This is a genomic window from Peribacillus sp. NPDC097225 (assembly GCF_044761955.1).
GTDB lineage: Bacteria > Bacillota > Bacilli > Bacillales > DSM-1321 > Peribacillus.
The window spans coordinates 278,934-336,604 of sequence record NZ_JBIWDJ010000004.1 but is presented as its reverse complement, the minus strand read 5'-3'; the positions used below and the strand labels follow the sequence as shown (position 1 = coordinate 336,604).

The following is a 57,671-nucleotide window of genomic DNA, read 5'->3' as shown; positions in this document are numbered from 1 at the left end:
GCAATGTCACGTTAGAAGATTACTTGAAAATGGATGAATCCGTGATGCTCTACTATTTCGAGGCTTGGGAAGAAGAAGAGGATCCAATCTTAAGGGATTTATGTATCCGTTTCGTGAATCGAAAACTCTTTAAATATGTTGAGTTTCATCCTTCGAATAGTCAAATGAATAAACTAATGGAATTAAGGGCGCTATTCATTGAGGCGGGAATCAATCCTGATTATTATTTAGTCGTCGATTCCTCCTCGGACCTGCCCTATGATTTTTATCGTCCAGGCGAAGAGGAAGAGCGGTTGCCAATCCATTTGCTGCAAACGAATGGCGAACTTCGGGAATTGTCGCGTGAATCCGAAATAGTGGATGCCATTTCAGGAAAAAGACGAACGGATCATAAGTTGTACTTCCCGGCAGATTTACTACGCGATGAATCAACGAATAAAGATATAAAAAAACAAATCCGTCAGCTATTGGAGCTGTCGATTTAAAGCGGTACATTTTGGGTGAGGAGTGACGAGCCTTGTTTAAGGATCATGCAAACATTATCAATGCCATTTCAACTGCAGGTGAAATTTCAGGTCGAAAAAAGCTGCAAAAAATTGTTTATATAGCGAAGAAGTTATCCTTTCCTTTTCATGAAAAATTTCAATTTCACTTTTACGGACCGTACTCGGAGGAATTGACTTTACGAATAGAGGAACTTTGCGCAATGGGGTACCTGAATGAAGTGAAGGAGAAAAAGGCGGGCTATTATCAATACTGCTATTCCATTACGGAGGCGGGAAAAGACTTCTTGTCGATACAGGAAGTTGATATGCCTTCTCTTGATACATGCTTATTGGATATGAATGAACAAAATGCCCGGTTTTTGGAACTTGTTTCAACGGTCCTTTACTTTGATACGTTGGAAAAGGAAGAGGTCATTGAAAAAATCTTCACGCTGAAAAGCAAGCAAAAATATACGCTTGAAGAAATAGATGATGCATATGAATATATAGAGAAGCTACAAGGAAAAGCTAAGCCGAATTGATGGCTTAGCTTTTACGATTATGAACCCTTTTATTGGTCGCTTTTACGAACGCCGGCAACGGCTAAGTGGTTTTTAGCCATTTCTTCGATGAAAATCGTTACAGCTTCGGCTGGTGCACCGGTTGTTTCTGAAACAGCTGCTGTTACTTTTTCTACCAATGCTTTTTTTTGCTCCTCGGTACGGCCTTCAAGCATCTTGACTGTTACATATGGCATTTTCATATTCCCCCATTCTTTTTAATAGATGTAGTGTTTCACATTAGGGAAATATTTGCAAGATACTGAAATCAGAGTTTTTTCACATCTTGAAATTTTCATGTATACTAACGGTAATAAACATTGGGGGAGAAGCTATTGGATCAATTAGGACAGTTTTTGGCTTATAGTTTGGATAGGCTTCCTTACGTGATTGTCGTTCTTTTGATCGCGTTTACGGTTCATGAATTTTCCCATGCCTATGTGGCCTATAAATTTGGGGATCCGACAGCTAAGAATCAAGGAAGGGTCACCTTGAATCCCATACAGCATTTGGATCCAATCGGTACGCTCCTGATTTTGATTGTAGGATTTGGTTGGGCAAGGCCTGTCCCTGTCAATCGGTTTCATTTTAAGAATCCAAGACTGGCTGGCATACTGGTTTCCTTTGCAGGTCCGCTCAGCAATCTTCTTGTGGCGACGATAGGCTATTTAATCTGGTACGGGTTACTCGCTTCAGGGTTGGGACCTTACGACATGCCATTCTTCGTGGAACCTTTCTTTACGATGTTGATTCACTTAAATATCGTACTATTTGTATTCAATTTGATACCACTGCCACCTCTTGATGGGTATCGGATCGTAGAAGATCTGGTTTCGGTGGAAATGCGTGCGAAAATGACTCAGTATGAGCAATACGGATCCTTGATTTTCCTGATTTTAGTCATCACACCGTTGGGTAAATATACAATCAGTCCGATTATGAATGAACTTGTACCATTTGTTCGTGACAATCTCGGACACACTTTAAGTCTTTTGTTTTTTTAATATAGTAAATGACGAAACTGAAGGGGGTTATTAACATGGAAGAACAACCAAAGAAAAAGATAGGCTTCAATATTATTAAAAATGATCCGATGAAAGGCCATGGCGGATATGGCGCTGGTGTTTTAACGCTCGACAATATTTCACCGGTCATCATTGATGTGGATGCTGGTGAAGCGGAAGTCGACATCGGCGCGATGCATGCAAGAAGTGCTGTGGAAAAAGGAATCAAGTTTCTAAAGACAAAAGAGGAAGTGCCAAATGGGAAACCCTACTGGCTTGTTTGGGTAACGATTGAAGCCCTGCAAAATGGTCCGTACTATGCCGGGGTGACCGCTTGTGAGATGACGGTGGACCGCTCAATCAGACGTGGGTACAAATCCTTGCCGGAACATGTTAACCGGATGGATAAATCCTTGAAACGCCATATCATCGTCGAGGATATGGACGATAAATCAAAAAGCATCCTTGCCGAGTTCCTGAAAAACCACGATGCAGGAATGTGGGAGCGTTCATCCGATGAGCTTAAACAGTCTTTGACGGTTTAAATGTGTATTATTGTATGAAATGTGAAGTTTAGTAAAAAAATCACTTGTACGAAGCGAATAAAATCAGTAAACTTAGAGACAGCAGTTTAGACACTGTGGAACTAGGACAGAAAAACCCCGAAGCCGCTACCGGCTTCGGGGTTTTTCGTTATCCCCAAGGTTTTAAGATTTTTTTATACCAGGGGTTTTTATGTTTCCCGTCCTTCGGAGCACTTTTGGTGTTCTTTTGCTTGAAGTGCTCTTCACAGTATTCCACGGGTTCGGTTCCTTTTACATAGTAAGTTAATCTGGAGACGGGGCAGGCATCTGTTGCAAGTTTGCCGCTTGCTGGATTGACATGTACACCGATTACATTACCCGTTTCCTTAAAGGGTTTGGAAGGTTGCCCTTTCAAACCCTTCTCCATATAGGATGCCCATATTTTTTTCGCATAACTTTTTTCGGCGGGGATTTCTATCTTTTTCCCTTGATCGTAGCCAGTCCATACACCTGCAACCAGTTGAGGCGTATAACCGACCATCCAGCTGTCGGTGGAAGTGGAACCCGACTTCCCTGCGACGCGGTGCGTCAATTGGGAACTGATCGTGCTCCCTGTCACCTTCGTGTAGCCGTTTAGCGTTTCGTCAAAAACCCCGGTAAGCATTTCAGTCATGACAAATGCCTTATCCTTATCCAGAATCTGTTCACCTTTCTGGGATCGTTCGAAGATGACTTCACCTTTTCGGTCTTCCACCTTGGTGATGAATGTAGGCTCTACTTTTTTGCCGCCATTAGCCAGGATTCCGTACGCATTGACCATTTCAATGGGCCTCACATTGGATGTGCCAAGTGCAAGGGAAGGGACCGCATCCATTTTGGAAGTGATGCCAAAACGACGAGCCGCATCAACCAATGCCTGTTCGCCGAGAAATAGATGGGTCTTCACGGCATAAATGTTATCGGATAAAGCAATGGCCTGTGCCATCGTTATCTCATCATTCGCATACTGATAGTTATAGTTATGCGGCTTATATGAAGTATGGCCATCATCAAAGGTAAAGGTTGTGGCCTCACTTTTTAAAGTGGTTGACGGTGTAAACCCGTTTTCTAGTGCTGAATAGTATAGAAGCGGCTTTATTGTCGATCCTGGCTGGCGTAGGGCCTGTGTGACACGGTTGAATGGTGAAGCTGTGTAGTCAGTGCCCCCGACGAGTGCGCGGACTTCCCCGGTCCTGGGATCCATGGCCACCAGTGATGCTTGGATGCTAGCCTGTTCGGGTATGACAGTGGAGAGGGACTCCTCTGCGATGCGCTGTTGATTTTCATCCAATGTGGTATAAACCTTTAAGCCCCCGAGCTCGATTGTCCGGTCATCTAAATGAAGTTGCGTTTTTAGGGCCTGTTTGACGGCATCCTGGAAGTAAGGAGCCATTTTCTTGGTTACAGTACCATGTTCGCCATTTAAAGAAAGGGATGCCTGGAGGGCTTCATCCGTATCAGCTTTTGAAATATAGTCTTTGGTTTGCATGGCATGCAGGACGACCTTTTGCCTTGATTTGGCTTTATCCAGGTTGTCCAAAGGCGAATAGTTGGATGGCCCCTTTGGGATTCCGGCTAGCATGCTTGCCTCCGGAAGCGTCAAATCCTTGGCATCCTTACCGAAGTAATATTGGCTTGCAGCTTGTGCTCCATAGGCGCCATGGCCATAGTAAATCGTATTTAAATAGCCTTCTAGAATGTCTTTTTTTGAGTAATTCATTTCCAGGCGTATTGTATAGAACGCTTCATTGAGCTTACGCGACCACGTCTTATCATGGTCAAGGAAGAGATTCCGGGCATATTGCTGGGTGATCGTACTTGCCCCTTGAACCTTGGACATGGCACGGACATCAGCAAGAATGGCGCCACCGATCCGTTTTATATCAAAGCCCTTATGGGTGTAAAATTGGCGATCTTCTACTGCGACTGTTGCCTTGACTAGTTCGGGTGAAATCGATTCCAGCCCGACCCAGTAGCGTTTTTGACCATTATCGGATTCTCCAATCACATTTCCGTCATGGCTATAATATAGGGTAGATTGAGGTACAGCCAAAGGCGGCGGACCTAGTATTTTTGCATACATCAGTAAAGAGAGAAGCAAGACAAAGAGAATGATGAGACCTATTGTGGCAAAAATGATGAAAGCCCGCACATATTTAGTTGTCCTTTTAAAACGTTCGCTTGGAATGAGCTCCATTGCTTTCACCTCTCTTATTTTTAAAAAAAGAATCTATTACTATTATGGAAAAAAAAGATATTTTTAAACATAAGAAGTGGAATTGTAATATTTATCTTGCATTTCTGGTAGATTCGTCTATACTTTTTCTAGCTAATGGGTATACCGAATATCGGCCAATTAGTTGAAAGACTATAAGATTTTGGAAAGGAAGCGTTAATAAATGAGCATTTGGTTTACTGAGAAACAAACAGAGAATTTTGGTATTACGATGAAAGTGAATCGTACTTTACATACGGAACAAACGGAGTTTCAAAAGTTGGATATGATTGAAACTGAAGAATGGGGAAATATGCTTTTGTTGGATGACATGGTGATGACATCCCAACGCGATGAGTTCGTTTACCACGAGATGGTAGCCCATGTTCCTTTATTTACACATCCTAATCCAGAAAATGTTTTGGTCGTAGGAGGAGGAGACGGCGGAGTTATCCGTGAAGTTCTTAAGCATCCAAGCGTAAAAAAAGCTACACTGGTTGATATTGATGGAAAGGTCATCGAATACTCCAAGAAGTATTTACCTGAAATTGCAGGCATGCTAGAAGATCCACGTGTCGATGTGCAAGTAGGGGATGGCTTTATGCACATCGCGAAGAGTGAAAATGAATTCGATGTGATTCTTGTGGACTCTACCGAACCAGTGGGTCCTGCTGTAAATCTATTTACCAAAGGCTTTTATGCCGGCATCTCCAAGGCTTTGAAAGAAGACGGAATCTTCGTTGCCCAATCGGATAACCCTTGGTTTAAATCGGACTTAATCCGCGATGTACAGCGCGACGTGAAAGAAATATTCCCGATCACAAGCCTTTATTTAGCCAATATCCCGACGTATCCAAGTGGGCTGTGGGCATTCACGATCGGTTCTAAAAAATATAATCCGCTTGACGTTCCAGACGAGCGTTTCCACGATATAGAAACAAAATACTATACAAAAGAACTTCATAAAGCAGCTTTCGTTCTGCCTAAATTCGTTCAAGATTTAGTGAAATAAGGGGGCATGAACATGCGATTCGATGAAGCGTACTCAGGCAATGTATTCATTAAAAGCCATCCGGACTTCGAGGAATCCGAAGCGGTGCTTTATGGTATGCCGATGGACTGGACAGTCAGCTTCCGTCCGGGTTCCCGTTTTGGACCAACAAGGATTCGTGAAGTTTCAATCGGCTTGGAAGAATACAGCCCATACTTAGACCGTGAATTGGAAGAAGTGAAATTCTATGATGCTGGGGATATCCCATTGCCTTTCGGTAATCCGCAACGCAGTATCGATATGATTGAAGAATTTGTAGACGGTGTGCTTGATGCCGGTAAATTCCCATTGGGCATGGGGGGAGAACACCTTGTTACATGGCCTGTCATAAAAGCCATGTTTAAAAAGTACCCCGATATGGCCATTATCCATATGGACGCCCATACAGATTTGCGGGAGGATTATGAAGGAGAGCCACTTTCCCATGCTTCCATCATCCGAAAATCAGCAGAGCTTATCGGGCCAAGTAATGTTTATTCATTTGGAATCCGTTCCGGGCTAAAGGAAGAATTTCAATGGGCAAGGGAAAATGGCATGCACATCTCTAAGTTTGAAGTGCTTGATCCCCTGAAGGAAGTATTGCCGCAATTAGCGGGTCGTCCGGTTTATGTGACGATAGACATCGACGTGCTTGACCCTGCGCATGCGCCGGGTACAGGGACCGTCGACTGCGGTGGTATTACGTCCAAAGAGCTTTTAGCTTCGATCCACGAGATAGCCCGTTCAGAAGTGAATGTGGTTGGCTGTGATTTAGTAGAAGTGGCCCCGATTTATGATCCATCTGAACAAACGGCGAATACGGCAAGCAAGCTGATTCGTGAAATGATTCTTGGTTGGGTTCAAAAGGGTTAAATATGATAGGGGAGGCTGTTCCTGCATTTTAGCGGGAATGGCCTTTTTTTGTATGTATTCGGGAAATATCATCGCTTTCCCTTCGTAATTAAGAGCTTGTCTTGCGTTACATTCAAATGAATTGCATACTAAGACAAGATATGAAACTTTATTTTCCGCTCCAAGTTGAAACTTCATTGAAGAATATTTATACTTATAAAGTTAAGAACGAGATGATGAAGGAAGTGTAGCTTTGACTCTTCATGATATAGATAAGCAGAATGTTAAAGTGACATTGCAGACAAAAATCAGGCATGGCTCTGAAACGGAAACGTATGAGCTCGTCACTTTTGGTACAAGGATGTATAAAGGGTCCGATTTGTATTTGCAATATGCAGAGGAAAATGAAGCCGGCAAAACGCAGACAACCATTAAGCATAAAACGAACGAAACGATTCTGCTTAGGAACGGTGCCGTTAAAATGAGACAGCTTTTCCGCTTGCAGGAAGCGACAAATGGACATTATGAAAGTATATATGGCAGGTTGGGGCTATCGACGACCACAAAGAAAATTCAGCATCAATGGGATGAAAAGAAAAAGGAAGGGAAACTGATCCTTCGCTATGCACTACATATGCAGGGAAGCGAACCCGGGCAATATGAAATGACGATTTCCTACAAGGAGGAAGCTTAGAACATGAATATAGTAAATGAGGTACAGGAAAAACTGAAACAGGAAATTAAAGATGCGGTTATTAAAGCTGGTTTGGCAACGGAAGAACAGGTCCCCCAAGTAGTGTTAGAACTTCCAAAAGATAAGACACACGGAGACTACTCCACGAATATGGCGATGCAATTAACGAAAATCGCAAAAAAAGCACCGAAAATGATTGCAGAAGCAATCATCGAGAACTTTGATCAGTCCAAGGCATCCATTGAAAAAATTGAAATCGCAGGCCCGGGATTCATAAACTTTTACATGGATAACTCTTATCTGACAGAGTTGGTTCCAGTGATTCTGAAAGCAGATGAAGCCTATGGGGAAAGCGATTATGGTAAAGGCGAAAAAATCCAGGTTGAGTTCGTTTCTGCAAACCCGACTGGTGACCTGCACCTTGGTCATGCGCGTGGTGCTGCTGTTGGTGACACGTTATGTAATGTTCTATCAAAAGCGGGATACGACGTTTCGCGCGAATACTATATAAATGATGCAGGTAACCAAATCAATAACTTGGCAATTTCAATCGAAGCACGGTACTTCCAAGCACTTGGCCTTGATAAAGAGATGCCTGAAGACGGTTACCGCGGCGAAGATATTATCGGGATTGGTAAAACGCTTGCGAAGGAATATGGAGATAAGTATGTTAACGTCGATGAAAAAGAACGTTATGACTTTTTCCGTGAGTACGGATTGAAATGTGAAATGGCTAAGTTGAAAACGGACTTGGAAAATTTCCGTGTCGGTTTTGATGTGTGGTTCTCGGAAACGTCCCTTTATCAAAATGGGAAAATCGACGAAGCACTAAGCGTTCTGAAGGAGAGAGGCCATGTTTATGAAGAAGACGGGGCAACTTGGTTCCGTTCAACAGAACTTGGCGATGATAAGGACCGCGTTCTTATCAAAAAGGATGGCTCCTACACATACCTGACACCGGATATTGCGTACCACCGCAATAAATTGGAGCGTGGATTCGACACCCTCATCAATATTTGGGGAGCGGATCACCATGGTTATATTCCACGTATGAAAGCGGCAATCGAAGCGTTAGGCTATAATCGTGAGCAGCTTGAAGTGGAGATCATTCAGCTTGTTCATCTATTCAAAGATGGCGAGAAAATGAAAATGAGCAAGCGTACCGGTAAAGCGGTAACGATGCGTGACTTGATTGAAATGGTCGGCCTGGATGCCACACGGTATTTCTTTGCCATGAGAAGTGCGGACACACATATGGACTTTGACCTTGATCTAGCTGTATCACAATCCAATGATAACCCGGTCTATTATTCACAATATGCTCATGCCCGTATTTCAAGCATCTTGCGTCAAGGTGTGGAACAAGGGATTAGCTATGAAGGCATCACTGATTTTACTGCTCTTTCTACGGAGAAGGAATTCGAGCTATTGAAGAAATTAGGGGAATTCCCACAGGCAATCGCGGAAGCAGCCGAAAAACGGATGCCGCACCGCATGACGAATTATATTTTCGACCTGGCTTCTACATTCCACAGCTTCTACAATGCGGATAAAGTATTGGATAGTGAGAAAATGGATAGAAGTAAAGCTCGTCTTGCTCTAGTGAAATCGGTTCAAATTACGTTGAGAAACGCACTGGCACTAATCGGCGTTTCTGCACCGGAAAAAATGTAATAAGAAAAAGCGGCCGTTTCCCGTGAAACGGCCGCTTTTTTATTTAATGAAAACAGATCCCCCGCTTACTCTTTTCACTCCACGGATTCTAGACATCTCTTCAATCAATTTCAGCATCGCCTGATCCTTCATTTTTGCTTCAATCATGAAATCAACATCCTTCCCCAACTCCGTGAGTGCTTTTAGGAGGGGCATAATGAAGGCAATATCAATATAATCGGCATGTGAACGAAACGCACTGGCTGACTTTGGGGAAGAAATATGGATTGTAGGGACCGAATTGCTGTCTTCCCATGTAGTGTAGACATCGGTGAGTAGCTCGTTAAGCGGCTCCACCGATAGATTGGCAAGATGGTGATGATAATCAAAGACGAAAGGAATGCCTTCCCGCTTACATACACGTAACGTTTCGGAAGCTGTATAGGTTTTATCATCATTCTCCAGGGTCATCCTTGCTTTTACATGTTCAGGGAGCGACCTGAGGTTGTCGTGAAAGCGAATGATTGCTGAATCTTTATCACCGTAGGCGCCGCCAATATGGATATTGATGAAGGATTGGTCTGCAATGCCCATCGCTTGAAGCATTTTATAGTGAAATTCCATATCCTTCACGGCATTTTCTGTAATGCTTGGTTTCGGGCTAGTGAAAAGCGTAAATTGGTTCGGATGAAAGCTGACCCGCATGTTGTTCGCCAATACCCAATCCCCAAGTTGTTTCCATTCTTTTGCAAAAGGGGTGACAAAATCCCATTTTACATCCGGGTGAGTCGCCAAGGGCACGATGGAACTGGAAAGTCGGTAAAGCTCGACCTGATGGGCCGTATTATACTGAAGGACCCGCAATGTGTTCTCGATATTTTGTTTGGTCACCTCTAATAGCTTTTGCCTTCCTTCTTCCTGACCAAGCTCGTTATATCGTTTGAAGGTCAGGGTCTTTGCAGGGGAGGCCTCCCAAAGACAGGTTGCATTGGATACAAATCCGAATCGTATTTTCATTTTCTTCACTCCCATTACCCGATTTTTAAAGAAAAGGGGAAAGGATGGCAGCTAGTGATTCTTTTACTGAACGTAAGATATTAGGGGAGGAGAGTGTCTTTTCCGCTATTGGGTTAGATTCAGCAATGTCGATCGCCAATTCATCCTTCACATCTTCTATGCAGCGGCGGTCATATATTAAACAATTGATTTCGCTATTCAGGAATAAACTCCGTTTATCAAAATTTGCCGTACCGATATCACACATAATATCATCGATCAATATCACTTTAGAATGGTAGAACCCTCTCTGAAATTGCATGATGGAGGCGCCTTCTCTTAATAAAATTCTAAAGTAGCGGAATGATGCCTCTTTAACTAGGGCATGGTCCGAAACGTCCGGAACGATGACGGTGACCGCTACCTTTCTGGAAAGGGCTTCCCTTAATGCTTCAAACAATTTATGGCTTGGGATGAAGTAGGGTGTCCCAATAATAATTTCCGTATCAGCTTTTTGAATCAGGTTTATCAGAGTTTGTTCAAGGTCGCTTCCATTAGTCACGATGAACTGTTGAGCTTGTGAGCCAGGAACTAATTCAGGAAAATAGGCGGGAGTCCCCCTGAAATCTTCTTTTGTATCATAAAACCAATCAGAAAGGAAAACTTCCTGTAAATCCTTCACTCCTTCCCCCGTGATTTTCAGGTGGTAATCACGCCAAGGGTTTAGCTTTTCTCCTTGATTAATATATTCCTTCCCAATATTAAAACCGCCCAGATACCCAATCCTTCCGTCAATTACGGTGATTTTCCGGTGATTTCTTCTTTGCGTGGAATAGAAAAGGAAAGGGGTCTTCGGTTTAAAGCTATATGAAAAGTGAACATTGCTTTTCTTTAATTCTTGAATGGACTGCCGGGACATTTTTTTACCTCCGACCCTATCTACCAACAGCCTTACCTCCACACCCGATTCTGCCTTTTTTTGAAGCAACTTCAAAAAGTCATTGCTAAATTGATCCTCTTTCACGATATAAAAAAGAATATGTATGGACTCCTGGGCCCGTTCAATTTCTTTCAGGAAATCTTCGAATAGGATTTTCCCTGATGTAAAGACGGTCATTTCACTTTTACGGGGCGGGAAAGTGATGTTCGTTGCCCGCTTTACCTGCTGCTTATAGCCTAATTTGAAATCAACCCAGCACCAAGTGAGGATCAACATTAATATAGAAAAAAACGTAACGAACACCTTCAACACGATCCCCCCTTAATGGTTTAAGTTAGTTTGACTCAAACAACCTATTTGTAACCATTAATTAAGTACAAGAGAAAGTGGATTTTTTTAAAAAATAAGAAGGGTAATTGACGGAATTGTCGAACTTTACTAGTGGGTGTAGAAAAATAACAATATTTACAAAGAAAAAAGTTGACTGAATGCTCATTCATTATATAATGGAGATAATCAAATTTCAGGAAAATGCCATTTTTTCTATAATTTTAAAGTGGTGATCTGGCATTTTTACACGATTCACGAATATATAAAAGGGGGAACGCATGCAATGGAAATGAATGGCCTGCTGTGGATTAACTTAATTGCATTTTTACTTGTAACCGCTTACGCTGCTGGATTATTTGTCTATTTAATCAGGACTCGAATGGCCTATATAAAGCTTGGCAAAAAGGTGGAATTCGATAATCGCGTCAAAGAACGGCTGGTTAAAATTGGGGTTTATGTATTCGGACAAAAGAAGCTCTTTAAAGACAAGAAGAGCGGGATCATACACTCCATGTTATTTTATGGTTTCATCTTAGTACAATTTGGAGCCATTGACTTTTTTATCAAAGGATTAAAGCCAGGATGGCATTTACCATTTGGTCCGGTATACCCGGCGTTCACTTTCTTTCAGGAAGTCGTGACGCTCACGGTTCTTGTTGCAATCTTATGGGCAGCATACCGCCGTTATGTAGAGAAGCTTGTTCGATTGAAAAGAGATTTTAAAGCAGGGTTGGTCGTCATTTTCATTACCGGAATCATGGTTACCGTATTAACAGGTAATGGAATGGGAATGATCTGGCACGGTCATGATGCAACGTGGTCAGAACCCGTAGCATCCAGCATTGCGTTTTTATTCAACTGGATGGGACCGACCGCAGCGACTGTCGTGTTTTACGTAGCTTGGTGGTTGCATTTGATCATCATATTATCGTTCCTTGTCTATATCCCGCAGTCCAAGCACGCTCATTTAATTGCTGGACCCGTTAATGTATTCCTGAATCGTTTGGATAACCCGGGTAAGCTGAAGCCGGTGGATTTAGAGGAAGAGATTTTGGATAAAGAAGGAAATCAATATTATGGTGCCAAATATATCGAAGACTTAACGCAATATCAAATGATTGACCTATATGCCTGCGTAGAGTGTGGTCGCTGTACGAATATGTGTCCGGCCACAGGTACGGGAAAAATGCTATCGCCGATGGATATCATTATCAAAATGCGTGATCACTTAACGAATACAGGGGCAGCCGTTACGACTAAGCAACCTTGGGTTCCGTCTTTCGTATTTGGAAATACAAAGGGCAACCAAATCGCTTTAGCGAGTGCGGGGCAGGGGGCGCAGGAGTCTGCAGCAGCAACCGAGGCCTATAGCGCTAGCCTTATTGGGGAAGTCATCACGGAAGAGGAACTATGGGCATGTACAACGTGCCGGAACTGTGAAGATCAATGTCCGGTCATGAATGAACATGTTGATAAAATCATTGATATGCGCCGTTACTTGGTGCTGACGGAAGGTCGTTTGGATCCCGATGCCCAACGTGCGATGACAAACATCGAACGCCAAGGGAATCCTTGGGGATTGAACCGTAAAGAAAGAGAAGACTGGATAGGTTTACGTGACGACGTTGTCATCCCAACCGTCAAGGAAATGAAAAAAGCGGATGAGGAATTTGAATATTTATTCTGGGTAGGCTCGATGGGGTCGTATGATAACCGAAGCCAAAAAATCGCCCTTTCTTTTGCTAAATTAATGAATGAAGCTGGCGTCAAATTTGCCATCTTAGGAAATAAGGAGAAAAATTCGGGCGATACTCCTCGCCGTCTAGGAAATGAGTTTGTTTTCCAAGAACTGGCCATGAAAAATATCGAAGAATTCCAGAAAAACGATATCCAAAAAATCGTGACCATCGATCCGCATGCATATAATATCTTCAAGAATGAATATCCGGACTTTGGACTGGAAGCGGAAGTGTACCATCACACGGAATTACTTGCTCAGCTTGTTAAGGAAGGAAGACTGGTACCGCAATTCCCGGTCAATGAAACGATTACCTTCCATGACTCCTGTTACTTGGGAAGATATAACGATGTATACAGCCCACCACGTGAAATCTTGCAATCCATTGAAGGCGTCAAACTTGTCGAGATGGAACGTAACCGTGAGAAAGGAATGTGCTGTGGAGCTGGGGGCGGCTTGATGTGGATGGAAGAGGAAACGGGTAACCGAATTAACGTTTCCCGTACCGAACAAGCTCTTGCAGTAAACCCAACTGTTATTAGCTCAGGTTGCCCATACTGTTTGACGATGTTGTCGGACGGGACGAAGGCAAAAGAAGTTGAAGAGAATGTGAAAACGTATGATGTTGCCGAATTACTCGAAAAGGCAATCCTGGGAGATAGTAAGCCAGTAGCGTCTTAAGTTAAATAGAATTGCCTGCTTCTTTTAAATGAATACATTCACTAGAAGCAGGCAATTTCTCTTTTATATAAACTAAATATTTTAATTTTTGTAAAAAATATGTAAAATGGAATTAAGCGCTTTCAAATTTTTTTTATACGGACATCGAGCGAGCGTTCAATCAATTTACCTGAGGAGGAAATGAATAATGACGAAAACAGTGATCATTAGCGGTGTGAGAACACCTTTTGGTAAGTTCGGCGGGGGCCTCAGCAGTTTGACAGCCTCACAGCTTGGTGGAATAGCAATCAAAGAAGCGGTTGAACGGGCAGGGATTGATGGAAGCAAGGTAGGCGAGGTCATTATGGGGAATGTGCTCCAAGCGGGGCAAGGGCAGATCCCTTCTCGGCAAGCAGCACGTAATGCAGGGTTACCTTGGGAAGTGAAAACGGAAACGATAAACAAAGTTTGCGCCTCAGGTCTTCGAAGCGTGACATTGGCAGATCAGATTATTCGCTTAGGGGAGGAAGAAATCATCGTTGCTGGTGGAATGGAATCGATGAGCAACGCACCATACATTCTCCCGAAAGCGAGATGGGGACTACGGATGGGCGATGGTCAGCTGAAGGATACGATGATCTCGGATGGCCTTAGCTGTAGCTTTACAGGCGTACATATGGGGACGTATGGAAACAGTACAGCTGCAGAACTGGAGCTTACGCGTGAGCAGCAGGATAGCTGGGCTTATGAAAGTCACCAAAAGGCCATTAAGGCAATCGATGCCGGAATTTTGGCTGAAGAGATCATTGCCGTAGAGGTTCCGGTAAGAAAAGGAACGCCTATGACGATTGAGCATGATGAAGGCCCAAGAAAAGATACATCAGCCGAGAAGCTGGCCAAATTAGGTCCGGCCTTTAATAACGAAGGGACCATCACGGCTGGAAATGCCCCAGGGGTCAATGACGGAGCGGGAGCCCTTGTCTTAATGAGTGAAGAACGTGCAGAAAAAGAAGGGGTAACGCCTTTTGCCTATATTTTGAGCCATGCAGAAGTGGCTGTGGAAGCCAAAGACTTTCCCAAAACACCTGGTTTGGTCATCAATGAACTCTTGAAAAAGTCCGGTAAATCCATCGAGGACATAGATTTATTTGAAATCAATGAAGCCTTTGCCGCTGTCGCCCTAGCCAGTGGGAAGATTGCGAATGTCAATCCTGAAAAAGTAAATGTAAACGGTGGTGCCGTAGCATTGGGACATCCGATTGGGGCTAGTGGAGCCCGCATCATCATCACGCTTATGCATGAATTGAAACGTCGCGGCGGCGGATTGGGCATTGCAGCCATTTGCAGTGGCGGCGGTCAGGGAGATGCCATTTTAATAGAAGTGCCAACGCAGGGAAAATAGATTGCTAGATAACTAAGGAGGGATTTTGGATGGGCATTCAAAAGGTTATGGTCATTGGTGCAGGGCAAATGGGTTCTGGTATTGCCCAGGTATGCGCAATGAGCGGCTATGATGTTCTATTGCATGACTTGAAAGAAGAATATGTAGAAAAGGGATTAGGTACGATTACCAAGAACCTTTCCCGACAAGTAGAAAAAGGAAAACTGCCTGCTGAAGATAAAGAGGCAACGTTATCCCGGTTGACAGCATCAACGGATTTGAATCAAGCGAAAGATGTGGATTTGGTCATTGAAGCAGCCATTGAAAATATGGAAATCAAAACGAAGCTTTTTGCCCAATTGGATGAAATCGCCCCGAAGCATGTCATACTGGCGACCAATACGTCATCGCTTCCCATTACGGAAATAGCTGCTGCGACAAAAAGGCCGGAGAAGGTGATCGGCATGCATTTCATGAATCCGGTTCCGGTCATGAAGCTGGTCGAGATCATCCGTGGTCTTGCTACAGCAGACGACGTATATGAAGAAATTGAGGAAATGGCAAAGTCCTTAAGTAAGGTCCCGGTCGAAGTGAATGATTTTCCTGGATTCGTTGCGAACCGGATACTGATGCCAATGATCAATGAGGCGGTTTATACCCTATACGAGGGTGTAGCAACCAAAGAGGCGATCGATGACGTCATGAAGTTAGGCATGAATCATCCCATGGGACCACTTACACTCGCGGACTTCATTGGCCTGGATACATGTTTATACATAATGGAAACCCTCCATGATGGGTTAGGGGACGACAAATACCGTCCATGTCCGTTATTGAGGAAATATGTAAAAGCAGGTTGGCTTGGTAAGAAGTCAGGACGTGGTTTTTATGAATACAGTTAGTCTTCAGGTAGAGCAAGGGCATCAGGGGAGGAATGTAGGGATGGATTTCCAATTCACAGAAGAGCAGGAAATGATGCGCAAGATGGTCCGTGATTTTGCCGAAAAGGAGATAGAGCCCCATATAGAATCGATGGAAAGAGGGGAGTTTCCCAAAAAGATCCTCCGTAAAATGGGTGAACTTGGACTGATGGGTATCCCGATCCCAGAGCAATATGGTGGAGCAGGGATGGATTTCATGTCTTATATCATTGCCATCAATGAAATTTCTAAAGTGAGCCCGACTCTGGGTGTCATACTTTCGGTCCATACTTCCGTTGGCACGAATCCAATCGTTTACTTCGGAACGGAAGAACAGAAAGAGAGGTTTGTCCCGAAGCTTGCTGCAGGTGAATACTTAGGTGCCTTCTGTTTGACGGAACAAAGTTCAGGATCCGATGCTGCGAGTTTGAAAACAAAAGCCGTAAAGGAAGGCGACACCTACCGGCTGAACGGTTCAAAGGTATTCATCACAAATGGAGCGGAGGCAGATGTTTACATTGTATTCGCTTCCAGTGATCCGAGTAAGAAAAGCAAGGGCATTTCTGCCTTTATCGTAGAAAGAGGAACACCTGGCCTTATTTTCGGGAAAAATGAGCGGAAAATGGGACTTCATGGTTCCAGTACGGTACAGGTAACCTTTGAAGATATGAGAATACCAGCTGAGAATCTCCTTGGTAACGAGGGTGAAGGGTTCAAAATTGCAATGGCCAACCTGAACGTTGGAAGAATAGGCATTGCTTCTCAAGCCCTCGGTATTGCAGAAGGCGCCATGAAACATGCTGTCGAGTATGCAAAGAGCAGGGTGCAATTCGGCAGACCGATTGCCATGCAGCAAGGCATCGGTTTCAAATTGGCCGAAATGGCCACGAACATCGAGGCTTCCAGGTTATTAGTCTATCAAGCGACCTATCTTCAGTCGCTTGGGTTACCTTGTGGCAAGGAGGCATCGATGGCAAAGTTGTTTTCATCGAAGACGGCTGTAGAAGTGACAACTGAGGCCATTCAGGTATACGGAGGGTACGGGTATACAACGGAATACCCGGTCGAACGTTACTTCCGGGATGCCAAGGTGACGGAAATTTATGAAGGAACCAGTGAGATACAAAGGATCGTCATTAATAAACATCTCTAAAACCAAGAAGATGGGGGACATGGATATGCAATTTAAATTAACGGAAGAACATGAAATGATCAGGAAAATGGTGCGTGATTTCGCTGAAAATGAAGTGGCTCCAACAGCAGCCGAAAGAGATGAAGAAGAACGGTTTGACCGTGAGATTTTTGATAAAATGGCTGAACTTGGACTGACCGGAATTCCATGGCCAGAAGAATACGGTGGCATCGGAAGCGATTATCTTGCGTATTGTATCGCAATCGAAGAACTATCCCGTGTATGTGCCTCTACAGGGGTTACACTTTCGGCCCATACATCCCTTGCTGGTTGGCCGATCTATAAATTTGGTTCGGAAGAACAGAAACAAAAATACCTTCGCCCGATGGCTCAAGGTGAAAAAATCGGTGCATATGGTTTGACGGAACCAAGCTCAGGGTCTGATGCCGGTGGCATGAGAACAACTGCCAAGCTTGTAGGAGATGAATACGTCATCAATGGTTCGAAGATATTCATCACGAACGGTGGTATCGCCGATACGTATGTAGTATTTGCATTGACAGATCCGGAGTCTAAACAAAAAGGAACAAGTGCCTTTATTGTCGAGAAGGATTTCCCAGGCTTCAGTGTAGGTAAAAAAGAGAAAAAACTCGGAATTCGTTCTTCACCGACAACTGAAATCATTTTTGATGAATGCCGTGTACCAAAAGAAAATCTTTTGGGAAAAGAAGGCGAAGGGTTCAAAATCGCGATGATGACTCTTGATGGCGGACGTAACGGAATTGCCGCTCAGGCAGTCGGTATTGCCCAAGGAGCCTTGGATGCGGCGGTTGGTTATGCAAAAGAACGCGTCCAGTTTGGAAAACCTATTTCCGCACAGCAGGGAATCGGTTTTAAATTGGCGGATATGGCGACAGGTGTCGAGGCTTCGCGACTCTTAACGTATCAAGCGGCTTGGCTGGAGTCAGTGGGCCTCCCTTATGGAAAGGAATCCGCCATGTCGAAACTTTTTGCCGGGGACACAGCCATGAAAGTAACAACGGAGGCTGTTCAAGTGTTTGGCGGGTATGGATATACAAAAGATTACCCGGTTGAACGCTTTATGCGTGATGCAAAGATCACCCAAATTTATGAGGGAACACAGGAAATTCAAAAACTGGTCATCTCAAGGATGATAACTAAATAGAGTCGAAACCAGGTTTTCCGGAGAGGCCCTTCCGCCTCCCGGAATACCCTTTTCATTTTTCTGAAAGGCTCCCTGAAGGTGAAGGGTGAGCTTTCTAAAAGGGGTTTAAGAAATGGAAAAAAGAGAAGTTCAAGCATCTGTCAAGGATGAGAGGCTGATCGAGAAAAGGCGTAAGCAGATGATTAAAGGTGCCGTTAACCTATTTAAAGAGAAGGGGTTTCACCGGACGACAACAAGGGAGATTGCTAAAGCATCCGGTTTTAGTATAGGTACGTTATACGAGTATATCCGGACGAAGGAAGACATTTTATATCTCGTCTGTGACTTTATTTATGATGAGGTCCGGGAGAAACTTCAGAGGGAAATCGAACAGAGTGATGGGACGCTAGATAGCCTGAAACTGACGATCGCCTATTTTTATCAGGTAATGGATGAGATGCAGGATGAAGTATTGGTCATGTATCAAGAGGTGAAAGCCTTGACCAAGGATGCCTTACCATACGTTTTAAACAAGGAAATCGAAATGGTGGGCATGTTCGAAAAGGTCATCACCAATTGTGTCAAGAACGGGGAGCTTCACTTGACGAAGCAACAGATCAGCCTCGTCTCCCATAACATTTTCGTTCAGGGACAGATGTGGAGTTTTAGAAGATGGGCTTTACACAAAAAATTCACGCTTCAAGAGTATGTTGAAATCCAAACAGAATTATTGACCCATAGTGTATCGATTCAGAAACATGCTGATATCAATTCATTTCAATAAGGAGGAGTCAAATGAGTACAATTGAAGTGTATCAACCTAAAAACCATATTCGGTTCGTGACGGCTTCGAGTTTATTCGATGGCCATGATGCATCCATTAACATTATGAGAAGGATTCTTCAGGCAAGCGGGGCGGAAGTCATTCATCTAGGCCATAACCGCTCGGTCGAGGAAATCGTGAATGCAGCGATTCAAGAGGATGTCCAGGGTATCGCGATGTCATCCTACCAAGGTGGGCACGTGGAATACTTTAAATATATGTATGACTTATTGAAAGAAAAGGGAGCCGAACACATTCGAATATTCGCTGGTGGCGGCGGTGTCATCTTACCAAGGGAGATTCAGGAACTCCATGAATATGGGATTGCCCGTATCTTCTCTCCTGATGAGGGCCGCGAGTATGGGCTACAGGGAATGATCAACGTTTTGATGGCAGAGTGTGACTTCTCGACAGTAAAGCCATCCTTGCAGGACCGTTTTGATGAACTGATTGCAGGAGAAACGAGTGCGGTTGCCCAATATATCACCTGTGCAGAAAATAGGCTCGACGCCGCCCAGGAATCAGCCGCAACAGTAGAAAGTCTCCTTGAACAGGTCAAGACATCAGAAAAACAGGTGCCGGTGCTCGGCATTACAGGAACGGGAGGAGCTGGGAAAAGCTCACTGACTGATGAGTTGATCCGACGTTTCCTCAATGAAATTCCGGAGAAGAATGTGGCGATCCTTTCTGTCGATCCGACAAAACAAAAAACTGGCGGGGCGTTGCTTGGTGACCGGATCCGAATGAACGCCATTTTTTCCAATCGAGTCTATATGCGAAGCTTGGCGACTCGCCATTCAAAAAGTGAGCTCTCACTCGCCATTCAAGATGCCATTTCAGTGGTCAAGGCGGCAGGCTTTGATTTAATCGTCGTAGAAACGAGTGGAATCGGCCAGGGAGATGCGGGCATTACCGAGATTTGCGATGTGTCCATGTATGTCATGACAAGTGAATTCGGAGCCCCTTCACAGCTTGAGAAAATTGACATGATCGATTATGCCGATTTGATCGTCATCAATAAATATGAGCGTAAAGGGTCTGAAGATGCTAAAAATCAGGTTCAGAAACAGTATCAAAGAAGCCACACTTTATTTGATCGAGACACTTCCGAAATGCCTGTATATGGCACCATCGCTTCGCAATTCAATGACCCAGGCACGAATGCTTTATTCGCCGTTCTTATCGAAAAGTTAAATGAAAAGGCCGGGACGAATTGGAGCACGACTTTTTCAAAAGAAGCGGATGTCTACAAGCAGAATGTCATCATTCCAACTGACCGGCGGTACTACTTACGTGAAATCAGTGAGACGGTCCGGAATTATCATAAGAAGGCCCGTGAACAAGTCAAACTGGCAAGAAGATTGTTCCAGCTGGAAGGGGCGATAGTGGCGGTCAAGGAAAATGGGTGTGAGGAAGCTGTCATGGAGTCACTTGAGGCATCGAAAAAAGAAACCGTTTCCAAGTTATCGGCCGAATCGAAAGCCATCCTGACTGGCTGGAACGAGTTAAAAGAGAAATATTCGGCCACACAGCTTGTCACGAAAATCAGGGATAAGGAAATCGTCACAAATCTAAAGACGAAAAGTTTGTCCGGGTTAATGATCCCAAGGGTTTCCCTTCCTAAATACGAAGACTATGGGGAGATACTAGGGTGGGTCTATCGAGAAAATGTACCTGGCCATTTCCCGTATACGGCCGGAGTTTTCCCATTCAAACGCGAGGGGGAGGATCCCAAGCGCCAGTTTGCCGGCGAAGGGTCACCGGATAGAACGAACCGCCGTTTTCATTACCTATCTAAAGATGATGATGCAAAACGCCTTAGCACCGCCTTTGATTCGGTTACGTTATATGGGGAAGACCCTGATTACCGGCCGGATATTTACGGGAAGGTAGGAGAAAGTGGCGTCAACATCTGCACGTTGGATGATATGAGGAAATTGTATGCCGGCTTTGATTTATGCGCCCCATCCACCTCGGTGTCCATGACGATCAATGGCCCTGCGCCCATTATCTTGGCCATGTACATGAACACGGCAATCGAACAGCAAGTTCGCCTGAAAGAAGGGGAATTAGGCCGTTCGCTCACAAAGGAAGAATATGAACAAGTTCAGGATTATACGCTTCAAACGGTCCGTGGGACAGTTCAGGCTGATATTCTCAAAGAAGATCAAGGGCAAAATACCTGCATCTTCTCTACTGAATTTGCCTTAAGGCTGATGGGGGACATCCAAGCATATTTCATAGATAAAAAGGTCCGGAATTATTACTCGGTTTCGATTTCCGGCTATCATATCGCAGAAGCGGGAGCCAATCCTATTTCCCAATTGGCCTTCACTTTGGCGAATGGCTTTACGTATGTCGAATATTACTTAAGCCGCGGCATGGATATCAATGACTTTGCTCCAAATCTGTCATTTTTCTTTTCCAACGGCCTTGACCCGGAATACACTGTTATCGGAAGGGTCGCGAGACGAATATGGGCGACAGTCATGCGTGATAAATATGGTGCCAATGAACGCAGCCAGAAGCTAAAATACCACATCCAGACATCGGGACGTTCCCTGCATGCACAGGAAATCGACTTCAATGATATACGGACAACTCTACAGGCCTTAATGGCCCTGCAAGATAATTGCAACTCGCTTCATACCAATGCATACGACGAAGCCATCACTACGCCTACAGAAGAGTCTGTACGCCGTGCCATGGCCATTCAGATGATCATCACGAAAGAACATGGACTATCCAAGAATGAAAATCCGATGCAAGGTGCCTTCATTATTGAAGAGTTGACTGAACTAGTCGAGGAAGCCGTCTTGAGGGAGTTCGATAGCATTAATGATAGAGGCGGTGTGTTGGGCGCCATGGAAACCCAGTATCAACGAGGGAAGATTCAGGATGAATCCATGCATTATGAAATGAAAAAACATACAGGGGAACTCCCAATCATTGGGGTGAATACGTATTTGAATCCGAATCCCCCAACAGAAGAAGCTGTGAACAGCATGGAAGTTGCCCGAGCTACAAAAGAGGAAAAAGAAGGGCAAATCGCGAATCTTCGTGCATTCCAGGAAGAAAACAAGGAAAGTGTTGAGGAAGCCTTGAACCGATTAAAGGACACGGCAATGAACGGGGGAAATATTTTTGCCGAACTGATGGCGTGCGTGCAAGTCGCGAGCTTGGGTCAGATAACAAGTGCATTATATGAGGTTGGCGGACAATACAGAAGAAATATGTAAAAGGGAAGGGGTATCCTTAAGGGATGCTCCTTTTTCAGAACCAATTTTCATCATTTTTCGGAAAATGAAACATTTACCTTATAAATTCCTTGAAAAGGGGCAAAGATGATGATTCACCCCTATCTGTGATTGGTAGAATCAACTCGAAGATACTGATGTTAAAAAATAAGGATTAATTCGCACATCAATCTCAAATCTTTTTTAACGTTATTTGTGGGTGCTTTTTCCCTTATACCTTCCTTGAAATAGATTTAGTTTTTATAAGCCAGTAGGGAAAATCTGTGAAAGTATCAGATAGAACTAGCATAAACCCATTTAGATTGTTTATAATGGATAATATGTCTAGCAGGAATTGTCGTTATTTTACCGAAATACTGTTTTAGATTATTTTTTTATGTGAAAAAACATGACTAGTCGTGTTCGAATAGAGAAGGGAAGTGCGGAACTTGAGTTTGAAAAAATACTCGAAAGAGCAAATTATGGAAATGTCCTTGATAGAAATCGCATATGAAGTGTTGGTTGAAAAAAACGAACCCATTCTATTTAAAGACTTAATGAGTGAAATAGCTTCACTTCAGCATTTATCAAAAGCGGAAGTGGCAAAGAGAATTGCCCAGTTCTATACGGATTTGAATGTAGATGGCCGATTTACTTCACTTGGGGAAAACCGTTGGGGATTGAAAACTTGGTACCCGGTTGACCAAATTGAAGAAGAAGTTGTGCACGTTGTAAAAGTGAAGAAGAAAAAGAAAGCGAAGAAAGCTGCAGTGGTCGTTGAAGACTTCGATGATATTGAAGACGAAGATCTAGATTTCGAGGAAGATATTGATGACTTGGATGAAGATGATGACGATGACGACGATGATGAAATCTTAGGCGGCGCAGTTATCGACGAAGTACTTTTAGAAGACGACGTGGATGATGACGACGATTTAGAAGAGGAAATTATTGAAGATGAAGTTTTCGAAATCGACGAAGATGAAGACGAAGATGAAGAAGACGACGAAAAAGAGAAATAAATAATCGCCCCTTGACTTTTTAAGGCGAAATTTGTAGAATCATTTTTGGGCTCCTTAAAAAAGGACACAATCTTAAAATTATATCGCTCCCTTACTTTTTTGTAAGAGGAGCGTTTTTGTTTTTGATGATGGAATGTTAAAATGACATCATTTTTTTATTTTTACAATGAATACGCGTAAAGTGGTAAAAACTATAGATATCAGTAAAAAGTTCATGTTAAACACAGGGAACTTATCTAATTGGCATGCCAGGCATACCCCATCTTACCGTCCGAATTCTTGGTTACTTCTAAGAGATAAGATTGTAAGACCTGGTTTGTTCGTCTATATCTGCCGGAATAAACAAAGGCAGAAGGTTCAATGGAATCAAGAGAACGGCAGTTGATGAAAACATTCATAGGAGGATATGAGATGACTAAATATATTTTTGTAACGGGTGGAGTAGTTTCCTCTTTGGGAAAAGGGATAACAGCAGCTTCTCTAGGAAGACTTTTAAAAAATAGAGGGTTAAATGTAACAATTCAAAAATTCGACCCATATATCAACTTGGATCCAGGAACAATGAGCCCATACCAACATGGTGAAGTGTTCGTAACGGATGATGGCGCCGAAACGGATTTGGACTTAGGTCACTATGAGCGTTTTATCGACATCAATCTTGGTAAACACAGCAATGTGACAACAGGTAAAATTTATTCAACCGTTTTACGAAAAGAACGTCGCGGAGACTACTTAGGCGGAACTGTTCAAGTTATCCCTCATATTACCAATGAAATCAAAGAACGGGTTTTCCGTTCAGGAAACGAAACGAATGCGGATATCGTAATCACTGAAATCGGTGGAACAGTCGGCGATATCGAATCTCTTCCATTCCTTGAAGCCATTCGTCAAATCAAAAGTGACATTGGAATCAATAACGTCATGTATATTCACTGTACTCTTGTTCCTTACATTAAAGCTGCCGGTGAAATGAAAACAAAACCAACACAGCATAGTGTTAAGGAATTACGCAGTCTTGGTATTCAACCGAATATCATCGTAGCACGTACTGAAAGACCGATATCACAAGATATGAAGGATAAGATCGCTTTATTCTGCGATATCGATAAAGATTCAGTAATCGAGTGTCTTGATGCGGATACACTTTATTCAATCCCGCTTGCCCTTCAAGCGCAAAATATGGATCAGATTGTGTGTGACCACCTACAACTAGATTGTGGAGTGGCAGAAATGGAAGATTGGAAAGAACTTGTTAAAAAAGTTACTTCTTTGACGAAGAAAACGAAAATTGCCCTTGTTGGTAAATATGTTGAATTGCAAGATGCATACCTTTCTGTTGTCGAAGCACTTAAACATGCAGGATACGCATTTGATGCGGACGTTGAAGTGGATTGGATCAATTCCGAAGATGTATCGAAAGAAAATGTTGCTGAATTGCTTAAAGATGCAGATGGAATCCTTGTCCCTGGTGGATTTGGAGATCGTGGAATCGAAGGAAAAATCGCAGCAATCGAATATGCACGTACAACGAAAACGCCGTTCTTCGGTATTTGCTTGGGTATGCAATTGGCATCCATCGAATTTGCACGCAATGTTCTAGGTTTGTCTGAAGCGCATTCAGCAGAAATCAATGCAGATACACCAGACCCAATCATTGACCTTCTACCAGAACAGAAAGATGTGGAAGACTTGGGTGGTACGTTACGTCTTGGTCTATATCCATGTAAGCTTATCGAAGGTACAAAAGCATATGAGGCATATAACGATGAAGTCGTATATGAACGTCACCGCCATCGCTATGAATTCAACAACCATTATCGCCAAGCCATGGAAGAGGCAGGATTCGTCTTCTCTGGTACAAGCCCAGATGGCCGTTTAGTGGAAATCGTAGAATTGCAAGATCACCCTTGGTTCGTGGCATCACAATTCCATCCGGAATTCATATCACGTCCAAACCGTCCACAACCACTATTCCGTGACTTTGTGGGTATGTCTTTGAAACATAACGAAAAATAATAAAAACAAAAAACAGCCGTTTGGCTGTTTTTTTTGTTTTGGTCTAGAAGTCGGGTCAACCTTCGGATTCATCTTCATATTCTTGTATGATTTCCTCGACCGTGAACTTAATCCCATGATAAGCAAAAAGGGCAGCGATGAGAGTCGGGTAACCGTAACGATTTCCCGTTTCATCCGGGATTAATCCACGTTGGATGCGTAAATCAATGTGGACATCCGCAAGCTCCACCAGTGTGGTTCCTTCGGATGGAACCACGGTTGAAACGGCAACGAAAGGTATGCCTTCCTGGTGAAGTCGTTCAGCAAATTTGATGGCTTCTGGATCATCTGAGTGACGACTGAATAACAGAAGCCGATCCTCGTGGGAAATCCTACTATCATCTGTGTATCTTTTAGCTTTTGGAAAAGGTTCCTCCCCCTCGAGGCTTTCCACAACAACTCCTTGCATTTCCCCGAATCCATGAATGAAAACGGACCCATCTCCGACCACGGCCTGAGCTAATAGGCGTCCGGCATCCTCCATTTCGAAAGAATCCTTTTCCATGATCTTCTTAAATACACCACTTAACTGTGTAGAAAATATCTTCAACATATTTAGGAACTCCTTTAAAAAATAGTACCCCTATTATAAAGGACTTTTTGTTTCTTTAACAGATTTCCAGTCATTCGAGTCATTATCTGTCAGAAAGGTCATCCGAAAAATTAAAATCAATTTACTCTTATTGCAGGAATTTTGTTACAATTATTGAATATGAACATAGAGACATAGAACTCCAAAGAAGTTTTGCAGCAAGCCAAATTAATTACCCATAAGGGGGATCTATTATCTGATTCATTTTCACATTACAAATAGAGAACAGAGGTGGCTAAATGTCAGGGAAAATATTAATTGTCGATGACCAGTTTGGGATTCGGATTTTATTGAACGAGGTCTTACATAAAGCAGGGTATGAAACGTTTCAAGCTGCGAATGGCATTCAGGCTTTAGAAGTTCTTAACAATGATTCACCTGATCTTGTATTGTTGGATATGAAGATACCCGGTATGGATGGAATAGAAATCTTGAAGCGGATGAAAGCGGTCGATCCCGATATTCGGGTCATCATCATGACGGCGTATGGAGAACTTGACATGATACAAGAAGCAAAGGACTTAGGGGCGATGACTCATTTTGCAAAGCCTTTTGACATCGATGATATTAGAAATGCTGTCCGTGAATATTTACCCATCCAATCTAGTTAACTAGGTTTATGGATCTTTATCTCAATAAAGAAGCGTCACGGCATCTTCTTTAAGATAGCCGTGTTTTTTTTAGTGTGAAGCTTAAGTGATATGGTCAATTTGTTGCTGTTTTTTTCATGTATTGATATGCTAAACGAGTAGAGATATTCTGGTTATTATGTGTATGATGCTTTAGTTTTCGGGAATATCTAGATAGAAACAACTTTCAACAATACATTCATTATTAGGAGGAAATCAAATGCCTTTAGTTTCCATGAAAGATATGCTGAATAAAGCTCTTGATGAAAAGTATGCAGTAGGTCAATTTAACATTAATAACCTGGAGTGGACGCAAGCTATTCTGGCTGCTTCAGAAGAAGAAAAATCGCCGGTCATTCTTGGTGTTTCTGAAGGGGCTGCCCGTCACATGGGTGGATTCAAAACAACTGTGATGATGGTTCAAGGTTTAATGGAAGATATGAAAATCACCGTACCTGTGGCCATTCATCTTGACCATGGTTCTAGCTTTGATAAGTGTAAAGAAGCTATCGAGGCTGGTTTCACTTCAGTAATGATCGATGCTTCCCATCACCCGATTGAAGAGAACATTGAAACGACTAAGAAGGTTGTGGAATTCGCTCACGCCCGCAATGTGTCCGTTGAGGCTGAAGTAGGAACAGTAGGTGGACAAGAAGATGACGTCATCGCAGATGGTGTCGTTTATGCAGATCCTAAGGAATGTGAACTTCTTGTTAAGGAAACGGATGTAGACTGCTTTGCTCCGGCATTGGGTTCTGTCCATGGTCCATATAAAGGAGAACCGAACCTTGGGTATAAGGAAATGGAAGAGGTTCGTGATCTAACTAAAAAACCGCTTGTTCTTCATGGTGGCACTGGTATTCCGACAAAAGATATCCAAAAAGCCATTTCACTGGGAACATCAAAAATAAATGTGAATACGGAAAACCAAATCGTTTTCACTAAAGCTGTTCGAGAAGTCTTAAATAGTAATGCGGATGTATATGATCCACGCAAATTCTTAGGACCTGGTCGGGAAGCAATCAAACAAACGGTCATTGGTAAAATTCGCGAATTCGGTTCCAATAACAAAGCTTAATTTTTTTAAAAGGTAATTTGTCCATCAGAGATTTTTTTGTTCTCTGATGGCGACATAGGAACAAGGCGGTATTGCCCTTCGTTCATCAAACCATTAAAATGCAGTGTACAAGCACGTAAAATTCATTTACATATGGAGGAACTTTTCATGAAATTCTTTATTGATACAGCTAATATGGAAGAAATTAAACAAGCTTACGAACTTGGTGTCTTAGGAGGGGTTACGACCAACCCATCGCTTGTAGCAAGAGAAAAAGGCGTTTCTTTTCATGACCGTCTAAAAGAGATTACAAGCCTTGTAAAGGAATCTGTCTCTGCGGAAGTTATCTCCCTTGATTTTGAAGGAATGATGGCAGAGGCAAAAGAACTAGTTGCCATTGCACCAAATATCACAATCAAAGTACCAATGACACCGGATGGCTTGAAGGCTGTTGCAGCTTTAACAAAACAAGGAGTTAAAACGAATGTTACCCTTATTTTCAGTGCCAACCAAGCGTTACTTGCTGCTAGGGCAGGAGCGACATATGTGTCTCCATTCTTAGGACGTTTAGATGATATCGGTCAAAATGGATTGGACTTAATCTCCGATATCGCAGACATCTTTACAATCCATGGCATCCAATCAGAAATCATCGCGGCTTCAATTCGCCATCCGATGCATATCACACAAGCTGCGTTAAACGGAGCTCATATCGCAACAATTCCTTATAAAGTGTTAATGCAATTATTCCACCATCCTTTAACGGATAAAGGGATCGAAGCATTCTTGAAAGACTGGAACTCTCGTACAGAAGCATAATGAATCCTACCGCTAAGTTGCAAAAGAATGCTGAGTATTGGATGAAAAAGAAAAAAATTAGAAATTTTTCTCATTTTTCTACATGACTTTTCTATTTTTGTGTAAACTAAGAAACTAGATAGTGAATGATGTCGGATTACGCAATTTTCTTGTGGTAAAATATTACTTTTATTTAAAATACAGCTTCTTGAGTGCTTAGCGTGGAAGGGAGTTCATTATGGAAAAACTTAAAATTGCCGGTGGTTATCCTCTTAAGGGGACCATTCGGGTCAGTGGTGCGAAAAACAGTGCTGTCGCTTTAATTCCTGCAACGATTTTGGCAGATTCCCCAGTCACGATAGAAGGCCTGCCGGATATCTCTGATGTACAGATGCTAAAAGAATTAATGGAGGAAATTGGCGGTACTGTTGTTTTTGACGATGGTGAAATGACTGTCGATCCCAGCAAAATGATTTCTATGCCTCTACCTAACGGAAAGGTGAAAAAATTGCGTGCCTCTTATTATTTGATGGGTGCGATGCTAGGGAAATTTAAAAAAGCTGTAATTGGACTGCCTGGAGGATGTCATTTAGGGCCTCGTCCAATCGATCAGCATATTAAAGGGTTCGAAGCACTAGGAGCACAAGTGACGAATGAACAAGGCGCCATTTATTTAAGGGCGGACGAGCTACGTGGTGCCCGTATCTATTTGGATGTAGTCAGTGTCGGGGCAACGATCAATATCATGTTGGCTGCTGTCTTGGCTAAAGGGCGGACCGTAATTGAAAATGCCGCAAAAGAGCCAGAAATTATTGATGTGGCTACCTTGTTGACCAATATGGGAGCGAAAATCAAGGGAGCCGGAACGGATATCATTCGGATTGATGGTGTGGATAGCCTTCATGGGTGCAAACATACGATTATCCCCGATCGGATAGAAGCGGGAACTTTCATGATTCTAGCTGCTGCTGTTGGTGAGGGCATATTGATCGATAATGTCATTCCCCAACATTTAGAGTCACTCACGTCCAAAATGCGGGAAATGGGCGTCGGAATTGAAGCGGGGGACGATCAAGTATTTGTGGCTCCTGGTCAGGTCCTGAAGTCTGTTGATATAAAGACCTTGGTTTATCCGGGGTTCCCGACTGACCTACAGCAGCCTTTTACGTCGTTATTAACAAAAGCAAGCGGTTCAAGCATGGTGACTGACACGATTTACGGAGCACGCTTTAAGCATATAGACGAATTACGCCGCATGAATGCAAAGATTAAAGCGGAAGGCAGGACGGGTATCATTAGCGGTCCGGTCCAACTTCATGGGGCAAAGGTCAAAGCGAGCGATTTGCGTGCAGGAGCAGCTTTGGTAATTGCAGGTTTAATGGCAGAAGGAATAACGGAAGTGACGGGTCTTGAACATATAGACCGTGGATATAGTCATCTTGTAGAGAAACTTTCTGGCTTAGGTGCAACGATCTGGCGTGAAAAAATGACAGAAGAAGAAGTGGAGCAGCTGAAAAGCTGATCCCTTTCTTATTGCCTTATTGTGTTACGTTATATGCTTTAATGTGCTATACTATTATATAAATAAAACATGTTTGCACATTGAGGGGGAACGAAAAATGGAAAGAAGTTTGTCGATGGAGCTTGTCCGTGTAACGGAAGCGGCTGCTCTTGCATCTGCGCGTTGGATGGGTAGAGGAAAGAAAGAAGAAGCAGATGATGCGGCAACAACGGCGATGAGGGATGTTTTTAATAGCATACCCATGCAAGGTACGGTCGTTATCGGTGAAGGGGAAATGGACGAAGCACCCATGCTTTATATCGGTGAGAAACTTGGTACAGGCCTTGGACCGCTAGTGGATGTTGCAGTCGATCCTTTAGAAGGAACGAATATCGTTGCCTCAGGCGGTTGGAACGCACTAGCAGTTTTGGCTGTTGCCGATCAAGGGAACTTGCTGCATGCTCCTGATATGTATATGGATAAAATTGCCGTCGGCCCTGAAGCGGTAGGCCTGATCGATATCAATGCATCCGTATTAGATAACCTTAAGGCAGTTGCCAAAGCGAAAAATAAGGATATTCAAGACGTGGTAGCTACGGTCTTGAACCGTAAACGCCATTCTAAAATCATCGAAGAACTTCGCGATGCGGGTGCCCGTATCAAGTTGATCAACGATGGAGATGTAGCCGGTGCCATTAATACGGCTTTCGATCATACAGGTGTTGATATTCTATTCGGATCTGGTGGAGCTCCTGAGGGAGTCATTTCAGCTGTAGCATTAAAATGTCTTGGAGGAGAAATCCAAGGTAAGCTTCTTCCTCAAAATGAAGAAGAAGTGAAACGCTGTGGGAAAATGGGACTTGATCTTGGTAAAGTCTTGAGAATGGAAGACCTTGTCCGTGGTGATGACGCGATTTTTGCTGCGACTGGCGTTACGGATGGTGAACTTCTTCGTGGCGTACAATTTAAGGCTCATCATGGCGAGACACAATCCGTGGTCATGCGTGCCAAATCAGGAACGGTCCGTTTCATCGATGGACGCCATATTCTGAAAATGAAGCCAAACGGCTTGATTAGATAAGACCATTTACTCTTGAATAGTTATGAGGGAAAGCGCGCGTGTTTCATGCACGCTTTCTCTTTTAAAAAATTAAGTTGAATAATTTAATTAAAAAAAGTAAAATAAAGCTTGTTCTACTAATTGATTTAATTCTGCCCTTTCACTCCAAACTTCAAGAAGCCTTCAAATAATTTTCTTCTTTACATGTAAAATGTATCATCCTTTCTACGAAAACTCTGGTCAGGTACATGGATTGTGGATTCTCTTCCATTTAACAAACCAATCCTTTTTCAGTATGGGTGAAAACGTTTAATTAATAAAAGTGTGGTGTCATGATGAATTTAACGATTTCCAATTTAGAAAACATGAAATTAAAAGATCTCTATGAGCATGCACGGGAATATAAAGTTTCTTATTACAGCAAGCTGTCGAAAAAAGAACTTATATTTGCGATCCTGAAAGCTCAAGCCGAACAAGATGGCCTTCTATTCATGGAAGGTGTTTTAGAGATTATCCCTTCAGAGGGATTTGGTTTCCTGCGTCCGATTAATTACTCTCCAAGCTCGGAGGATATCTATATTTCAGCTTCCCAAATCCGCAGGTTTGATTTGCGTAATGGTGATAAGGTATCCGGAAAGGTTAGGCCGCCGAAAGAAAACGAACGCTATTATGGATTATTACATGTAGAAGCCGTTAATGGCGACAATCCTGAGTCTGCTAAGGAACGTGTCCATTTCCCTGGGTTGACTCCGTTGTATCCAAATAGACAGATTACATTAGAAACAACGACGAAGAATTTATCAACAAGAATTATGGATGTCCTTGCTCCTGTCGGGTTTGGCCAACGTGGGTTAATCGTGGCTCCCCCTAAGGCGGGTAAAACGATGTTGATTAAAGAAATGGCCAATGCCATTACAACGAATCATCCCGAGGCGGAGTTAATTGTCTTACTCATTGACGAACGCCCCGAAGAAGTAACGGATATTGAACGTTCAGTGGCTGGTGACGTCGTTAGTTCGACATTCGATGAAGTGCCGGAGAACCATATCAAAGTGGCTGAACTGGTATTGGAACGGGCAATGCGCCTAGTTGAGCATAAACGCGATGTCATCATTCTAATGGATAGTATTACTCGTTTGGCACGTGCTTATAACCTAGTGATTCCCCCAAGCGGTAGAACGTTATCGGGTGGGATTGATCCAGCTGCATTCCATCGGCCGAAACGCTTCTTTGGAGCAGCCAGGAACATCGAAGAAGGCGGTAGCTTAACGATTCTTGCTACAGCTTTGGTAGATACTGGATCACGTATGGATGATGTTATTTATGAAGAATTTAAAGGTACGGGAAATATGGAGCTTCACTTAGACCGCTCCCTTGCTGAAAGACGCATTTTCCCTGCGATTGACATTCGCCGTTCAGGTACCCGTAAAGAAGAATTATTAATTCCGAAAGACCGTTTGGATAAGCTTTGGGCCATTCGTAAAACGATGTCCGATTCCCCAGATTTTGCAGAGAAATTCCTTCGCCGTCTAAAACAGACAAAAAGCAATGAGGAATTTTTCAGTAAGTTGGACGAAGAGATGCTTGAAATGAAAAAAGGATCATCGAGTTTAAAGCGCTCTTAAACAGGTTGAAAACAAAATGTTGCACAACGAGTTTTAAATTGCTATAATGAGGTCATGTGTTTTTACAATAAATGTGAGGATGCATTTTCCTCATCTTGAAGTATATAACTCTGTTTCGAATGATTCAGGGCAGAAGGAGCTGAAAAGAATGAAAACTGGAATTCATCCAAATTATAAACTATCAAAAGTAATTTGCTCTTGCGGGAATACTTTTGAAACTGGTTCAGTTAAAGAAGAAATCAAAGTTGAGACTTGTTCAGAATGCCATCCATTCTACACTGGTCGTCAAAAATTCGCTGAAGCTGGCGGACGTGTTGATCGCTTCAACAAAAAATACGGTATTAAATAAGCCGGACTTTCAAAAAACAGGCAAGTATTCTTCTTGCCTGTTTTTTTCTTTTCTGAAAATTAATGAGATTTTATATAAAACCGGGTCCAAAAAAATTATGGCCAAGGGATCGACAGGTGGAAGGAGTAGCTGTTTCCATGTATGTAATGAAACAAACAGGCTGGATCGAGGTTATTTGCGGAAGCATGTTTTCAGGTAAATCTGAGGAATTGATAAAACGGGTCAGCCGTGCTCAATTTGCAAAAGAGAGTATAGCGGTTTTTAAACCAGCTATAGATAACCGCTATGCGGAAGAGGCTGTCGTATCACACAACGGTTCCTCCGTGATGGCAAAGCCGATTGCCCATTCAACAGATATATTTAAGTATCTGGATCAGCCCTTGGATATTATTGCGATAGATGAAGTTCAATTCTTTGATCCTGAAATTATCGGGGTTGCCCAGCATCTTGCGGACAGCGGTTATCGAGTGATTATGGCTGGACTGGACCAAGATTTCAGAGGTGAACCATTCGGCCCCATGCCTACTTTATTATCACTTGCTGAATCCGTTACGAAGCTGCAAGCTGTATGTGAAGTATGTGGGTCACCTGCGAGTAGGACTCAGCGTTTGATTGATGGTTCGCCTGCTTCCTATGATGAACCCATCATTCTTGTTGGTGCATCGGAGTCATATGAGCCCCGTTGCCGTCATCATCACGAAGTTCCAGGTAAACAAGCGGTGGAAGTAAAAGAACAAATATGAATGTAAAACGATGTCCTAGGATTCCGATCCTAGGGCATTTTTTATTAGGTAAAGGGAACATATAGAAGAAAGGTCATCCCAATACATGGAAGAGAATTAAAGAAACTTTTACCTTCATTTTGGGAATGCTGAAGAGGAAGCACTCTAATAAGACATAACCTAATGGAGGTAAAAACATGAAAATCACTTTGCCTTTTTTGGCGGCTGTTTTTCTTAGTATATTGACAGCTTGCGGTCAAAATGACAATGCAATTGATAATGATTCAGAATACGGAGATCAAACTAGAAATGGTCAAGAATTTGTTGGTAATCATATGAAAAATGTCACTCCTGATTGGGACAATGAAACGGAACGCCCGTCTGATCAGCTGCTGAATACACCTCATCATACAAGTAATAATTCACCCTCAATGGGACAAGAAGTAGATAAAATCCGGGCGGTCATTAAATCGGAAACCGATTATGATACTGGGATGGTGTGGCATAATGGCAATACGATTCATGTGACCGTCCTTGCCAAAGGCAAAATAAAGACGGATCAGGAAAGAGAAAAGGAAAAGAGACGGATCGAGGATCTTATCTTACGGGCCGTTCCCCAATATAATATAGATGTGAAAGTAAAGAAATAACCACATATTTGAATCAGCTTTGACGTTGATTATTCACCTATACTATAATTAACCTTAGAAGTGAACTCGAATGGGGCACTGAATTAATTATATGTAGAAATAAAAAGATCCTTTCAACATCATGCCAAGTAGGTGTTGGATAACTTAAGAGGTGAATAACTTGTTTGATCGACTGCAAGCAGTAGAAGATAGATATGAGAGATTGAATGAACTATTGAGTGACCCTGAAATCATCAATGATACGAATAAGCTAAGGGAATATTCGAAGGAACAAGCTAGTATTCAGGAAACGGCTTCCACTTATAAGGAATACAAAGAGGTCCGGGATCAACACAAGGAAGCTAAAGCAATGCTTGAGGATAAATTGGATGCGGATATGCGCGATATGGTTAAGGAAGAAATCAGTGAACTCGAATCCACGATACAACGACTCGAGGAAAAGCTGAAGATCTTGCTGATTCCGAAAGATCCTAATGATGACAAAAACGTTATCATGGAAATACGTGGAGCGGCAGGCGGAGATGAAGCAGCGCTATTTGCAGGAAGTCTTTACCGCATGTACAGCCGTTTTGCTGAGGTGCAAGGTTGGAAGACTGAGGTCATTGAAGCGAGTCCTACCGGGCTTGGCGGTTATAAGGAAATCATTTTCATGATCAATGGGAATGGTGCTTATTCCAAGTTGAAGTTTGAAAATGGAGCCCATCGTGTTCAACGTGTCCCTGAAACGGAGTCGGGTGGACGAATTCATACATCAACGGCAACGGTCGCCGTTTTACCAGAAGCGGAAGAAGTGGAAATACAAATCCATGATAAGGATGTACGTGTAGATACTTTTGCATCCAGCGGACCTGGAGGGCAAAGTGTTAACACGACCATGTCTGCCGTACGTTTAACACATATACCAACGAATACGGTAGTGTCTTGTCAGGACGAAAAATCACAAATCAAAAATAAAGACAAAGCGATGAAAGTATTACGGGCTCGGGTATATGACAAAATCAATCGCGAAGTACAGGCAGAATATGACCAGAACCGGAAGCTTGCGGTTGGTACAGGGGACCGTTCAGAACGAATCCGCACGTATAATTTCCCGCAAAACCGTGTTACCGACCATCGGATTGGCTTAACGATTCAAAAGCTGGATCAAATCATGGAAGGAAAGCTGGATGATGTCGTGGATGCCTTGATCATGGAAGATCAATCATCAAGGCTGGAAAATGCAGATGAATAATCCGGTTGTGAAAGTATATGAAGCCCTGAAGTGGGCTTCTTCTTTTTTAATGGAGAATGGTCGCGATGCCAATGCGGGAGAGATTTTGCTGCAACATTATTTAAAACAGACGAGATCGCAACTTTTGGCCAATCTGCACACAGAACTCAGTCCAGAACAGCTTGAACAATTCAAGTCGGGAGTGGCGCAACACGTAAAAGGAGAACCGGTCCAGTATATAATCGGAAGCGAGGAGTTTTATGGCCGTACCTTCCTTGTGAATGAAGAAGTATTGATTCCCAGACCGGAAACGGAAGAATTGATATACTATACGCTTCGAAAACTTCCCGGCATTTTTAAAGGGGCCCAGAAGCTGAATATGGCAGATATCGGGACGGGTAGTGGAGCAATTGCCATAACGATGAAACTGGAGGAACCAAGACTGCACGTGACGGCCACGGATATCGCAGCACCTTCACTTGAGGTGGCGCGAAGGAATGCTGGATTACTGGATGCGGATGTGCAATTTATCCAAGGTGATTTACTTCAGCCCTTCATCCAGCAAAATAAGAAGGTGGACATCCTTTTATCGAATCCTCCATATATCCCGGATGAAGATGAAAAGACGATGTCTACGGTCGTAACGGATCATGAGCCCCATCGTGCTTTATTTGCAGGTGTCGATGGACTCGATTTTTACCGCCGGTTTATGGAACAATTGCCGCAAGTCATGCAAGTGCCTGGTTTCATCGGTTTTGAAGTGGGGGCAGGACAGGGGAAAGCTGTGGCTGGATTACTGAAAGAAACGTTTGTGCACGCGGATGTTTCCGTTGAACATGATATTAATGGGAAAGATCGGATGGTCTTTGCTATATTGAGTTGATTCGTCTCCGTTGGGGACGGATTTTTTCCTTTTGGAAAATCGTGAACCTTAAATCATATTTACTAGTTTAAGATAGCCGGGTATTGGCGAGACTAGTTTGTATGAGGGGGGCGAGAGTAATGAAAACTAAACATTTAGCCATTATTTATCTATTAATCTTAACAATAGGAACGATTATAAGTATATACATGCCGAAAGCGGAAGCGGTCGGAACCGAGGCGACCATGGTCATACCGGATGAGGCGATTCGTCTTAGGATTTTGGCTAACAGCGATAAGGAAGCGGACCAATCCGTTAAACGCCTGATCCGTGACGAAGTGAATGCCGATATTACCGAGTGGGTAAAAGATCTTACCTCATTAGATGAAGCGAGAAAAGTAATTCAATCCCATTTGGGTGATATTGAGGCCACGGCCAGGGAAGTGGTAAAGGAGAATGGTTTGGAGCAGTCCGTTTCCGTGGATTTTGGACAAGCGGAGTTTCCCACAAAGCTTTATGGCCAGTATTTATACCCTGCAGGTGAGTACGAAGCGGTGATCATTACGCTTGGTGAAGGGGAAGGGGCTAACTGGTGGTGTGTGTTGTTTCCTCCATTATGCTTCCTTGATTTTTCAAACGGTACGGCAGTAAGCCAAAGTCCTATTGTAGAGGATGAAGAAAAGGAAACGGTGACGGTGGAAAAGGCAAAAGTGTCCGCGGCTGTAAAGGACACGAAAGCAAAAACGAAGGATAAGATAGTAGAAGGGATAGTAGAAGGGGCGAAGGAGGAGGGGAGAGAAGAGGATGAAGAAGTAGAGAATGCCGAATATACGGCCTCTGCCGATAAGGGACAACAAGTGTACGACGGAGAAGATGAATCCGAAGTTGAAGTGAAGTCACTTTTTGCGGAAATTTTCCATGAGATTTTTTGAAATGGGGGCAACTGTCCCCAATTTTCAGGTTTAGAAAGGGAAAACCGTACATATCCACAGGCATATTAACAAAATATCGAAAAAGTCAGTCTTTAATGGCCAATATCCACAATATTATCCACAGTTTACTTGTAGTTACCCACAATTTGTGGATAACACTTGAATATTGTGTATACTTCTTTTATACTTTCAAAGTATCTTTTAAGCAAAAACCATCTAAAACGGCTGAAAAACCGTTCATATATAAGCAATTATCAAAAATAAGATAAGTAAAAAAGTGAAGGTGTTAATAATGGAAACGAAAGTCTGGTTAGTGGATAAAGATGTGGATAATTTACAAAGTTATCCCCAGATCATACAATCGGCCGAATTATTAGAGGCCAATCAGGTGGTAGCCTTTCCTACTGAAACCGTTTACGGCTTGGGAGCTAATGCAAAAAGTGATGAAGCGGTAAAAAAGGTGTTCGAAGCAAAGGGGCGACCAAGTGACAATCCATTGATTGTCCACATCGCTTCTGAGAAGCAATTAAACGAGATAGTTGAAGAGGTCCCAGAACAAGCAAGGAAACTGATGGATGAGTTTTGGCCGGGGCCATTGACTCTCATTATGAAACGAAAACCTGGAAAGTTGTCGGACATAGTGACAGCTGGCTTGGAGTCCGTTGCAATCAGGATGCCGAATCATCCGATTGCCTTGGCCCTTATTAAGGAGAGTGGCTTGCCGATAGCGGCACCGAGTGCAAATACTTCGGGGAAACCGAGCCCGACTACCGCTAAGCATGTCGAAGATGATTTGGTAGGTCGAATTGCAGGTATCGTCGACGGCGGGGCAACAGGGGTAGGCGTTGAGTCCACGGTGCTTGATTGTACCGTAGAAACCCCGGTTATATTAAGACCCGGTGGGATTACACTCGAACAAATCGAAGCGGTCATCGGTACGGTAAGGCATGATGTCGCTTTGAAAAGTAAAGATGCGGCCCCAAAAGCACCGGGAATGAAATATACACATTATGCACCGAAAGCGCCACTTTTTTTAGTGAAGGGCAATCAAGCTTTTCTTCAAAGACTTGTGGATGAAAAAAGAAAAGATGGGCTGAAAGTTGGCGTCATATGTTCTACTGAGCATCAACCTGAATATAAAGCGGATTATGTCATAGCGCCTGGATCATTGGCAGACTTGCATACGGTTGCAGCCGGGTTGTACGATACGTTAAGACAATTTGATGCCCTTGATACGGATATCATCTTTAGCGAAATGTTTCCGGAGTCCGGGATTGGCGTTGCCATCATGAACAGGCTCGTTAAAGCTGCCGGTCACCAAACTATCGAGGGATAGATAATCAAAGCTAAAACACAGGATTTTTCCTTCTATTTCTTTTCGGACATGCATAACATGTAGTAGGCACGTCCGAGGGGGGTTGGAATGAATACGGTTTCTGGGGAAATCATCACCTTATTGATCATGGCTTTTGCGTTAGGCATGGACGCCTTTTCTGTGGGATTGGGAATGGGCATGTTCAAGCTAAGGCTGAGGCAGATTTTCTTCATCGGGCTGACAGTCGGTTTTTTTCATGTATGGATGCCGTTGCTTGGAATGGGGGCGGGGCGTTTTATCTCTGATAAATTCGGAACTTTTGCTACATATGCGGGCGGCCTCTTGTTGATTTTTCTTGGCATCCAGATGTTCCTACCCGGGAAGGTGAATGAATCAGGGAGCAGAGATCAAAAACTACTTGCCCCGGTAGGAAAAGGGTTGCTCATATTTGCGCTTGGGGTGAGCCTGGATAGTTTTTCAGTGGGTTTGACTCTCGGAATCTATGGGGCGAAAACGCTCGTGACCATTTTATGCTTTGGCCTTGCCGCCACTCTTTTAACGTGGGCGGGACTTCTGCTTGGGAGAAAGATGCAGGGACTCTTGGGAGTATACAGTGAGATCCTTGGTGGAAGTATTCTATGTGCATTCGGCTTAAAGCTATTATTCTCTTTTTAGACATATTCATATCCTATCTTTTCATCATCAAACTGTTCCGAATGCCGGAGCGGTTTTTATTTTTATCAGGACTAGGTAAAAAGGTTTATAAAATCGCCTTATTTTATTCAAATTATCGATGTTTTTTATGTTATCTTAATTAAGAGTAGGCTTTTAGACGGACTATTCAAATTGGATCTATGCCTTATAATGAATAAAAAAGGAGGCGTTACATATGATCCGAGTATTGTTTGTATGCACCGGTAACACGTGCAGGAGCCCCATGGCAGAAGCAATTTTAAAAAGTAAGAACATATCGGGCATCGAAGTGAGGTCCGCAGGCGTATATGCTACACCTGGTCAGGACGCATCAGAATATGCCAAAAGAGTATTGGACGAAAATGATATGTGGAATCACCATCGCTCCACACTATTATCCCAGCAGGATTTAGACTGGGCCACACATATTTTTACGATGACGGAAGGACATAAATCGGTCATTCTGAATACATTCCCAACCATAGATCACAAAACTTTCACTTTAAAAGAATTCATTCAGGACGATAAATATGATAAAGACATACTAGATCCGTTTGGCGGTTCGGAAAACCTGTATCGGGAAACGTTCAAGGAGCTTCATGGTTTAATTGTAGAATTGGTTAAAAGGCTCAAAGAGTAAGTCTACAGGGGGAAAGAGAATGGCAGAAAGAGCACATTATAAGTTTGGTTTACGAAAGAAATTGGTTGTCTTCATTACAGTCCTTGCTTTAATCACGTATTCAACCTCGGCATTTTTCATTTTCGTTGTACACCCAATGTTTTTTGAAAATATCAGTTCGATAAGTTTTAGCATTGCTACGTTGTTACTAGGCATAATGTGGTCGGGCCTTCTCGCCTTTTTTGCAGCCGGTGTCATTACTAAACCACTACAAAGGTTAGAAAAAGTTGCTCTAAGTGCAGCACAAGGAAGCATTAACGAAGAAGTGGTCCTATCGAAGGCGGATGATGAGATACGTTCACTCGGCATGGCTTTTAACTTGATGCTGTTTAACCTCCGGGAAATGGTACAGAGCATTGAAGAGAACTTTCAAGAGACCAATAATAAAGTCATTCATATCTCCCAAGAGTCTTCGAGAGCTTCGGACCAGGCTGAGAACATCGCAAGGACCATTGAAGAAATATCCAACGGTGCCGACAACTCGGCAGTCTCCATCATGAATACGGCTGAATCCATCGATGATGTCATCATGATTGCGCAGCAGGTTCAAAGCAAGGCGAAGGCATCGGTTGGACTGTCAAGTGAAATGGCGGAAGAACTGTTTCAGAGTAAGGAAGTCGTCAATTCTTTGGTTTCCGGTATTAAACAATTGGCTCAAGAAAACCAAGAGTCACTCAAAACGGTGAAGCGCTTGGAGGAAAATGCGAAAAAGGTAGAACAAATCATTGAACTCGTCGGTGATATCGCAGCTCAGACCAACCTTTTGGCCTTGAATGCCTCAATTGAAGCAGCCCGAGCCGGAGAACACGGTAAAGGATTTGCCGTTGTAGCGGAGGAAGTCCGTCTCTTGGCGGATGAGAGCGCGAAAGCTGTTCAGGGCATTTCAAGTCTTATCAAAAACATTCAAGTTGAAGTTCAGGCGGTCGTCAAACAAATCAGTGAGCAGGTGGTATCGGCGAATAAAGAAGCGCAAAAAGGGACCGATACAGACATAGCGATCGAAGGCATGACAAAAACGGTACATAACGTTGTCGTAGCGGTCAAGGATATTACCGAGCTTGTTGATCGTCAGATGGAAAGTGTGGAGGAAACATCCAGGCAGTCACAGGAAGTCGCTGCCATTGCTGAAGAGACATCCGCTGGTGCAGAAGAAGTCACGGCTGCAACCCATGAACAGGCTTCCGTTATGGAAAATGTAGATAAGTTGGCCATGGAACTTAAGGATCAAGCCGACAAACTTAAGCAGACCATCACCCGTTTTCATACGTAAACCGCTTCCTTGCAGGAAATCAGTCGCTGATTTCCTGCTTTTGTATAGAGGGGACCTGCTTCCCTTTATCTTTTCATAACTTTGTGACACAATAAAAATAAATGAGAACATCTAGGAGGACTTTATTATGAAAGTTGCAATTGCTTCAGACCATGGAGGAATTCAAATCCGTGAAGAAATAAAGAACTTGATGAATGAGTTGAATATTCCATATGAGGATTTCGGCTGTGAATGCAGTACATCCGTGGATTATCCCGACTTTGCCCTGCCGGTTGCTGAAAAAGTGGCGAAAGGCGAATTTGATCGAGGCATCCTAATCTGTGGTACAGGCATCGGAATGAGCATTGCTGCCAATAAAGTCAAAGGGATACGTTGTGCGCTGGTTCATGATGTGTATAGTGCAAAATTAACCCGTCAGCATAATGACAGCAATGTGTTAGCGATGGGGGAACGTGTCATTGGGCCTGGTCTTGCAAGGGAGATAGCCCAAACATGGTTGACTTATGAATTTGAGGGCGGTCGTCACCAAAATCGGATTGGCAAGATTGCAGAGTATGAGGACAAAAGTAACTAAGTCATTCATCATCCGTAATGCTAATGCGAGGTATCCACAATGAAAGGATGCGTTTTTCATGACAAGTGATGCTTTATTATCAGAAGAGCTTGAGATATGGAAAAACCAGTTTCAAAAACTGTTACAGGAGTTCCAGGAAACCGCCGCTTTAGGGAAGCGCCAGCTACTTGTAATTGGTTGCTCTACAAGTGAAGTGGCTGGGAAACGGATTGGTACCGAAGGATCGGTTGATGTGGCGGGCATGCTTTTTTCTGTAGTGAAGGAATTTCAAGAAGAAACCGGAGTGCAGGTTGCCTATCAGTGTTGTGAACACTTGAATAGGGCGCTCGTCCTCCCAAGGGAGTCGGCGGATTCACGAGGCTATGAAGAAGTTGCGGTTGTACCCGTACGCACAGCTGGAGGGTCAATGGCCACCCACGCTTATCAGCAATGGGATGATGCTGTAGTTGTCGAGCACATCAAGGCGGATGCAGGGATTGATATTGGCGATACGTTTATCGGCATGCATTTGAAACATGTAGCTGTTCCAGTTAGAACATCCATTAAGGAAATAGGCCATGCCCATGTGACAATGGCTAGAACCCGTCCTAAACTAATTGGTGGGGAACGGGCCGTTTATCAAGCTGCTTCTGTAAATAAGAGTTGTACATGATAATTAAAAAGGCGAACAGCATTCCTTTAATGAGGGGATGCTGTTTTCAAATAACAGAGGAACAATCTTAAATAATCGCAAATTGATTGTATGGAAAATGTTTTTTTGCTGATTAAATCTAAGGATACTAAGGGTTTTTTCGGGAAAACTCTATAAAATACGAACAATATTTTAATATTATAGAAGGAATATTCGATAAAAATAAACTACCACTTCTAAAATAGACATGTTAAAATAGAGTAGAATTTTCAAACAATTATAGCTGAGGCTTTTTCATGTCCTTTTGAGGGCATGTTGTACATAATGGAAAAAGCGAATAATCCCGCACAATTTGAGGAGGAGTTACGGAATGAATCGTTTGGCAAAACAAGATGAACAAGTATTTAACGCAATCCAACTGGAATTAGGGCGACAAAGAAGCAAGATTGAGCTTATTGCATCTGAGAACTTCGTTAGTGAAGCTGTCATGGAGGCTCAAGGATCTGTTCTAACGAATAAATATGCTGAAGGGTATCCTGGAAAACGTTACTATGGTGGATGTGAATATGTCGACATCGTAGAAGACTTGGCACGCGATCGCGCAAAGGAAATATTTGGTGGTGAGTATGTAAATGTACAACCTCACTCTGGTGCCCAAGCGAATATGGCCGTTTACTTTACTGTTCTTCAAACAGGTGACACAGTGCTTGGGATGAACCTTTCCCATGGTGGCCACTTAACGCACGGCAGTCCTGTTAACTTCAGTGGAGTGAACTATAACTTCGTTGAATATGGTGTGGACGAAAAAGATCACCGTATCGATTATAATGATGTATTGGAAAAAGCCCGTCAGCATAAACCGAAATTGATCGTAGCGGGTGCTAGCGCATATCCACGTGAAATTGACTTTAAACGCTTCCGTGAAATTGCCGATGAAGTTGGAGCATATTTAATGGTGGACATGGCACATATCGCCGGTTTAGTGGCTGCAGGTTTGCATCCAAGCCCAGTTCCATATGCTGATTTCGTAACGACAACAACCCATAAAACACTTCGCGGACCACGTGGCGGAATGATTATTTGTAAAGAAGAGTTCGGCAAGAAAATCGATAAATCTATCTTCCCTGGTATTCAAGGCGGCCCGTTAATGCATGTTATTGCGGCTAAGGCAGTGGCATTCGGTGAAGCGCTTCAAGATGATTTTAAAGGATATGCTCAACAAATCATCGATAATGCTAAACGCTTGGGTGAAGGTCTTAAGAAAGAAGGATTCACGCTTGTATCTGACGGTACGGATAATCATTTAATCTTACTTGATGTTCGTTCAACAGGACTTACAGGAAAGATTGCAGAAAAAGCATTGGATGAAATCGGAATCACCGTCAATAAAAACGCAATTCCTTATGATCCGGAAAAACCATTCGTTACAAGTGGTATCCGTATCGGAACGGCGGCCGTGACTTCTCGTGGCTTCGGGTTAGAAGACATGGATGAAATTGCGTCACTCATTGGTCTTGTTTTGAAAAATAATGAAGATGAAGCGAAACTTGAAGAAGCGAAACAACGCGTTGAAGCTTTGACAAGTAAATTCGATTTGTATCCTTCATTCTAATATGTAGAGCCGCTTCCTTTCTGGGGAAGTGGTTTTTTTACGTAGTGCACGTGATGGAAAAAAGATATATAAGTCATCGTGTTCCGAAAAATCTAAATACTAAAAATAGGTCTGACATCTAAAGGCTTATTGAAGATTGAATCTTTTTTCTGTAAAATGAGTAGAAGTGAAATTTAAAGGGCATAAAAAGACTTTAGATGACTATGGCAAGTATGAAATATAAACAAAATCAGGCACTGGAATGGGAGAGATGAAAAATGGGAAAAGTTTTTGTTTTTGACCACCCGTTAATTCAACACAAATTAGCTTATATACGCGATATAAATACAGGAACAAAGGAATTCCGTGAACTAGTGGATGAAGTGGCATCATTGATGGCATTTGAAATCACTAGAGACATGCAACTTGAAGAAGTTGAAATCCAAACACCTGTAAGCAAGGCGAAGGTGAAAATGCTTGCTGGTAAGAAAGTGGGCATCGTTCCGATCCTACGTGCGGGAATAGGGATGGTTGACGGAATCATTAAGTTGATCCCAGCTGCAAAAGTAGGACATGTGGGTCTGTACCGTGACCCTGAAACATTAAAGCCTGTTGAATACTATGTGAAAATGCCAAGCGATTTGGCTGAAAGAGAATGTATTGTTGTTGACCCAATGTTAGCTACGGGCGGTTCTGCTATTGAAGCGATCAATTCGATTAAGAACCGTGGGGCAATCAATATCAAGTTCATGTGTCTCATTGCGGCTCCAGAGGGAGTGGAAGCATTAAAAGAAGCACATCCGGATGTTGATATTTACATTGCAGGACTTGATGAGAAGTTGGATGAACACGGATATATCGTTCCAGGTCTAGGTGACGCAGGAGATCGTTTATTCGGCACAAAATAGAAAGAAACTGAGGTGTCACGAATGAAACAACCGATCAAGGTCATGACGATTTTCGGAACGAGGCCGGAAGCTGTCAAAATGGCTCCCTTAGTACTCGAATTTCAAAAGCACCCAGAATTTTTCGAACCTATAGTTGCTGTAACGGCACAGCATCGACAAATGCTAGATCAAGTTTTGGACTTGTTTTCCATCGTTCCCGATTATGACTTGAATATAATGAAGGAAAGGCAAACGTTAGCGGATATTACAACCAGGGCTTTAAGTGGGCTTGATTCCGTAATGAAAGAAGCCAAACCCGATATTGTTCTGGTACACGGTGATACCACCACAACTTTTGTTGCGAGCTTAGCCGCCTTTTATAATCAAATCGTCATTGGACATGTGGAAGCGGGGTTGCGTACGTGGAATAAATATTCCCCTTACCCTGAAGAGATGAACCGCCAATTAACGGGCACGATGGCTGACCTTCATTTCGCACCGACTGCCAAAGCGGAAGAGAACTTGTTGAATGAAAACAAGAGAGGCAATATCTTCGTGACCGGTAATACGGCAACGGATGCTTTGAAAACGACGGTTCGCTCCACGTATTCCCATCCGGTTTTAACTGGGTTGGGCAAAGACAGGCTTGTTTTACTGACGGCTCATCGTAGGGAAAATCTAGGAGAACCGATGCGCAATATCTTCAGGGCCGTTAAAAGAATCGTGGCGGACCATGAAGATGTTCAAGTGGTTTATCCAGTACACTTGAATCCTGCTGTACAAGAACTTGCCAATGAGATTCTCGGCGATCATCCCCGTGTCCATTTAATTGAACCGCTGGATGTTTTGGATTTTCATAACTTTGCTTCCAGAGCGTATTTGATTTTGACGGATTCCGGGGGGATTCAAGAAGAGGCCCCTTCACTAGGGGTCCCTGTCCTTGTATTGCGGGATACGACTGAACGTCCTGAAGGAATCAACGCGGGTACCTTGAAGCTGGCAGGAACGGACGAGCGGACAATTGTACAAATGGCGCATGAATTGCTGAACGATCCCGAAGAGCACGAAAGAATGTCAAAGGCCTCAAATCCATATGGTGACGGAAACGCATCAGCCCGGATTGCTGAAGCGGTCCGATACTATTTCAAGCAAATAAGTGAACCACCAACAAGATTTGAATAATAAAAAAGGAAAAGCCAATATCCAAGGGCTTTTCCTTTTTTTATTGTATACTCCTCAATCGTTGAGAAGAAGATAATGGGGAAGGAGGGTGCATTAAAATGAGAGCAATCATTATAGGTATATTTATATTTATTTTTTTATCCACATTCCCCCTTCCGATTGAAAGGGGAGTGGCGTCTGTCATACTGCCCCCACTACCCAAAACGGCTGAATCCCAAAAAGTTAGGGCTGTTGTCACGACGGATCGACCGCTAAGCAATAGGGAGATTATAAAGGTACTTTCTAAATATCCATCATTGAATCTGCGCAATGTTTTTACGGTCGCCCTTGACGGATTTTCCGTACAAGGGAACAGGGAGGAGGTTAAGCGGCTTTGGAAGGAAGATCATATTCAAGCTGTTTCGGAAGTGTCGAAATATCATCCGGCGCTTGATGAAAGTGTCCCATATATTGGCGGCGATCGGGTAAGGAGCTTCTTCGATCAGAAACATCGTCGCATAACTGGAAAAGGAGTGAAGGTCGGTATTATCGATACGGGAATGGATTATACCCATCCGGATTTACAGCATGCGTACAGAGGCGGAAAGGACTTAGTGGATGACGATTCTGACCCGATGGAGACAATGAATCAGGGGGAAATGAACACGATTCATGGAACTCATGTGGCTGGCATCATTGCCGCAAATGGCAAGATGAGGGGAGTGGCCCCGGAAGCTGAAATCTATGCTTACCGTGCATTAGGACCTGGCGGGGCAGGAGATACTGAGCAAGTTTTGGCGGCCGTCGAGTCGGCCATCAAGGATAAAGTCGATGTTTTGAATCTTTCTCTTGGGAATGACATCAACGGACCTGATTTACCGATTTCACTTGCACTAAATAAGGCGGTGGAATCAGGAATTGTTGCTGTCACATCCAATGGTAATTCAGGTCCGGCCGTATGGACGGTCGGATCACCCGGAACGGCGGAGAAAGCGATATCCGTCGGGGCCTCGACTCCTCCTTTGAAAGTGCCTGTTATGGAATACGGGCTTGGTTCAAACCACTATCAATCAGATTTAACCTTGTTGCAAGGGTCAAAAAAATGGAATCTGACCTTTTCGGAAGATATCATGTATGGAGGTATTGGGGAGGAAAGTGACCTAAAGAGGGTGAAGGATAAGATTGTTTTAATGGAGCGCGGAGTACTCACTTTTCAAGAAAAAGCGACCAATGCTGAGAAGGCTGGGGCCAAGGGCGTCATCATCTTTAATAATACAAATGGTATGTTCACCGGTAGCCTAGAGAAAGAGATGAGAATACCAGTTGCTTCTATTAAAAGAAAAGATGGGTTACGCCTTAAAAAGGAATTGGAAGGTCAAGCACATGGAAAAGTTCACTTTGTAAACAAGAAGGAACAAGATAGGCTGGCTGATTTTAGCTCAAGAGGTCCTGTGACGGTGTCATGGGATATTAAGCCAGATGTGCTTGCCCCAGGAGTGGAAATCACGAGCACAATTCCAAAAGGGTACATGGCTCTAGCGGGAACGAGCATGTCCGCTCCGCATGTAGCCGGAGCATGTGCACTTATCTTGCAAAAGCACCCGAACTGGACACCCGAACAAGTGAAGTCTGCATTGATGAGCACGTCCAAGCCATTAAGTAAATCCGTTCAGCATTTGTATCATACCTATGAGCAAGGGGCAGGGCGAATCCAAATTGATGAAGCGATAAAAGCGGATACACTCTTATACCCGAGTTCCTTATCATTTGGAATGTACACTAAAAGGGATGGTATCGAGGAGCACCAACAAGCATTGATTCTTGAAAATACAGGAAAGAATAAAAAACGGTACACGATGATCGTTCCTTTACAAGAAAAAGGGCTGAATTGGGATTTGCCACAATCCCTTACTTTAAACCCTGGGGAAAAGAAGGAAGTGCAATTGGGGCTTCAAGTAAGTCCAGAGAAACTTAGTAAGGGTGTGTATGATGGCTATCTCTTCATAATGGAAGGTAATAAGAAAATATCGCTCCCTTATTTATATGTAAAAGAAGAGCCCGATTACCCAAGGGTGATGGGATTTGAATTCGGAAAAGGAGATCAAGCCAGCACGTACCGTTATGAAATGTATCTCCCTCGTGGAGCAGAGGAATTCGGGATTGCACTCTATGAGGCAGATAGTCTGAGATTTGCGGGGTTCATGGATTGGTCCAGACCAGCTTCATCCGGTATGACGAAAAAAACCATTTTCAAAAAGGATTTACCACCCAATGGAGTGTATAAAGCGATTATCTTTGCGAGGAGGGGAGGAAGGGAAGATCGGATAGAAAAGACGTTACTTATTGAGTGAACATGACAGATGTGTAAAATAAAACTGATGTCAATAGTCAAAAAAAGATATTCTGTGAACAATTCAGTAATATTTACAAACCTGTGACAAATTTCACTAACGACACATTGACATTGATTCTAGCCTATTGTATGCTAACTAAGGATGTAAAATGAGAGGGTTTTCAAATGCCCGACATGCAGAATTTTACAGCATGGATTTTTTTTCTATCCTCCACCAAATTCAACCGCGAGGATGCAACTTTGCATCAAAAGAATTGCCTTCCTTTATGGCAGGGGCTGTTGTTTTGATGTCAGCGATTCTTTCTCAACTAGTCGGATCTTTTGTCAATCCATTTCACCTTCTAAGGGAAATGAATGGACGAACTATGATTCGAACCGCTGCAATTATAATAATTGGCCTTCTTTGTGAACTTGCGTCAGTTAGTTTACAAGCAATGCTCCATTCAGTACGAAAATATTTCTCAGGAGATTAAATGTAAAATGCCAGAAATAAAAATCATGTTCAACAGGCAGAGTAAATATATAGTTTATCTTCTGGCGGTTTATGTTGTTGGATGGGGACTTACGAGTTACCAAGCCGTGTTTGCGGGGCTTATACTGGGTACGATTTTGAGTTTATATAATTTATGGCTGATCAATCAAAAAATCAAGAAATTCAGTCGAGCGCTTGATGAGGGCAAAAAAGTCAAATCTCTTGGTACATTGACACGAATGGCATCCGCAGGTTTTGCGGTACTCGTTGCATTGGAATATCCGGAGCATTTTCATCTGATTAGTGTTGTATGGGGATTAATGACAGCTTATATTGTCATTTTTATAGATTTTTTCATCCAATTAATACGTCGATAGCGGGGAAGAGAGGTGAATATAGTTGAATCATGAAGCACCCTTACATGAATTTATGGGTCTAACCTTTAACTTAAGTAATGTCCTAATGATAACGATAGCAAGCCTGGTTGTATTTATCCTTGCAGTAATTAGCACACGCAAACTTGCGATGAAGCCAACTGGCATGCAGAATTTCATGGAATGGATTATGGATTTCGTTAAGGGTATTATCAATAGTAACATGGACTGGAGAACAGGTGGTCAGTTTCAACTGCTTGGTATGACTTTGCTGATGTACATTTTTGTGTCCAATATGCTCGGTCTTCCATTTGCAATTAGTTACGATGGTGTCCTTTGGTGGAAATCACCAACAGCCGACCCAGTTATCACATTGACTCTTGCAGTCATGGTCCTAGGTTTAACGCATTATTATGCTATAAAAATGAAAGGCGCGAAGGGTTATTTCAAAGCTTATAAAAACCCAATGACTTTCGTAGAGGAATTTACCAATTCCTTGACACTTGGTCTGCGTCTGTATGGTAATATTTATGCTGGTGAGGTTTTATTAAGTCTATTAGCTGGTTCTTTAGCTATGAGTGGAGCTCTAGGTTTTGTCGGAGCGATCGTTCCTACTTTAGTATGGCAAGGCTATAGTATTTTCGTCGGCAGTATCCAAGCATTTATCTTTGTTACGTTAACAATGGTTTATCTGTCTCATAAAGTCAGTGACGACCATTAATTATAAGTTCATTTTGAACTGAAATAATAAAATTTTGATACAATTTTAAGGAGGATATTTATAATGACAGGTTCAGTAGGTCTTCTTGCAGCAGCAATCGCAATTGGTTTAGCAGCACTAGGTGCTGGTATTGGTAATGGTCTTATCGTTTCAAGAACAGTAGAAGGTATCGCTCGTCAACCAGAAGCTCGCGGTATGCTTCAAACTACAATGTTCATCGGGGTAGGTTTAGTTGAGGCGATGCCTATCATCGCAGTAGTTATCGCATTCATGGTATACGGTAGTTAATAGAACCTTTAAAAAGTTCAAAAATGGCGAAGTTCGTTCCATGTGAACCTTCGCCTTTCCTTTATGTCCACAATCCTGTTTTAATACATTTTAAGAGCACAGTTTTCTAAAAGTTCATTTATAAATGAACGCTTAAGAAGTGAAACTCGTGAAGGGAGTGAACCAAGCGTGTTAACAAGCAGCTTTGTACTTGGGTCATCAACTGCCGGCTTCAATGGCGGAGATATGATTTTCCAATTAGTTATGTTTATTATTTTGTTAGCGTTGCTGAAGAAATTTGCATGGGGTCCTCTAATGGGCATCATGACTCAACGTGAAGAACACGTTGCAAATGAAATTCAAGCAGCTGAAGCTAGCAGACAAGAAGCACTTAAATATTTAGAAGAACAACGTGAGATCGTTAAGCAATCTCGCACTGAAGCTGGACAACTTATCGAAAATGCAAAACTTCAAGGTGAAGCGCAGCGTGAAGATATCGTGAAACAAGCACGTCTTGAGGCTGATCGTGTGAAAGAATCAGCGAAGCGTGAAATCGTACAGGAAAAAGAAAAAGCCATCAATGCATTACGCGAGCAAGTGGCATCTTTATCCGTTCTTATTGCTTCTAAAGTAATTGAAAAAGAACTATCTGAAGCTGATCAAGAGCAATTGATTAATGAATACATTCAAGAGGCAGGAGAAGGTAAATGAGCGATATAACAGTAGCAAAACGTTATGCCGTTGCCCTTTTCCAAATTGCGAAAGAGCAAAATCTCATTAACCAACTTGAAGCTGAACTTCGCGTAGTGAATGAAGTTTTTACAAACGATAATGAGCTATTAAGCTTTTTAGCTCATCCTAAAATGACTAAAGATGCTAAGCGTACTGTACTTATCAATGCTTTTACAAGCATTTCTCCTTCCATTCTAAACACTGTACTGTTAATGGTAGAACGTCATCGTACAGATGAAGTACCTGCCATGGCACAAGAGTTTATAGAACTTGCGAATGAAGAAAATTCAGTGGCAGACGCTACAGTCTATACAGTACGTCCATTAACTGAAAACGAAATGGAAGCTGTGTCTTCATCTTTTGCTGCAAAAATCGGCAAAAAACATTTACGCATCACTAATGTTACGGATAGCAATATTCTTGGCGGCATCAAACTTCAAATCGGTAACCGTATTTATGACGGAACGATTAGCGGTAAGCTTGATCGCCTAAGCAAACAACTATTAGGTTAATATTCACAGATAGGGGTGAAATTCATGAGCATCAAAGCTGAAGAAATCAGTGCGCTGATTAAAAAGCAGATTGAAAACTATCAGTCGGAAATTAAAGTAAGCGATGTAGGTACAGTTATCACTGTTGGTGATGGTATCGCTCGCGTTCATGGTTTAGATAATGCAATGGCTGGGGAGCTCTTAGAATTTTCTAATGGTTCAATGGGATTAGCACAAAACCTTGAGCAAAATAACGTAGGTGTTGTTATTCTTGGACCTTTCAGAGATATTCAAGAAGGCAGTGAAGTACGCCGTACGGGCAGAATCATGGAAGTACCAGTTGGAGAAGAATTAATCGGACGTGTTGTAAACCCGCTTGGACAACCTATTGATGGTCTTGGTCCAATCGCTACTACAAAAACTCGCCCAATCGAAAGTCCTGCTACAGGTGTTATGGACCGTAAATCCGTTCATGAACCACTACAAACAGGTATTAAAGCAATCGATGCTCTTGTTCCAATCGGACGTGGACAACGTGAGTTAATCATCGGTGACCGTCAAACTGGTAAAACATCAGTTGCAATCGATACAATCTTGAACCAAGCTGACCAAGATATGATCTGTATCTACGTAGCTATCGGTCAAAAAGAATCAACAGTTCGTGGAACAGTTGAAACACTACGTAAGAATGGTGCTCTAGATTACACAATCGTTGTATCTGCATCAGCTTCTCAACCAGCTCCACTATTATACCTAGCTCCTTATGCTGGTGTAACTATGGCTGAAGAATTCATGTTCTCAGGCAAGCACGTTCTAGTGGTTTACGATGATCTTTCTAAACAAGCATCTGCATACCGCGAACTTTCCTTGCTGCTTCGCCGTCCTCCAGGTCGTGAAGCATTCCCAGGGGATGTATTCTACTTGCATTCACGTTTACTTGAGCGTGCTGCTAAATTGAACGACACTTTAGGTGCTGGTTCAATCACTGCACTACCATTTGTTGAAACACAAGCAGGCGACATTTCTGCATACATTCCAACAAACGTTATTTCCATCACTGATGGACAAATCTTCTTACAATCTGATTTGTTCTTCTCAGGTGTACGTCCTGCGATTAACGCTGGTCTTTCCGTATCACGTGTTGGTGGATCTGCGCAAATTAAAGCGATGAAAAAAGTTGCCGGTACATTACGTCTTGACTTGGCTTCTTATCGCGAATTAGAAGCATTCTCTCAATTCGGATCTGACCTTGATGCTGCTACTCAAGCTAAACTTAACCGTGGTGCTCGTACAGTTGAAGTTCTTAAACAAGATTTGAATAAACCAATTAAAGTAGAAAAACAAGTTATGATTTTCTACGCATTAACAAAAGGCTTCCTAGATGATATTCCGGTTTCGGATATCCTTCGTTTCGAAGAAGAATACTATGTGTTCCTAGATCGTTCTCATCCAGAATTATTAGATCACATTCGCACAACAAAAGGTCTTCCTGAAGACGCTGCTATGGTTGCTGCTATTAACGAATTCAAAAAGAACTTCGTTATTTCTGAATAATAAGGTCTAAATAATTTTTAAAGGGTGGTGAGAATGAATGGCCTCTTTACGCGATATTAAGTCTCGGATAACTTCAACGAAAAAGACGAGTCAAATTACAAAAGCGATGCAAATGGTATCCGCTTCAAAAATGAACCGTGCGGAAGCTAATGCTAAAGCATATGTTCCATATATGGAAAAAATTCAAGAAGTAGTATCTAGTATTGCGAACGGAAGCGCGGATGCATCTCATCCAATGCTTGCCAAGCGTCCAGTGAAGAAAACCGGTTACCTGGTGATCACATCGGACCGTGGTTTGGCAGGGGCATACAACAGTAGCGTCCTTCGTCAAGTTCATAAAACAATTCTTGAACGCCATAAATCCAATGATGAGTTTGTCATTATCGCAATCGGAAGGGTTGGCCGTGATTTCTTTGTCAGCCGTGGCATGCATGTAGAGCTTGAAGTAATCGGTGTTCCTGATCAGCCGTCTTTCGCTGACATCAACACACTTGCTAAATCGACAGTGAATTTGTATCTAAATGAACTGTGTGATGAGCTTTATATGTACTATAACCATTATGTCAGCCCAATCCAACAGGACGTAACGGAAAAGCAAGTCCTTCCGTTATCGGACTTTGATACTTCCAATGCTCAATTGACATCCTATGAATTTGAACCGAATGCGGAAGAAATTCTTGAGGTTTTACTTCCTCAGTACGCTGAAAGTTTAATTTATGGTGCATTGTTAGATGGTAAAGCAAGTGAGCACTCTGCACGTATGACAGCAATGAAAAATGCAACCGACAATGCGAAAGAATTGATCGATTCACTTTCATTGCAATATAACCGTGCACGTCAAGCCGCAATCACTCAAGAAATTACCGAAATTGTCGGTGGCGCAGCTGCTTTAGAATAGATGTAATGATGGGGGCGGTCCGGCGGACGATGCTTGGCCGTTCCATAAATATGATAGTCGTTATAAGCAACGTAAGGAGGGAAAACGATGAATATAGGACGCGTTACTCAAGTTATGGGTCCGGTTGTTGACGTGAAATTCGAAGACGGACAACTTCCTAAGATCTATAACGCGTTAAGAATCGAAAATAAAGCGTCTGGTACAGGACTAACTCTCGAAGTAGCCCTTCAACTAGGTGATAATACAGTTCGTACTGTTGCAATGTCTTCCACGGACGGTTTAACTCGTGGTGCAGAAGCACTTGATACAGGAGCACCGATTTCCGTTCCTGTAGGTGATGTAACTCTAGGTCGCGTTTTCAACGTATTAGGGGAAAATATCGATCTATTTGATCCACTTACAGCAGATGTACGTCGTGATCCAATTCACAGACAAGCACCAACTTTTGAGGAACTTTCAACACAAGTTGAAATCCTTGAAACTGGTATCAAAGTAGTAGATTTACTTGCACCTTACATCAAAGGTGGTAAAATCGGTCTCTTCGGTGGAGCCGGTGTTGGTAAAACTGTACTTATCCAAGAACTTATTAACAACATCGCCCAAGAACACGGTGGTATTTCCGTATTCGCTGGTGTAGGTGAGCGTACTCGTGAAGGGAATGACCTTTTCTACGAGATGACTGACTCTGGTGTTATTAAGAAAACAGCGATGGTATTCGGACAAATGAACGAGCCACCAGGTGCACGTATGCGTGTAGCTCTTAGTGGTTTGACAATGGCTGAATATTTCCGTGACGAACAAGGACAAGACGTTCTTTTCTTCATCGATAACATCTTCCGTTTCACTCAAGCAGGTTCTGAGGTTTCTGCCCTACTAGGACGTATGCCTTCAGCGGTTGGTTACCAACCTACCCTTGCTACAGAAATGGGTCAATTACAAGAGCGTATCACTTCAACTAATAAAGGTTCTGTTACATCTATCCAAGCAATTTATGTACCTGCCGATGACTATACGGATCCGGCTCCAGCTACAACTTTCGCTCACTTAGATGCAACGACTAACCTTGAACGTAAACTTTCTGAAATGGGTATCTACCCTGCGGTTGATCCATTGGCTTCTTCTTCTCGTGCGCTTAGCCCAGAGGTTGTTGGAGCAGAGCACTATAATGTTGCTCGTCAAGTACAATCAACATTACAGAAATATAAAGAACTTCAAGATATCATCGCAATCTTGGGTATGGATGAATTAAGCGAAGACGAGAAAGTAATCGTTGCTCGTGCTCGTAGAATCCAAAACTTCTTGTCACAAAACTTCCACGTGGCTGAACAATTTACTGGTCAAAAAGGTTCTTACGTACCAGTAAAAGAAACAGTTCAAGGATTCAAAGATATCCTAGCTGGAAAATATGACGAGCTTCCTGAAGATGCATTCCGTTTAGTTGGCCGTATCGAAGAAGTTATTGCTAAAGCAAAAGAAATGGCTTAATTAAGGGAACTAGGAGGTAATGAAATGAAGACCATTAAAGTCAATGTTGTTACTCCCGATGGCCCAGTATATGAAGCAGAAGTTGAAATGGTAAGCACGAAAGCTAAAAGTGGTGAGCTGGGAATTATGGCTGGACACGTTCCAACCGTAGCTCCCCTTACTATCGGTGCTGTTCGTCTTAAAAATGGAAACAACACAGACTATGTAGCTGTAAATGGTGGCTTCCTAGAAGTTCGCCCTGATGTGGTAACCATTTTAGCTCAATCTGCTGAAAGAGCTGAAACTATCGATCTTGCACGTGCTCAAGCAGCAAAAACACGTGCAGAACAAAGATTGCAGAACAATGATGGATCTAATGACTCGAAAAGAGCTAATTTAGCACTTAAACGGGCTGTAAACCGGATTCAAATTGCAGAAATGCGATAAATTTCAAAGAAAAAGCACCCCACTTTCCACTTGGAAAGTGGGGTGCTTTTTTATGTTTTAGCAAAAGGCCACATTGAATTAATCGGTTGTCACATCATGTAGTATGATGTTGACAAGTATAAAAAATTATCGGATTTGGAGGAAAAGTATTTCCCTATTTGATTCGCTGAGCCATGACACTGCGTTTTACGGAATGTTATAATGTATACGCTTACATTTATTGGATGTAGTCTCGGAATATCAGATTGCTTCTAAAAAAAGGTGTACCCGCATACTTTTTTAAAACGGGGTTACTTACCTAAAATGAAGACAAGTGTACCATTTAAACATGATTCTTCTATAAAGGGTGATGGACATGGGACAGCTGCATATTTACCAAAATAATTATTTAATTGTATTCGTTTTTCTCAGCTTAGGAATCTTACTTCCACTAGTGGCACTATTTCTTGGAAAGCTTCTTAGACCAAATAAACCGAATGAGATGAAATATACGACCTACGAAAGTGGAGTGGAACCTTTTCAGGACTCCAGGGTTCAGTTCAATGTCAGGTATTATTTATTTGGATTGATGTTCGTCATCTTTGATGTAGAAACCGTTTTTCTTTATCCTTGGGCGGTTGCATATGATGAATTGGGATTGTTTGCTCTGATTGAGATGCTATTTTTTGTCCTTATCCTATTGTTAGGCCTAATTTATGCTTGGAAAAAGAAGGTGTTAAAGTGGAATTGAAATTAGATAACCTTACCCGTGAAGAAATGGAAGAAATGCGTCAAAGTGTCTTTTTATCCACGCTTGAGCAAGTAAAGGCGTGGGCTAGAAGCAATTCATTATGGCCAATGACTTTCGGGCTCGCATGTTGTGCCATTGAAATGATGGGGGTGGGATCCTCCCATTATGATTTGGATCGATTTGGTTCCTTTTTTCGTACTTCACCGAGACAATCGGATGTCATGATCGTTTCTGGCACAGTGACGAAAAAAATGGCCCCTATTTTAAGGCGCCTATATGACCAAATGCCAGAACCGAAATGGGTGATTGCAATGGGATCCTGTGCAACGGCTGGAGGCCCATATGTCCATTCCTATTCAGTGGTTAAAGGGGTAGACCAGATTGTGCCCGTTGATGTTTATATTCCTGGGTGCCCTCCTAATCCGGCAGCACTGATTTACGGAATCAATAAATTGAAAGAAAAAATCAGATATGAAGCCAAAACCGGAAAGCGGGTGATTTAAATGAGTGATGAGCAAGACTTAGCTCAGCAGAAAAAGGAGGCCGCGGCAAAAGCGAAAGCAGCAGCCCTGGCCCGAAAGCAGGTAAAAGAGAGTGGATCAGAAGCAGAAGGGGACAACCTAGATATAGCGAAGCAGAAGGCAGCCGCCGCGGCAAAAGCGAGAGCAGCAGCCCTGGCCCGAAAACAGGCAAAAGAGAGCGGAACAGAAGGAAGAGAAGAAGACAACCTAGATATAGCGAAGCAGAAGGCAGCCGCCGCAGCAAAAGCGAAAGCAGCAGCCCTGGCCCGAAAACAGGCAAAAGAGAGCGGAACAGAAGGAGGAGAAGAAGACAACCTAGATATAGCGAAGCAGAAGGCAGCCGCCGCGGCAAAAGCGAGAGCAGCAGCCCTGGCACGAAAACAGGCAAAAGAGAGCGGAACAGAA

General features: G+C 42.8%; 55 protein-coding genes and 1 pseudogene (1 of these 56 only partly in view). 51 read left to right on the top strand and 5 right to left on the bottom strand.

What is annotated here, in order from left to right; all coding sequences use genetic code 11:
* Both ACIQXH_RS14330 and ACIQXH_RS14325 read left to right on the top strand, forming a co-directional pair.
* A protein-coding gene (locus tag ACIQXH_RS14330; protein WP_403124179.1) for an HD domain-containing protein crosses the window boundary here: on the top strand, positions 1–485 show its final stretch. Its footprint begins 823 nt before the window's first position; only the last 485 of its 1,308 coding nucleotides appear in the window; the start codon falls outside the window, past its left edge; the stop codon is at positions 483–485.
* Between the two features lie 32 nt (positions 486–517).
* Positions 518–1,027 carry a YwgA family protein gene (locus tag ACIQXH_RS14325; protein ID WP_402870231.1) on the top strand — a complete coding sequence of 170 codons (510 nt, stop codon included), beginning with the start codon at positions 518–520 and terminating at the stop codon, positions 1,025–1,027.
* 29 nt (positions 1,028–1,056) lie between these two features.
* Here the strand turns inward: ACIQXH_RS14325 and ACIQXH_RS14320 are convergent, their stop codons facing one another.
* On the bottom strand, positions 1,057–1,242 hold the full coding sequence (locus ACIQXH_RS14320) for a 2-hydroxymuconate tautomerase (protein WP_402870233.1): 186 nt from the start codon (positions 1,240–1,242) through the stop codon (positions 1,057–1,059).
* A gap of 138 nt (positions 1,243–1,380) precedes the next feature.
* Here ACIQXH_RS14320 and ACIQXH_RS14315 point away from each other — a divergent pair, with 138 nt between their 5' ends.
* Complete coding sequence (locus ACIQXH_RS14315; RefSeq protein WP_402870235.1) at positions 1,381–2,049, top strand: site-2 protease family protein; 669 nt, start codon at positions 1,381–1,383, stop codon at positions 2,047–2,049.
* A gap of 35 nt (positions 2,050–2,084) precedes the next feature.
* Positions 2,085–2,594: a YwhD family protein gene (locus tag ACIQXH_RS14310; RefSeq protein ID WP_402990518.1), complete on the top strand. Its 510-nt coding sequence runs from the start codon at positions 2,085–2,087 to the stop codon at positions 2,592–2,594.
* A 148-nt stretch (positions 2,595–2,742) separates the two neighbouring features.
* On the opposite strand, the gene ACIQXH_RS14305 is transcribed toward ACIQXH_RS14310, so the two are convergent.
* Positions 2,743–4,809, bottom strand: coding sequence for a transglycosylase domain-containing protein (locus ACIQXH_RS14305; RefSeq protein WP_403079724.1), 2,067 nt, complete (start codon positions 4,807–4,809; stop codon positions 2,743–2,745).
* 202 nt (positions 4,810–5,011) lie between these two features.
* Between ACIQXH_RS14305 and speE the strand changes: the two genes are divergently transcribed.
* The 4 genes from speE to argS all read left to right on the top strand — a co-directional run bounded on the left by speE (position 5,012) and on the right by argS (position 9,077).
* Positions 5,012–5,839: a spermidine synthase gene (gene speE, locus ACIQXH_RS14300; protein ID WP_402870241.1), complete on the top strand. Its 828-nt coding sequence runs from the start codon at positions 5,012–5,014 to the stop codon at positions 5,837–5,839.
* Between the two features lie 12 nt (positions 5,840–5,851).
* A complete protein-coding gene (gene speB / locus ACIQXH_RS14295) occupies positions 5,852–6,730 on the top strand; it encodes an agmatinase (RefSeq protein ID WP_403124175.1) in 879 nt (292 codons plus the stop codon).
* Between the two features lie 232 nt (positions 6,731–6,962).
* Complete coding sequence (locus ACIQXH_RS14290) at positions 6,963–7,403, top strand: YwiB family protein (RefSeq protein ID WP_402954930.1); 441 nt, start codon at positions 6,963–6,965, stop codon at positions 7,401–7,403.
* Between the two features lie 3 nt (positions 7,404–7,406).
* On the top strand, positions 7,407–9,077 hold the full coding sequence (gene argS / locus ACIQXH_RS14285) for an arginine--tRNA ligase (RefSeq protein WP_403079720.1): 1,671 nt from the start codon (positions 7,407–7,409) through the stop codon (positions 9,075–9,077).
* A 39-nt stretch (positions 9,078–9,116) separates the two neighbouring features.
* On the opposite strand, the gene uvsE is transcribed toward argS, so the two are convergent.
* Both uvsE and cls read right to left on the bottom strand, forming a co-directional pair.
* Positions 9,117–10,073, bottom strand: coding sequence for a UV DNA damage repair endonuclease UvsE (gene uvsE / locus ACIQXH_RS14280; protein WP_402870251.1), 957 nt, complete (start codon positions 10,071–10,073; stop codon positions 9,117–9,119).
* Between the two features lie 25 nt (positions 10,074–10,098).
* A complete protein-coding gene (gene cls, locus ACIQXH_RS14275; RefSeq protein WP_402990509.1) occupies positions 10,099–11,304 on the bottom strand; it encodes a cardiolipin synthase in 1,206 nt (401 codons plus the stop codon).
* Between the two features lie 307 nt (positions 11,305–11,611).
* Here cls and ACIQXH_RS14270 point away from each other — a divergent pair, with 307 nt between their 5' ends.
* The 9 genes from ACIQXH_RS14270 (at position 11,612) to ACIQXH_RS14230 (ending at position 25,415) form a co-directional block, all read left to right on the top strand.
* The gene (locus ACIQXH_RS14270) at positions 11,612–13,741 is read left to right on the top strand and encodes a heterodisulfide reductase-related iron-sulfur binding cluster (protein ID WP_402871306.1); all 2,130 of its coding nucleotides are present in this window, start codon (positions 11,612–11,614) and stop codon (positions 13,739–13,741) included.
* 187 nt (positions 13,742–13,928) lie between these two features.
* A complete protein-coding gene (locus ACIQXH_RS14265; protein ID WP_402870253.1) occupies positions 13,929–15,122 on the top strand; it encodes an acetyl-CoA C-acetyltransferase in 1,194 nt (397 codons plus the stop codon).
* A 29-nt stretch (positions 15,123–15,151) separates the two neighbouring features.
* Positions 15,152–16,003: a 3-hydroxybutyryl-CoA dehydrogenase gene (locus ACIQXH_RS14260; RefSeq protein ID WP_402870256.1), complete on the top strand. Its 852-nt coding sequence runs from the start codon at positions 15,152–15,154 to the stop codon at positions 16,001–16,003.
* Positions 16,004–16,043: 40 nt separating this feature from the next.
* Entirely contained in the window at positions 16,044–17,174 is a 1,131-nt protein-coding gene (locus ACIQXH_RS14255) for an acyl-CoA dehydrogenase (protein ID WP_402871309.1), read from the top strand.
* 25 nt (positions 17,175–17,199) lie between these two features.
* Complete coding sequence (locus ACIQXH_RS14250; RefSeq protein WP_402870258.1) at positions 17,200–18,339, top strand: acyl-CoA dehydrogenase; 1,140 nt, start codon at positions 17,200–17,202, stop codon at positions 18,337–18,339.
* Positions 18,340–18,451: 112 nt separating this feature from the next.
* Positions 18,452–19,102 carry a TetR/AcrR family transcriptional regulator gene (locus ACIQXH_RS14245; protein ID WP_402870260.1) on the top strand — a complete coding sequence of 217 codons (651 nt, stop codon included), beginning with the start codon at positions 18,452–18,454 and terminating at the stop codon, positions 19,100–19,102.
* A gap of 11 nt (positions 19,103–19,113) precedes the next feature.
* Entirely contained in the window at positions 19,114–22,380 is a 3,267-nt protein-coding gene (gene icmF / locus ACIQXH_RS14240) for a fused isobutyryl-CoA mutase/GTPase IcmF (RefSeq protein ID WP_402870262.1), read from the top strand.
* Between the two features lie 446 nt (positions 22,381–22,826).
* Positions 22,827–23,399 (top strand): DNA-directed RNA polymerase subunit delta, encoded by a 573-nt coding sequence (gene rpoE, locus ACIQXH_RS14235; RefSeq protein ID WP_402870265.1) that lies wholly within the window; start codon positions 22,827–22,829, stop codon positions 23,397–23,399.
* Between the two features lie 411 nt (positions 23,400–23,810).
* Entirely contained in the window at positions 23,811–25,415 is a 1,605-nt protein-coding gene (locus tag ACIQXH_RS14230) for a CTP synthase (RefSeq protein ID WP_402870269.1), read from the top strand.
* 55 nt (positions 25,416–25,470) lie between these two features.
* On the opposite strand, the gene ACIQXH_RS14225 is transcribed toward ACIQXH_RS14230, so the two are convergent.
* Positions 25,471–26,007, bottom strand: a complete 537-nt coding sequence (locus ACIQXH_RS14225; RefSeq protein WP_403124172.1) for a DUF2529 domain-containing protein — start codon at positions 26,005–26,007, stop codon at positions 25,471–25,473.
* A 278-nt stretch (positions 26,008–26,285) separates the two neighbouring features.
* Here ACIQXH_RS14225 and ACIQXH_RS14220 point away from each other — a divergent pair, with 278 nt between their 5' ends.
* From ACIQXH_RS14220 to ACIQXH_RS14055, 34 genes and pseudogenes are all read left to right on the top strand, one after another.
* Positions 26,286–26,657: a response regulator gene (locus tag ACIQXH_RS14220; protein ID WP_402870275.1), complete on the top strand. Its 372-nt coding sequence runs from the start codon at positions 26,286–26,288 to the stop codon at positions 26,655–26,657.
* Positions 26,658–26,895: 238 nt separating this feature from the next.
* The gene (locus ACIQXH_RS14215; RefSeq protein ID WP_402870278.1) at positions 26,896–27,753 is read left to right on the top strand and encodes a class II fructose-bisphosphate aldolase; all 858 of its coding nucleotides are present in this window, start codon (positions 26,896–26,898) and stop codon (positions 27,751–27,753) included.
* Positions 27,754–27,900: 147 nt separating this feature from the next.
* Positions 27,901–28,551 (top strand): fructose-6-phosphate aldolase, encoded by a 651-nt coding sequence (gene fsa, locus ACIQXH_RS14210; RefSeq protein ID WP_402870279.1) that lies wholly within the window; start codon positions 27,901–27,903, stop codon positions 28,549–28,551.
* A 217-nt stretch (positions 28,552–28,768) separates the two neighbouring features.
* On the top strand, positions 28,769–30,052 hold the full coding sequence (locus ACIQXH_RS14205; protein ID WP_403124169.1) for a UDP-N-acetylglucosamine 1-carboxyvinyltransferase: 1,284 nt from the start codon (positions 28,769–28,771) through the stop codon (positions 30,050–30,052).
* Between the two features lie 97 nt (positions 30,053–30,149).
* Positions 30,150–31,112: a class II fructose-bisphosphatase gene (gene glpX / locus ACIQXH_RS14200; RefSeq protein WP_402870284.1), complete on the top strand. Its 963-nt coding sequence runs from the start codon at positions 30,150–30,152 to the stop codon at positions 31,110–31,112.
* A gap of 314 nt (positions 31,113–31,426) precedes the next feature.
* On the top strand, positions 31,427–32,716 hold the full coding sequence (gene rho / locus ACIQXH_RS14195; RefSeq protein ID WP_402870287.1) for a transcription termination factor Rho: 1,290 nt from the start codon (positions 31,427–31,429) through the stop codon (positions 32,714–32,716).
* 148 nt (positions 32,717–32,864) lie between these two features.
* A complete protein-coding gene (gene rpmE, locus ACIQXH_RS14190; protein WP_034315847.1) occupies positions 32,865–33,065 on the top strand; it encodes a 50S ribosomal protein L31 in 201 nt (66 codons plus the stop codon).
* Positions 33,066–33,202: 137 nt separating this feature from the next.
* Positions 33,203–33,808: a thymidine kinase gene (locus ACIQXH_RS14185; protein WP_402870289.1), complete on the top strand. Its 606-nt coding sequence runs from the start codon at positions 33,203–33,205 to the stop codon at positions 33,806–33,808.
* A 176-nt stretch (positions 33,809–33,984) separates the two neighbouring features.
* Positions 33,985–34,437, top strand: coding sequence for a hypothetical protein (locus tag ACIQXH_RS14180; protein WP_402954899.1), 453 nt, complete (start codon positions 33,985–33,987; stop codon positions 34,435–34,437).
* A 160-nt stretch (positions 34,438–34,597) separates the two neighbouring features.
* Entirely contained in the window at positions 34,598–35,668 is a 1,071-nt protein-coding gene (prfA, locus tag ACIQXH_RS14175) for a peptide chain release factor 1 (RefSeq protein ID WP_402870294.1), read from the top strand.
* Positions 35,661–36,530, top strand: a complete 870-nt coding sequence (gene prmC / locus ACIQXH_RS14170) for a peptide chain release factor N(5)-glutamine methyltransferase (protein ID WP_402870297.1) — start codon at positions 35,661–35,663, stop codon at positions 36,528–36,530. Before prfA ends, prmC begins: the two co-directional genes overlap by 8 nt.
* A 119-nt stretch (positions 36,531–36,649) precedes the next feature.
* Positions 36,650–37,441 (top strand): stage II sporulation protein R, encoded by a 792-nt coding sequence (spoIIR, locus tag ACIQXH_RS14165; protein WP_403124166.1) that lies wholly within the window; start codon positions 36,650–36,652, stop codon positions 37,439–37,441.
* 292 nt (positions 37,442–37,733) lie between these two features.
* Positions 37,734–38,777, top strand: coding sequence for an L-threonylcarbamoyladenylate synthase (locus tag ACIQXH_RS14160; protein WP_402954893.1), 1,044 nt, complete (start codon positions 37,734–37,736; stop codon positions 38,775–38,777).
* 87 nt (positions 38,778–38,864) lie between these two features.
* The gene (locus tag ACIQXH_RS14155; RefSeq protein ID WP_402870307.1) at positions 38,865–39,431 is read left to right on the top strand and encodes a manganese efflux pump MntP; all 567 of its coding nucleotides are present in this window, start codon (positions 38,865–38,867) and stop codon (positions 39,429–39,431) included.
* Positions 39,432–39,645: 214 nt separating this feature from the next.
* Positions 39,646–40,089: a low molecular weight protein arginine phosphatase gene (locus ACIQXH_RS14150; protein ID WP_402870310.1), complete on the top strand. Its 444-nt coding sequence runs from the start codon at positions 39,646–39,648 to the stop codon at positions 40,087–40,089.
* A 19-nt stretch (positions 40,090–40,108) separates the two neighbouring features.
* The gene (locus ACIQXH_RS14145; RefSeq protein ID WP_403124162.1) at positions 40,109–41,398 is read left to right on the top strand and encodes a methyl-accepting chemotaxis protein; all 1,290 of its coding nucleotides are present in this window, start codon (positions 40,109–40,111) and stop codon (positions 41,396–41,398) included.
* A gap of 127 nt (positions 41,399–41,525) precedes the next feature.
* Positions 41,526–41,972, top strand: a complete 447-nt coding sequence (gene rpiB, locus ACIQXH_RS14140; protein WP_402870315.1) for a ribose 5-phosphate isomerase B — start codon at positions 41,526–41,528, stop codon at positions 41,970–41,972.
* A gap of 58 nt (positions 41,973–42,030) precedes the next feature.
* The gene (locus ACIQXH_RS14135; RefSeq protein ID WP_402870318.1) at positions 42,031–42,624 is read left to right on the top strand and encodes a TIGR01440 family protein; all 594 of its coding nucleotides are present in this window, start codon (positions 42,031–42,033) and stop codon (positions 42,622–42,624) included.
* A 349-nt stretch (positions 42,625–42,973) separates the two neighbouring features.
* Entirely contained in the window at positions 42,974–44,215 is a 1,242-nt protein-coding gene (locus ACIQXH_RS14130; RefSeq protein WP_402870321.1) for a serine hydroxymethyltransferase, read from the top strand.
* 257 nt (positions 44,216–44,472) lie between these two features.
* Positions 44,473–45,102 carry a uracil phosphoribosyltransferase gene (gene upp / locus ACIQXH_RS14125; RefSeq protein ID WP_402870323.1) on the top strand — a complete coding sequence of 210 codons (630 nt, stop codon included), beginning with the start codon at positions 44,473–44,475 and terminating at the stop codon, positions 45,100–45,102.
* Positions 45,103–45,123: 21 nt separating this feature from the next.
* Entirely contained in the window at positions 45,124–46,263 is a 1,140-nt protein-coding gene (wecB, locus tag ACIQXH_RS14120) for a non-hydrolyzing UDP-N-acetylglucosamine 2-epimerase (RefSeq protein ID WP_402870325.1), read from the top strand.
* 98 nt (positions 46,264–46,361) lie between these two features.
* Positions 46,362–48,593 carry a S8 family serine peptidase gene (locus tag ACIQXH_RS14115; RefSeq protein WP_402870328.1) on the top strand — a complete coding sequence of 744 codons (2,232 nt, stop codon included), beginning with the start codon at positions 46,362–46,364 and terminating at the stop codon, positions 48,591–48,593.
* 482 nt (positions 48,594–49,075) lie between these two features.
* Positions 49,076–49,444, top strand: a complete 369-nt coding sequence (locus tag ACIQXH_RS14110; RefSeq protein ID WP_402870330.1) for an ATP synthase subunit I — start codon at positions 49,076–49,078, stop codon at positions 49,442–49,444.
* A gap of 22 nt (positions 49,445–49,466) precedes the next feature.
* A complete protein-coding gene (gene atpB, locus ACIQXH_RS14105; RefSeq protein ID WP_402870331.1) occupies positions 49,467–50,162 on the top strand; it encodes a F0F1 ATP synthase subunit A in 696 nt (231 codons plus the stop codon).
* A gap of 63 nt (positions 50,163–50,225) precedes the next feature.
* Positions 50,226–50,450 (top strand): F0F1 ATP synthase subunit C, encoded by a 225-nt coding sequence (atpE, locus tag ACIQXH_RS14100; RefSeq protein WP_402870332.1) that lies wholly within the window; start codon positions 50,226–50,228, stop codon positions 50,448–50,450.
* A gap of 168 nt (positions 50,451–50,618) precedes the next feature.
* A complete protein-coding gene (gene atpF, locus ACIQXH_RS14095; protein WP_402870335.1) occupies positions 50,619–51,140 on the top strand; it encodes a F0F1 ATP synthase subunit B in 522 nt (173 codons plus the stop codon).
* Positions 51,137–51,673: a F0F1 ATP synthase subunit delta gene (locus ACIQXH_RS14090; RefSeq protein WP_402954879.1), complete on the top strand. Its 537-nt coding sequence runs from the start codon at positions 51,137–51,139 to the stop codon at positions 51,671–51,673. The genes atpF and ACIQXH_RS14090 overlap by 4 nt, the downstream gene beginning before the upstream one ends.
* Before the next feature lie 24 nt (positions 51,674–51,697).
* Positions 51,698–53,206, top strand: coding sequence for a F0F1 ATP synthase subunit alpha (atpA, locus tag ACIQXH_RS14085; protein WP_402870337.1), 1,509 nt, complete (start codon positions 51,698–51,700; stop codon positions 53,204–53,206).
* A 37-nt stretch (positions 53,207–53,243) separates the two neighbouring features.
* Complete coding sequence (locus ACIQXH_RS14080) at positions 53,244–54,104, top strand: F0F1 ATP synthase subunit gamma (RefSeq protein ID WP_402870340.1); 861 nt, start codon at positions 53,244–53,246, stop codon at positions 54,102–54,104.
* A gap of 87 nt (positions 54,105–54,191) precedes the next feature.
* Positions 54,192–55,589 carry a F0F1 ATP synthase subunit beta gene (gene atpD, locus ACIQXH_RS14075; RefSeq protein ID WP_402870343.1) on the top strand — a complete coding sequence of 466 codons (1,398 nt, stop codon included), beginning with the start codon at positions 54,192–54,194 and terminating at the stop codon, positions 55,587–55,589.
* Between the two features lie 24 nt (positions 55,590–55,613).
* Complete coding sequence (locus ACIQXH_RS14070; RefSeq protein ID WP_402870346.1) at positions 55,614–56,015, top strand: F0F1 ATP synthase subunit epsilon; 402 nt, start codon at positions 55,614–55,616, stop codon at positions 56,013–56,015.
* A 355-nt stretch (positions 56,016–56,370) separates the two neighbouring features.
* Positions 56,371–56,745 (top strand): NADH-quinone oxidoreductase subunit A, encoded by a 375-nt coding sequence (locus tag ACIQXH_RS14065; protein ID WP_402870349.1) that lies wholly within the window; start codon positions 56,371–56,373, stop codon positions 56,743–56,745.
* Positions 56,746–56,771: 26 nt separating this feature from the next.
* Positions 56,772–57,248 carry a NuoB/complex I 20 kDa subunit family protein gene (locus ACIQXH_RS14060; protein WP_402871312.1) on the top strand — a complete coding sequence of 159 codons (477 nt, stop codon included), beginning with the start codon at positions 56,772–56,774 and terminating at the stop codon, positions 57,246–57,248.
* A pseudogene (locus ACIQXH_RS14055) lies at positions 57,249–57,671 on the top strand (NADH-quinone oxidoreductase subunit C); the annotation flags it as partial.

What these genes read in the sequence shown, in the direction of transcription:
- ACIQXH_RS14320 (WP_402870233.1), bottom strand. Translation starts at nt 1,242, where the DNA reads ATGCCATATGTAACAGTCAAGATGCTTGAAGGCCGTACCGAGGAGCAA.
- ACIQXH_RS14310 (WP_402990518.1), top strand. Translation starts at nt 2,085, where the DNA reads ATGGAAGAACAACCAAAGAAAAAGATAGGCTTCAATATTATTAAAAAT.
- ACIQXH_RS14305 (WP_403079724.1), bottom strand. Translation starts at nt 4,809, where the DNA reads ATGGAGCTCATTCCAAGCGAACGTTTTAAAAGGACAACTAAATATGTG.
- speE (WP_402870241.1), top strand. Translation starts at nt 5,012, where the DNA reads ATGAGCATTTGGTTTACTGAGAAACAAACAGAGAATTTTGGTATTACG.
- speB (WP_403124175.1), top strand. Translation starts at nt 5,852, where the DNA reads ATGCGATTCGATGAAGCGTACTCAGGCAATGTATTCATTAAAAGCCAT.
- argS (WP_403079720.1), top strand. Translation starts at nt 7,407, where the DNA reads ATGAATATAGTAAATGAGGTACAGGAAAAACTGAAACAGGAAATTAAA.
- uvsE (WP_402870251.1), bottom strand. Translation starts at nt 10,073, where the DNA reads ATGAAAATACGATTCGGATTTGTATCCAATGCAACCTGTCTTTGGGAG.
- ACIQXH_RS14270 (WP_402871306.1), top strand. Translation starts at nt 11,612, where the DNA reads ATGAATGGCCTGCTGTGGATTAACTTAATTGCATTTTTACTTGTAACC.
- ACIQXH_RS14265 (WP_402870253.1), top strand. Translation starts at nt 13,929, where the DNA reads ATGACGAAAACAGTGATCATTAGCGGTGTGAGAACACCTTTTGGTAAG.
- ACIQXH_RS14260 (WP_402870256.1), top strand. Translation starts at nt 15,152, where the DNA reads ATGGGCATTCAAAAGGTTATGGTCATTGGTGCAGGGCAAATGGGTTCT.
- ACIQXH_RS14255 (WP_402871309.1), top strand. Translation starts at nt 16,044, where the DNA reads ATGGATTTCCAATTCACAGAAGAGCAGGAAATGATGCGCAAGATGGTC.
- ACIQXH_RS14250 (WP_402870258.1), top strand. Translation starts at nt 17,200, where the DNA reads ATGCAATTTAAATTAACGGAAGAACATGAAATGATCAGGAAAATGGTG.
- ACIQXH_RS14245 (WP_402870260.1), top strand. Translation starts at nt 18,452, where the DNA reads ATGGAAAAAAGAGAAGTTCAAGCATCTGTCAAGGATGAGAGGCTGATC.
- icmF (WP_402870262.1), top strand. Translation starts at nt 19,114, where the DNA reads ATGAGTACAATTGAAGTGTATCAACCTAAAAACCATATTCGGTTCGTG.
- ACIQXH_RS14230 (WP_402870269.1), top strand. Translation starts at nt 23,811, where the DNA reads ATGACTAAATATATTTTTGTAACGGGTGGAGTAGTTTCCTCTTTGGGA.
- ACIQXH_RS14225 (WP_403124172.1), bottom strand. Translation starts at nt 26,007, where the DNA reads ATGTTGAAGATATTTTCTACACAGTTAAGTGGTGTATTTAAGAAGATC.
- ACIQXH_RS14220 (WP_402870275.1), top strand. Translation starts at nt 26,286, where the DNA reads ATGTCAGGGAAAATATTAATTGTCGATGACCAGTTTGGGATTCGGATT.
- ACIQXH_RS14215 (WP_402870278.1), top strand. Translation starts at nt 26,896, where the DNA reads ATGCCTTTAGTTTCCATGAAAGATATGCTGAATAAAGCTCTTGATGAA.
- fsa (WP_402870279.1), top strand. Translation starts at nt 27,901, where the DNA reads ATGAAATTCTTTATTGATACAGCTAATATGGAAGAAATTAAACAAGCT.
- ACIQXH_RS14205 (WP_403124169.1), top strand. Translation starts at nt 28,769, where the DNA reads ATGGAAAAACTTAAAATTGCCGGTGGTTATCCTCTTAAGGGGACCATT.
- glpX (WP_402870284.1), top strand. Translation starts at nt 30,150, where the DNA reads ATGGAAAGAAGTTTGTCGATGGAGCTTGTCCGTGTAACGGAAGCGGCT.
- rho (WP_402870287.1), top strand. Translation starts at nt 31,427, where the DNA reads ATGAATTTAACGATTTCCAATTTAGAAAACATGAAATTAAAAGATCTC.
- rpmE (WP_034315847.1), top strand. Translation starts at nt 32,865, where the DNA reads ATGAAAACTGGAATTCATCCAAATTATAAACTATCAAAAGTAATTTGC.
- ACIQXH_RS14185 (WP_402870289.1), top strand. Translation starts at nt 33,203, where the DNA reads ATGTATGTAATGAAACAAACAGGCTGGATCGAGGTTATTTGCGGAAGC.
- ACIQXH_RS14180 (WP_402954899.1), top strand. Translation starts at nt 33,985, where the DNA reads ATGAAAATCACTTTGCCTTTTTTGGCGGCTGTTTTTCTTAGTATATTG.
- prmC (WP_402870297.1), top strand. Translation starts at nt 35,661, where the DNA reads ATGAATAATCCGGTTGTGAAAGTATATGAAGCCCTGAAGTGGGCTTCT.
- spoIIR (WP_403124166.1), top strand. Translation starts at nt 36,650, where the DNA reads ATGAAAACTAAACATTTAGCCATTATTTATCTATTAATCTTAACAATA.
- ACIQXH_RS14160 (WP_402954893.1), top strand. Translation starts at nt 37,734, where the DNA reads ATGGAAACGAAAGTCTGGTTAGTGGATAAAGATGTGGATAATTTACAA.
- ACIQXH_RS14155 (WP_402870307.1), top strand. Translation starts at nt 38,865, where the DNA reads ATGAATACGGTTTCTGGGGAAATCATCACCTTATTGATCATGGCTTTT.
- ACIQXH_RS14150 (WP_402870310.1), top strand. Translation starts at nt 39,646, where the DNA reads ATGATCCGAGTATTGTTTGTATGCACCGGTAACACGTGCAGGAGCCCC.
- ACIQXH_RS14145 (WP_403124162.1), top strand. Translation starts at nt 40,109, where the DNA reads ATGGCAGAAAGAGCACATTATAAGTTTGGTTTACGAAAGAAATTGGTT.
- rpiB (WP_402870315.1), top strand. Translation starts at nt 41,526, where the DNA reads ATGAAAGTTGCAATTGCTTCAGACCATGGAGGAATTCAAATCCGTGAA.
- ACIQXH_RS14135 (WP_402870318.1), top strand. Translation starts at nt 42,031, where the DNA reads ATGACAAGTGATGCTTTATTATCAGAAGAGCTTGAGATATGGAAAAAC.
- ACIQXH_RS14130 (WP_402870321.1), top strand. Translation starts at nt 42,974, where the DNA reads ATGAATCGTTTGGCAAAACAAGATGAACAAGTATTTAACGCAATCCAA.
- upp (WP_402870323.1), top strand. Translation starts at nt 44,473, where the DNA reads ATGGGAAAAGTTTTTGTTTTTGACCACCCGTTAATTCAACACAAATTA.
- wecB (WP_402870325.1), top strand. Translation starts at nt 45,124, where the DNA reads ATGAAACAACCGATCAAGGTCATGACGATTTTCGGAACGAGGCCGGAA.
- ACIQXH_RS14115 (WP_402870328.1), top strand. Translation starts at nt 46,362, where the DNA reads ATGAGAGCAATCATTATAGGTATATTTATATTTATTTTTTTATCCACA.
- ACIQXH_RS14110 (WP_402870330.1), top strand. Translation starts at nt 49,076, where the DNA reads ATGCCAGAAATAAAAATCATGTTCAACAGGCAGAGTAAATATATAGTT.
- atpE (WP_402870332.1), top strand. Translation starts at nt 50,226, where the DNA reads ATGACAGGTTCAGTAGGTCTTCTTGCAGCAGCAATCGCAATTGGTTTA.
- ACIQXH_RS14090 (WP_402954879.1), top strand. Translation starts at nt 51,137, where the DNA reads ATGAGCGATATAACAGTAGCAAAACGTTATGCCGTTGCCCTTTTCCAA.
- atpA (WP_402870337.1), top strand. Translation starts at nt 51,698, where the DNA reads ATGAGCATCAAAGCTGAAGAAATCAGTGCGCTGATTAAAAAGCAGATT.
- ACIQXH_RS14080 (WP_402870340.1), top strand. Translation starts at nt 53,244, where the DNA reads ATGGCCTCTTTACGCGATATTAAGTCTCGGATAACTTCAACGAAAAAG.
- atpD (WP_402870343.1), top strand. Translation starts at nt 54,192, where the DNA reads ATGAATATAGGACGCGTTACTCAAGTTATGGGTCCGGTTGTTGACGTG.
- ACIQXH_RS14070 (WP_402870346.1), top strand. Translation starts at nt 55,614, where the DNA reads ATGAAGACCATTAAAGTCAATGTTGTTACTCCCGATGGCCCAGTATAT.
- ACIQXH_RS14065 (WP_402870349.1), top strand. Translation starts at nt 56,371, where the DNA reads ATGGGACAGCTGCATATTTACCAAAATAATTATTTAATTGTATTCGTT.
- ACIQXH_RS14060 (WP_402871312.1), top strand. Translation starts at nt 56,772, where the DNA reads ATGGAAGAAATGCGTCAAAGTGTCTTTTTATCCACGCTTGAGCAAGTA.